The 44444-nt window shown below is 67.9% G+C and carries 44 protein-coding genes (1 of these 44 running past the window's edge); 14 read left to right on the plus strand and 30 right to left on the minus strand.

Annotated elements, in window-relative coordinates; genetic code table 11:
• Positions 1 to 185: the beginning of a lipoate-protein ligase LplAB gene (gene lplAB / locus RJQ01_RS04950; protein ID WP_350475658.1), read on the minus strand. It extends 865 nt beyond the left edge of the window; only the first 185 of its 1050 coding nucleotides appear in the window; the start codon lies at positions 183 to 185; the stop codon falls past the left edge of the window.
• A gap of 89 nt (positions 186 to 274) precedes the next feature.
• Here lplAB and RJQ01_RS04955 point away from each other — a divergent pair, with 89 nt between their 5' ends.
• Entirely contained in the window at positions 275 to 640 is a 366-nt protein-coding gene (locus RJQ01_RS04955) for a cupin domain-containing protein (protein WP_350475614.1), read from the plus strand.
• On the opposite strand, the gene RJQ01_RS04960 is transcribed toward RJQ01_RS04955, so the two are convergent.
• Entirely contained in the window at positions 637 to 1509 is an 873-nt protein-coding gene (locus RJQ01_RS04960) for an alpha/beta fold hydrolase (RefSeq protein ID WP_350475615.1), read from the minus strand. The two genes, RJQ01_RS04955 and RJQ01_RS04960, sit on opposite strands and share 4 nt — an antisense overlap.
• A gap of 74 nt (positions 1510 to 1583) precedes the next feature.
• On the opposite strand from RJQ01_RS04960, the gene RJQ01_RS04965 reads away from it, so the two are divergent.
• Together RJQ01_RS04965 and RJQ01_RS04970 are read left to right on the plus strand one after the other, a co-directional pair.
• Positions 1584 to 2006: a MarR family winged helix-turn-helix transcriptional regulator gene (locus RJQ01_RS04965; RefSeq protein ID WP_350475616.1), complete on the plus strand. Its 423-nt coding sequence runs from the start codon at positions 1584 to 1586 to the stop codon at positions 2004 to 2006.
• Between the two features lie 5 nt (positions 2007 to 2011).
• Complete coding sequence (locus RJQ01_RS04970) at positions 2012 to 3349, plus strand: MFS transporter (protein ID WP_350475617.1); 1338 nt, start codon at positions 2012 to 2014, stop codon at positions 3347 to 3349.
• Between the two features lie 24 nt (positions 3350 to 3373).
• On the opposite strand, the gene RJQ01_RS04975 is transcribed toward RJQ01_RS04970, so the two are convergent.
• From RJQ01_RS04975 to RJQ01_RS05015, 9 genes are all read right to left on the minus strand, one after another.
• Complete coding sequence (locus tag RJQ01_RS04975) at positions 3374 to 5350, minus strand: beta-galactosidase (protein WP_350475618.1); 1977 nt, start codon at positions 5348 to 5350, stop codon at positions 3374 to 3376.
• Positions 5351 to 5358: 8 nt separating this feature from the next.
• Positions 5359 to 6246 (minus strand): carbohydrate ABC transporter permease, encoded by an 888-nt coding sequence (locus RJQ01_RS04980; protein WP_502885227.1) that lies wholly within the window; start codon positions 6244 to 6246, stop codon positions 5359 to 5361.
• Positions 6243 to 7166 carry a carbohydrate ABC transporter permease gene (locus RJQ01_RS04985; RefSeq protein WP_350475620.1) on the minus strand — a complete coding sequence of 308 codons (924 nt, stop codon included), beginning with the start codon at positions 7164 to 7166 and terminating at the stop codon, positions 6243 to 6245. The genes RJQ01_RS04980 and RJQ01_RS04985 overlap by 4 nt, the downstream gene beginning before the upstream one ends.
• A gap of 90 nt (positions 7167 to 7256) precedes the next feature.
• Complete coding sequence (locus RJQ01_RS04990) at positions 7257 to 8564, minus strand: ABC transporter substrate-binding protein (RefSeq protein ID WP_350475621.1); 1308 nt, start codon at positions 8562 to 8564, stop codon at positions 7257 to 7259.
• Positions 8565 to 8790: 226 nt separating this feature from the next.
• On the minus strand, positions 8791 to 9807 hold the full coding sequence (locus RJQ01_RS04995; RefSeq protein WP_350475622.1) for a LacI family DNA-binding transcriptional regulator: 1017 nt from the start codon (positions 9805 to 9807) through the stop codon (positions 8791 to 8793).
• A 112-nt stretch (positions 9808 to 9919) separates the two neighbouring features.
• The gene (locus tag RJQ01_RS05000; RefSeq protein WP_350475623.1) at positions 9920 to 10762 is read right to left on the minus strand and encodes a transglutaminase family protein; all 843 of its coding nucleotides are present in this window, start codon (positions 10760 to 10762) and stop codon (positions 9920 to 9922) included.
• Entirely contained in the window at positions 10759 to 11691 is a 933-nt protein-coding gene (locus RJQ01_RS05005) for an alpha-E domain-containing protein (RefSeq protein WP_350475659.1), read from the minus strand. The genes RJQ01_RS05000 and RJQ01_RS05005 overlap by 4 nt, the downstream gene beginning before the upstream one ends.
• Positions 11691 to 13352: a circularly permuted type 2 ATP-grasp protein gene (locus RJQ01_RS05010; protein WP_350475624.1), complete on the minus strand. Its 1662-nt coding sequence runs from the start codon at positions 13350 to 13352 to the stop codon at positions 11691 to 11693. The genes RJQ01_RS05005 and RJQ01_RS05010 overlap by 1 nt, the downstream gene beginning before the upstream one ends.
• Before the next feature lie 53 nt (positions 13353 to 13405).
• Positions 13406 to 14005, minus strand: coding sequence for a TetR/AcrR family transcriptional regulator (locus RJQ01_RS05015; protein ID WP_350475625.1), 600 nt, complete (start codon positions 14003 to 14005; stop codon positions 13406 to 13408).
• Between the two features lie 124 nt (positions 14006 to 14129).
• Between RJQ01_RS05015 and RJQ01_RS05020 the strand changes: the two genes are divergently transcribed.
• Positions 14130 to 14360: a hypothetical protein gene (locus RJQ01_RS05020; protein WP_350475626.1), complete on the plus strand. Its 231-nt coding sequence runs from the start codon at positions 14130 to 14132 to the stop codon at positions 14358 to 14360.
• Positions 14361 to 14411: 51 nt separating this feature from the next.
• Here the strand turns inward: RJQ01_RS05020 and RJQ01_RS05025 are convergent, their stop codons facing one another.
• The 4 genes from RJQ01_RS05025 to RJQ01_RS05040 are packed head-to-tail and all read right to left on the minus strand — an operon-like array spanning position 14412 to position 19179.
• On the minus strand, positions 14412 to 15365 hold the full coding sequence (locus RJQ01_RS05025; RefSeq protein WP_350475627.1) for a 1-phosphofructokinase family hexose kinase: 954 nt from the start codon (positions 15363 to 15365) through the stop codon (positions 14412 to 14414).
• A gap of 10 nt (positions 15366 to 15375) precedes the next feature.
• Positions 15376 to 16860: a xylulokinase gene (xylB, locus tag RJQ01_RS05030; protein WP_350475628.1), complete on the minus strand. Its 1485-nt coding sequence runs from the start codon at positions 16858 to 16860 to the stop codon at positions 15376 to 15378.
• 2 nt (positions 16861 to 16862) lie between these two features.
• Positions 16863 to 18053: a xylose isomerase gene (xylA, locus tag RJQ01_RS05035; protein ID WP_350475629.1), complete on the minus strand. Its 1191-nt coding sequence runs from the start codon at positions 18051 to 18053 to the stop codon at positions 16863 to 16865.
• Positions 18054 to 18096: 43 nt separating this feature from the next.
• Positions 18097 to 19179, minus strand: coding sequence for a Gfo/Idh/MocA family protein (locus RJQ01_RS05040; protein WP_350475630.1), 1083 nt, complete (start codon positions 19177 to 19179; stop codon positions 18097 to 18099).
• Positions 19180 to 19303: 124 nt separating this feature from the next.
• Here RJQ01_RS05040 and RJQ01_RS05045 point away from each other — a divergent pair, with 124 nt between their 5' ends.
• Both RJQ01_RS05045 and RJQ01_RS05050 read left to right on the plus strand, forming a co-directional pair.
• A complete protein-coding gene (locus tag RJQ01_RS05045; protein ID WP_350475631.1) occupies positions 19304 to 20572 on the plus strand; it encodes an ROK family protein in 1269 nt (422 codons plus the stop codon).
• The gene (locus RJQ01_RS05050; RefSeq protein ID WP_350475632.1) at positions 20573 to 21571 is read left to right on the plus strand and encodes an aldose epimerase family protein; all 999 of its coding nucleotides are present in this window, start codon (positions 20573 to 20575) and stop codon (positions 21569 to 21571) included. It begins immediately after the preceding gene.
• A 1-nt stretch (position 21572) separates the two neighbouring features.
• Here the strand turns inward: RJQ01_RS05050 and RJQ01_RS05055 are convergent, their stop codons facing one another.
• The 9 genes from RJQ01_RS05055 to RJQ01_RS05095 all read right to left on the minus strand — a co-directional run bounded on the left by RJQ01_RS05055 (position 21573) and on the right by RJQ01_RS05095 (position 31295).
• Entirely contained in the window at positions 21573 to 21974 is a 402-nt protein-coding gene (locus RJQ01_RS05055; RefSeq protein ID WP_350475633.1) for a GlcG/HbpS family heme-binding protein, read from the minus strand.
• Between the two features lie 36 nt (positions 21975 to 22010).
• Positions 22011 to 22997, minus strand: coding sequence for an aldo/keto reductase (locus RJQ01_RS05060; protein ID WP_350475634.1), 987 nt, complete (start codon positions 22995 to 22997; stop codon positions 22011 to 22013).
• 75 nt (positions 22998 to 23072) lie between these two features.
• A complete protein-coding gene (locus RJQ01_RS05065) occupies positions 23073 to 23801 on the minus strand; it encodes a cysteine hydrolase family protein (protein ID WP_350475635.1) in 729 nt (242 codons plus the stop codon).
• 58 nt (positions 23802 to 23859) lie between these two features.
• On the minus strand, positions 23860 to 24564 hold the full coding sequence (locus RJQ01_RS05070) for a gluconate 2-dehydrogenase subunit 3 family protein (RefSeq protein ID WP_350475636.1): 705 nt from the start codon (positions 24562 to 24564) through the stop codon (positions 23860 to 23862).
• Between the two features lie 14 nt (positions 24565 to 24578).
• A complete protein-coding gene (locus RJQ01_RS05075) occupies positions 24579 to 26264 on the minus strand; it encodes a GMC family oxidoreductase (RefSeq protein ID WP_350475637.1) in 1686 nt (561 codons plus the stop codon).
• Positions 26265 to 26363: 99 nt separating this feature from the next.
• Positions 26364 to 27551, minus strand: coding sequence for a sugar ABC transporter substrate-binding protein (locus RJQ01_RS05080; protein ID WP_350475638.1), 1188 nt, complete (start codon positions 27549 to 27551; stop codon positions 26364 to 26366).
• A gap of 45 nt (positions 27552 to 27596) precedes the next feature.
• On the minus strand, positions 27597 to 28655 hold the full coding sequence (locus tag RJQ01_RS05085; RefSeq protein WP_350475639.1) for an ABC transporter permease: 1059 nt from the start codon (positions 28653 to 28655) through the stop codon (positions 27597 to 27599).
• Positions 28645 to 29682 carry an ABC transporter permease gene (locus RJQ01_RS05090; protein ID WP_350475640.1) on the minus strand — a complete coding sequence of 346 codons (1038 nt, stop codon included), beginning with the start codon at positions 29680 to 29682 and terminating at the stop codon, positions 28645 to 28647. Before RJQ01_RS05090 ends, RJQ01_RS05085 begins: the two co-directional genes overlap by 11 nt.
• Positions 29683 to 29708: 26 nt before the next feature.
• Positions 29709 to 31295 (minus strand): sugar ABC transporter ATP-binding protein, encoded by a 1587-nt coding sequence (locus RJQ01_RS05095; protein WP_350475641.1) that lies wholly within the window; start codon positions 31293 to 31295, stop codon positions 29709 to 29711.
• 636 nt (positions 31296 to 31931) lie between these two features.
• Here RJQ01_RS05095 and RJQ01_RS05100 point away from each other — a divergent pair.
• Positions 31932 to 32624 (plus strand): GntR family transcriptional regulator, encoded by a 693-nt coding sequence (locus tag RJQ01_RS05100; protein ID WP_350475642.1) that lies wholly within the window; start codon positions 31932 to 31934, stop codon positions 32622 to 32624.
• A gap of 3 nt (positions 32625 to 32627) precedes the next feature.
• Positions 32628 to 33860: an alpha-hydroxy acid oxidase gene (locus RJQ01_RS05105; protein ID WP_350475643.1), complete on the plus strand. Its 1233-nt coding sequence runs from the start codon at positions 32628 to 32630 to the stop codon at positions 33858 to 33860.
• A 100-nt stretch (positions 33861 to 33960) separates the two neighbouring features.
• Here the strand turns inward: RJQ01_RS05105 and RJQ01_RS05110 are convergent, their stop codons facing one another.
• Positions 33961 to 34806, minus strand: a complete 846-nt coding sequence (locus RJQ01_RS05110; RefSeq protein ID WP_350475644.1) for an aldo/keto reductase — start codon at positions 34804 to 34806, stop codon at positions 33961 to 33963.
• Positions 34807 to 34863: 57 nt separating this feature from the next.
• Here RJQ01_RS05110 and RJQ01_RS05115 point away from each other — a divergent pair, with 57 nt between their 5' ends.
• From RJQ01_RS05115 to RJQ01_RS05125, 3 genes are all read left to right on the plus strand, one after another.
• Positions 34864 to 35292 (plus strand): DUF1801 domain-containing protein, encoded by a 429-nt coding sequence (locus RJQ01_RS05115; protein ID WP_350475645.1) that lies wholly within the window; start codon positions 34864 to 34866, stop codon positions 35290 to 35292.
• 126 nt (positions 35293 to 35418) lie between these two features.
• A complete protein-coding gene (locus tag RJQ01_RS05120; protein WP_350475646.1) occupies positions 35419 to 36366 on the plus strand; it encodes an LLM class F420-dependent oxidoreductase in 948 nt (315 codons plus the stop codon).
• Complete coding sequence (locus tag RJQ01_RS05125) at positions 36363 to 37376, plus strand: serine hydrolase domain-containing protein (RefSeq protein ID WP_350475647.1); 1014 nt, start codon at positions 36363 to 36365, stop codon at positions 37374 to 37376. Before RJQ01_RS05120 ends, RJQ01_RS05125 begins: the two co-directional genes overlap by 4 nt.
• A 13-nt stretch (positions 37377 to 37389) precedes the next feature.
• Here the strand turns inward: RJQ01_RS05125 and RJQ01_RS05130 are convergent, their stop codons facing one another.
• Positions 37390 to 37770: a DUF4406 domain-containing protein gene (locus RJQ01_RS05130; RefSeq protein ID WP_350475648.1), complete on the minus strand. Its 381-nt coding sequence runs from the start codon at positions 37768 to 37770 to the stop codon at positions 37390 to 37392.
• Positions 37771 to 37829: 59 nt separating this feature from the next.
• On the opposite strand from RJQ01_RS05130, the gene RJQ01_RS05135 reads away from it, so the two are divergent.
• The gene (locus RJQ01_RS05135; RefSeq protein ID WP_350475649.1) at positions 37830 to 38627 is read left to right on the plus strand and encodes a DeoR/GlpR family DNA-binding transcription regulator; all 798 of its coding nucleotides are present in this window, start codon (positions 37830 to 37832) and stop codon (positions 38625 to 38627) included.
• Here RJQ01_RS05135 and RJQ01_RS05140 read toward each other — a convergent pair.
• From RJQ01_RS05140 to RJQ01_RS05155, 4 genes are read right to left on the minus strand one after another with little or no spacing between them, the layout of a single operon-like run.
• Entirely contained in the window at positions 38624 to 39502 is an 879-nt protein-coding gene (locus RJQ01_RS05140) for a TspO-related membrane protein (RefSeq protein WP_350475650.1), read from the minus strand. The two genes, RJQ01_RS05135 and RJQ01_RS05140, sit on opposite strands and share 4 nt — an antisense overlap.
• A 12-nt stretch (positions 39503 to 39514) precedes the next feature.
• Positions 39515 to 40393 carry an alpha/beta fold hydrolase gene (locus RJQ01_RS05145; protein ID WP_350475651.1) on the minus strand — a complete coding sequence of 293 codons (879 nt, stop codon included), beginning with the start codon at positions 40391 to 40393 and terminating at the stop codon, positions 39515 to 39517.
• Complete coding sequence (locus RJQ01_RS05150) at positions 40390 to 41229, minus strand: LLM class flavin-dependent oxidoreductase (RefSeq protein ID WP_350475652.1); 840 nt, start codon at positions 41227 to 41229, stop codon at positions 40390 to 40392. Before RJQ01_RS05150 ends, RJQ01_RS05145 begins: the two co-directional genes overlap by 4 nt.
• Entirely contained in the window at positions 41226 to 42344 is a 1119-nt protein-coding gene (locus RJQ01_RS05155; protein WP_350475653.1) for an acyl-CoA dehydrogenase family protein, read from the minus strand. Before RJQ01_RS05155 ends, RJQ01_RS05150 begins: the two co-directional genes overlap by 4 nt.
• Positions 42345 to 42534: 190 nt before the next feature.
• On the opposite strand from RJQ01_RS05155, the gene RJQ01_RS05160 reads away from it, so the two are divergent.
• Positions 42535 to 43518 carry an ATP-binding cassette domain-containing protein gene (locus RJQ01_RS05160; RefSeq protein WP_350475654.1) on the plus strand — a complete coding sequence of 328 codons (984 nt, stop codon included), beginning with the start codon at positions 42535 to 42537 and terminating at the stop codon, positions 43516 to 43518.
• Positions 43515 to 44390: an ABC transporter permease gene (locus RJQ01_RS05165; RefSeq protein ID WP_350475655.1), complete on the plus strand. Its 876-nt coding sequence runs from the start codon at positions 43515 to 43517 to the stop codon at positions 44388 to 44390. Before RJQ01_RS05160 ends, RJQ01_RS05165 begins: the two co-directional genes overlap by 4 nt.
• Positions 44391 to 44444 lie beyond the last annotated feature (54 nt).

The raw sequence follows: 44444 nt of genomic DNA on the forward strand, positions 1-44444 counted from the left end.
GCCGTGAGCGTCTGTGCATCAGACGCGGTGGGCATGCCGCGCACCGCCGCCTCGATCGCCGGGATCGTCTCGTCGGGCTCGACGAAGAAGTCGCCGGCAAGACGGAACATGCTGATGCGGTCGTCGCTCACCGCGAGGTCGACGACGACGAGCTTGCCGCCGGGAACCTTGTACTCTGCGTGCAGTGCCTCACCGTGCATGAACCCAGCCTATTGCGCCGCGCTGTGCCCGCACCGGGCGACGAGGAATGCGGTCAGCGGCGTAGGGTGCGGGCATGGACCCGATCGCCCTGCACCTGCCCACGATGGCCGACCACCTGCTGGCCCTGGCCACCGAGAACCCCCAACGGCGCGCGTCGCAGCGCATCGACCTTGACCACGGCACGCTGCGCATGACGGCGATCGGATTCGCCGAGGGCGGCGAGCTGCCCGACCACCGCAACCCCGGCGAGGCTGTGCTGCAGGTCGTTCGGGGGCGTGTGCGCCTCAGCGACGCGACCCGCACGATCGATCTGGATGCGGGGATGATCGCGCGCATCCCCGACGGTCTCCACCGGCTCGATGCTCTCGAGCCGAGCGTGGTCGTGCTGACGGCGATCTCGACTCCCGAGGGGGAGAGGCCCGCCAGCACGCAGGTCTAGGAGCCGGGAAACAGCCGGTCGTCGAGCCAGGCGATGAGGTCGGCGCGCACCTCTACCTGATTGGTCTCGTTGAAGACCTCGTGGCGGGCGCCCGCGTAGACGACGAGCTCGACATCGGTGAGGCCACCGCGCTGCAGGTAGGCGTCGGCGAGCTTCTTGACACTCGCCTCGCCGCCGAGCGGGTCGTCGTCTCCCACCATGATGAGCAGGGGCACCGGCCGCTCGACGCGCTTCGGGGTGCCGAAGAGGCGTAGGCCGTCGCGGAGGCCGAACAGCTGCAGCACCTTCGCGTCGGTCGTGAGCGGGTCGGCCGCGAAGGCCTCCGACACGGCCGGGTCCCGGCTGAGCCACTCGGCGCCCGTGGTGCCGAGGTGCTTGTGCCGCGCGTTGAGGTCGCCGCCGTTCATCGCGAACGGCGTGCGGTAGGCGGTACCGGTGAGCACCACGGCGTCCCACGGCACCGCTCCCTCGTTGAGCAGGTTCTGGGCCATGAGCGAGCCCCACGAGTGGCCGATGAGCGCGAAGGGGAGGTCGGGGTGGTCGAGGCGCACCAGTTCGGCGAGGTCGAGCAGATTCTGCTGCGTCGCCTGGAGGCCGCCGACGCCGAGCCGGCCGATCTTGCTGAGGTCGCCGTTCCAGTACTCGACACCGGTCTGCCCGTGGCCGCGATGATCGTCGGCGTAGACCACGTACCCGGCGCTCACGAGGGACTGGGCGAGCACCTCGTATCGCAGCGCGTGCTCGCCGACCCCGTGCGCGAGCTGCACGGCACCGCGCGGCTTGCCGGGCGCCCACACGTAGTAGTGCACGACGACGCCGTGCGCATCGGTGAAGGTGCGGTGCTCGCGCTCGGCGATGAATGTCGGCATGATGGATCCTCCTGACGCCCATCGTAGGCCTCGGGCGTTTATTAGCCCAGGTAATGAGCTAGGCTAACGACTCTATGGCGACTACCACCGACCCTGACGAGGAGCTGCGCGTCCTGCTGCAGCAGGTTGCCCGGCGCATCCGTGCAGAGCGGGCTGGCAGCGGTGTGACCGACAGCCAGTTGAGCGTGCTGTGGCGGCTCTCCTCCGCAGGGCGCTCGACTCCCGGCGCGCTCGCCGAGCACGAGCGGGTGAGCCCCCCGAGCATCAATCGCACCCTCAACGGCCTCGAGGCCTCCGGCTTCATCACGCGCGAGCCGAGCAGCGATGACGCACGCCAGGTGTGGGTGACGATCACCGCTGCCGGGCAGGAGTTGGTCGCGGAGACGCGTCGGCTGCGCAACGCCTGGTTCCACGAGCAGCTGGAAGCGCTCACCGCCAGCGAGCGGCGAGCGCTCGAAGCGGTGCGGCCCATCCTGCGCCGCCTCGCCAGTTCGTGAACGCGATGTTCCGATCCCTCGCCGGGATCAACTACCGCATCTGGTTCATCGGCGCGCTGGTGTCGAACATCGGCACCTGGATGCAGCGCACCGCGCAGGACTGGTACGTGCTCACCGAGCTCACCAATGCCGACGCTGCCGCCGTCGGAATCACCATGGCCCTGCAGTTCGGCCCCGCGCTCGTCATCGGGCCCGCGGCCGGCATCATCGCCGACCGGATGCCCGGCCGCCGTTTGCTCGCGATCACGCAGACCGCCCAGGCCCTGCTGGCGCTCGCGCTCGGGCTCATCATCGTGCTCGGCATCGCCGAGCTCTGGATGGTGTACCTGCTCGCCCTCGGTCTCGGCATCGCCACCGCGGTCGACGCGCCGGCTCGCCAGACCTTCGTCGGCGAGCTGGTCGCGACCTCCGAGCTGCCCAACGCCGTCGCCCTCAACTCCGCCTCGTTCAACACGGCGCGACTCATCGGCCCCGCGGTCGCCGGAGTGCTGACCGTGCTCGTCGGTGCCGGTTGGGTGATCCTCGTCAACGTCGCCACCTTCGCCGCCATGCTCGTCGCGCTCGGCCTGCTGCGCGCCGACGCCCTGCAGCCCATGCAGAAGACGAGTCGCGGGCGCGGGCAGCTGCGGGCGGGCATCCGGTATGTCGCACGCCGGGCCGATCTTGTCGTCGTCTTCACCATGGTGTTCCTCGTCGGCACCTTCGGCTTCAACTTTGCGATCTTCACCGCCACGATGGCACGCGTCGAATTCGACCGAGGGGCGGGCGCCTTCGGCCTGCTCTCCTCCATCATCGCGATCGGCTCGGTGGCCGGCGCGCTGCTCTCGGCTCGTCGCGAGCGGCCGCGCCTGCGCGTCATCGTGCTCGCCGCTCTCGGCTTCGCCCTCTCGATGGTGATCGCCGCGCTCATGCCGACCTTCGAGCTGTTCGCGATCGTGCTTATCCCCATCGGCTATTTCGCGCTGACCATGATCACGAGCGCGAACGCTTACGTGCAGTCCACGACGCGCGCGAGCATTCGCGGCCGCGTCATGGCGCTCTACCTGACCATCTTCATGGGCGGCACCCCCGTCGGGGCCCCCGTGCTCGGGCTCGTCGCCAACGAGCTCGGGGCGCGCTGGGCGATGGGCGTGGGTGCCCTCGCCGCAACCCTCGCCGCCCTCGTCGCCGTGCTGTGGATGCGCTCCACACGCGACCTGCGCATCCGGCGCGGGCTCAACGACGACCCGTGGTGGCGACTACGGGTGCGCTACGACGGCGACGACTTCGAGCGTCGCATGCGCGACCTCGACACCGCGACGACCGAGATCGCCATCATCGAGGCCGAGGTGCGCAAGACCTAGGCGTACCACCTTCGCGCAGGCACGTTACGCCCGCGGCTCCCACTCGACACTGTGTCCGTCGTCGTCGAGGATGGCGACGCCGTAGGGCTCCAGATCGACCGGTGCGCCATCGAGTTCGATGGCGATGGCCTGCGGAGAGTGACTGATGACAAATCGGTGACGTCCACGCCGCACGACCTCGCCGTTGTCGACGGCGATCGCATCCTCCAGCACCCGCGTCCCCGCGAGCAGTCGCTCGATCAGCCAGGTACGGGTGGCCTCGTCGGGCAGAGTCGCGCAGTAGAGAGCGAGACCCGTGCCCGCGGTGCGCTCGGTGATGGCTGGATGGCCCTGCAGGGGCCCCGAGGCGAATCGCGCCACCGCGTCGGCTCCGGTCAGGATCAGCCGCTCGCTCCATACGGTGCCCGAACCCTCTTGCGGGCGACCTCCCGCGAGACGAACCGCGTCATCGGCGACGGTGCCCGGCAGCGGGAGGGGGAAGAACTCGTCGATGCGCACTCCGAGCGTGTCGGCCAGCGGGCCGAGATAGCCTCCGGGCGTGAGCCGGCCCTCCGCATCCGTGATGCCTGACTGGTAGCCGACCAGCAGACGGCCCCCCGACTCGGCGAAGGCGCTGAGCGTTTCCAGAGTCTCCGACGCCGCGACGAACAGGCTCGGAACAATAACCGCCGTGTACTCCCGCAGGTCCGACCGCGGGTTCACGAAATCGACGGCAATGCCGGCGTCGTAGAGCGTGCGATACCAGGCGCGGACGCCCCCGAGATAGTCGATCGTGGTCGGAAGAGCCGACTGCTCGATGCCCCACCACGAGTCCCAGTCGAGAATGATGCCGACCGCACTGCGAGTCGGAGCATCCAGCCCATCGCCCAACTGCTGGAGTTCCGCACCGAGTGCGCACACCGCCTTCCACGAGACCGACTCGGTGCCCGTGTGCGGAAGCATCGCGGAATGGAAACGCTCCGCACCGCGCTCCGACTGGCGCCACTGAAAAAACAGGATGCCGTCGGCTCCTCGGGCCACCGCCTGGTAGGAGAGTGCCCGCATCATTCCCTCCGGCTTGGCCGCGTTGGACGGACGCCAGTTGACGGCACCCACCGCCTGCTCCATGAGCACCCAGGGTTTCCCGCCTGCGAGTGACCGCATGAGGTCGCGGGTCATGGCGGCGAGATAGGGCGAGTCGGGGTCACTCGGGTCGGGATAGCAGTCGTCGCTGATGACGTCGAGCTCGGCCGCCCAGGCCCAGTAGTCGAGAGGCTTGAAGAACCCCATGAAATTCGTCGTGATCGGCACAGCGGGGCTCACCGCACGAACGGCCGCGATCTCCTCACGAAGAACTCCGAGAAGCTCGTCCGAGGAGAAGCGATCGAAGTCCAGCAGCTGCGACGGGTTGCGGAAGATCGGAGCCGCGCTCGGTACTGTCACCTCATCGAACGATCCGTAACGTTGCGACCAGAAAGCGGTGCCCCAGGCCCGATTGAGGGCTTCGACGGTGCCGTACTTTTCCATGAGCCAGCCACGGAACCTCGCTGCCGAGGTCTCGCAGTAACACCGGCTGACATGGCACCCGTACTCGTTGTTGATGTGCCACATTTCGAGTGCGGGATGGTCGGCGTAGCGTCGCGCGACTTCTCCCGCCAAACGGGTGGCCAACCGTCGGTAGTCGGGTGAACTGGGGCAGTAATGCTGACGCGAACCCCGCTGCAGGCGCACTCCCGTCTCCGTGAGCGGGAGAGACTGAGGATACCGATGGCTCAGCCACGGCGGGGGCGATGCGGTTGCGGTCGCCAGATCGACGCGAATGCCCGCCGCATGGAGTGAGTCCATCACGCGGTCGAGCCACGCGAACGTGTAGGTGCCCTCCTCGGGCTCCAGCATCGCCCACGAGAACACGCCGATGGTGACCATCGAGACGCCGGCCTGCTGCATGAGTTCGACATCGTCGACCCACACCGACTCATCCCACTGCTCGGGGTTGTAGTCCCCGCCGAACCAGATTGTCATGGTCTGCATTACTCCTTCGTGCTTCCGGCGGCCAGGCCCGACTGCCAGTACCGCTGCAGATACAGAAAGGCCACGATGAGAGGGATGATCGAGACGAAGGAACCGGTGATGACCGTGGAGAAGACCGCGGTCGACCCCCCGCCACCAGTCGACAGTGCCTGCAGTTGCGCGAGGCCCACGGTGAGCGGATAGAGGTCGCTCGACGACAGCATGATCAAAGGCAGGAAATAGTTGTTCCAGACGCCCACGAGCGAGAACAGGAAGACCGTCACCATCCCTGGGCCCATGAGGCGCACGCCCACCGAGAGGAAGATGCGGAACTCGGACGCACCGTCGATGCGTGCAGCCTCGATCAGGCTGTCGGGCACCGAGTCGGCGGCGTAGACCCGCATAAGGTAGACGCCAAAGGGGCTCACGATCGATGGGATGATGATCGCGAGCGGGGTGTTGACGAACCCAAGGTTGGCGAAGACGAGATAGGTCGGCAGCGCGAGCGCCGTCGCGGGAATCATGATCGACCCGAGTACGGCGCTGAAGATGAGCCGGCGGCCGGGAAACTCGAACTTCGCGAAGGCGTAGCCCGCCGCGGTCGCGAGCACGGTCGCCCCGATCGCGCTCACGCCCGCGTAGAGCACAGTGTTGCCGGTCCATCGCCAGAACGCGCCGTCGCGGAACGCGAACAGGTCTGCCAGGTTATTGAAGAAGTTGAACTCGTCGCCGAAGGCGAACCCGAAGGTCGTGAAGAGGTCGGAGTTGTCCTTCGTCGAGGCGATCGTGAGCCACAGAAGAGGTAGCAGGAAGTAGGCGACGCCGAGCCACACGAGGGCCGTGAGGAGCACACTGCGACGATTGCGGGGATCTCTTCGCAGAGGAATTGTTGTCGCGATCCTGCTCATGAGCGGCCTCCCGATCTGTTCCCGGAGAGCTGCACGACGTAGGAGATGATCATGATCACGAAGCCGAGGATGAACGCGACGGCGGCCGCATAATTGACGTCCTGGAAGGTGAACGCGAGCGTGTACGCATAGAGGTTGGGCGTGTAGGCCGTTCCAATCACGTTGGGGGCGATCGTCGACAAGAGGCGCGGCTCGGTGAAGAGCTGGAAGCTGCCGATGACCGAGAAGATCAGAGTGAGCATGATCGCGGGTCGGATGGCGGGGATCTTGATGCTCCACGCGATGCGCACCGCTCCGGCGCCGTCGATCTCGGCTGCCTCGTAGAGCTCGACCGGGATCGCGCGGAGCGCGGCGTACATGATGATCATGTTGTAGCCCACGAACGACCACGTGACGATGTTCATCATCGAGAACAGCATGAGATCACTCGAGAGCAGGTCGGGTGCTGGCACCCCGAAGAGACCGATGGTCTGCGAGATCGGCCCGAAGTCGTCGCCGTAGAGGTAGCCCCACATCATCGTGGCGACAACGCCCGGCACGGCGAAGGGCACAAAGATTGCGAGCCGCGAGAATCGGCTCCCCCGGAGGCGACCACTGTCGATAGCGAGCGCGAAGACGAGCGCCAGACCGAGCATGACGGGCACCTGGATGACGAGGAAAACGGCCACGCGGCCGACACCGCCGAGGAAAAGCGGGTCGGTGAGCGCTTTGCCGAAGTTAGCAAGCCCGATGAACTGCTCGCCGCCGATGAGGCGGGTCTGGAAAAGACTGAGGTAGCCGGCGTAGACCAAGGGAGCGATCACCATGGCAGCGAACACCACGAGGAAGGGCGTGACGAGCGCGTATGCGGTGATGATGAGCTTGCGCCGCTGCGGGCTCGGTGGCCGCAGGGCACGTGTGCTGCCAGACATCATTGTCATGACGTGCTTTCTCGTGTCGGGGTCGACAGGGCGGGAGACCGAGGGGGAAGGCCGTCTCACGAGACGGCCCTCCCCCGATCCCAGCATCCCCTACTGGACCGTGAAACCCTGCTCGGTGGCGTAGGTCACGATGGCGTCCTGCCACGCGGCCAATCCTGCCGTGAGGTCACCCTTCTCGGAGATCTCCTTACCCAGGGTGTCGATGAAGCTCGACGCCACGAAGTCCTGGAACGGAAGCCATTCGAACTCTGTGTCGACGGTCTCGGAGATCTCCGCGAAAATCTCGTTGACGCGCTGACCGCCGTAGAACTCCGATTCCTGCTCAGCGAACTCGGGCGCCGACAGCACCTCGGTCCGCGTGGGGAAGAGGAACTGCTCAGTGGCGAAGAGCAGCGTCGACTCCGAATCGGTGTTGATGAACTTCGCCAGCTCGGCGGCAACAATGGGGTGCTCCGTCGTGCTGAGTGCAGCGAGTGTCGATCCTCCCCAGTTGCCAGCGATCGGGTTGGACGCGTCGAACTGCGGCAGCGGCGCGGCGCGCCACAGCCCCGAGGTGTCGCTGGCGGTGCCCTGCAGGAAGGCGGGGCCCCACGCGGCCGTCAACCAGCCCGCGTAGGTTCCGTTCGCAAGACCCTGGTACCAGCCGTCGGTGAAGCTCGGGTCCACCGCGACGAGGTCGCGATCGATGAGGTCCTGCCAGTAATCGATGACCTTCTGCGACTCGGCACCGGTGAGCGCGACGGAGATGGTCTCGGCACCGTCGTAGGTGAACGGCGCGGCGCCGGCCGCCCAGAGCAGGCCGAGGAACGCTCCGGCGTCGTTGCCCGAGAGGCTTGTGATGTATGAGCCCGAGTCAGCCTTGATCGCCTCGGCCGCGGCCGTGTAGTCCTCCCACGTCTCGGGCGCCTCGGAGATTCCCGCCGCGGCAAGGATGTCCTCGCGATACAGGTTGCCCATGGGCCCAGCGTCTTGGGGTATCGCGTAGACGGCATCGCCGTTGGTCACCTGAGACCACGTCCAGGGCGTGAACTGGTCCTGCACGTCTGCTGCCCCGTAAGGAGCGAGATCGAGCAGGCTCTCTGTCAGCACGAAGGAGGGAACGTACTGGTACTCGAGCTGAATGACATCGGGGGCACCCGTTCCGGCCTCGAGGGCCGTGCGTACCTTCGTATAGTGCTCGCCGCCCTGCCCGACGTTCTCGAGGTTTACCGTGATCTCGGGGTAGGCCTCCTCGAAGAGAGCGACCTGCTGCTCGATGCCGGGAACCCAGGCCCACATGGTGATCGTCGTCGGGGTCGACATTGCCGTCTCGAAGTCAGAGGCCGAGGGCTCCTCCGTCGCGGCGGCGCAACCGGTGAGGGCGATGGCCGCGACTGCGGCGATGGCGCCCAGCTTCATTGCTGTGTGTCTGCGCATGACCTGTCTTTCTGTGATTCGTGGTGGTGCGGGGCAGACGTGGTTCTCGGCCTGTGCATCGTGACCTGGCCGTTGTCGTCGTGAGAGCGGCACGCGTTGGGTCTCGAGCATGCAGGGCGGTCGGCGCCCGGCTGCGGAATGTTTCCGGCAACATCGCTTATCGTTACCGGAAACATTCTCTGTGTCAAGAACTCTTTCACCCCACCGGTTACAGGCTCGGTGGCGCAGTGGAGGCTCTCAGGATGAGTCGCGGCTCCATGAACCGTGCGCTGTCGGGAACATCATCCCCCGTGATGCGCGCCATGAGCGCGGTGAAGAGATAAGTGCCCTGCTGCTCGAAGTCGATCCGCACAGTCGTGAGCGGCGGCATGTAGAACTCCGCCTCAGGAATGTCGTCGAACCCCGTCACGCTGATGTCGCTCGGACAGCTCCTGCCAGCCTCGCCCAGTGCACGCATGACGCCGAGCGCCATCTGATCGTTGCCGCAGACGATGGCGGTCACGGATTCGCTCAGCCGCCCATCGCGCACGGCGAAGTATCCCGATTGCGCGCTCCAGTTGCCATAGAGCACCGGATGCTCGCGCAATCCGTGCTCGCGCACAACGCGGGTGAAGCTCTCCAGTCGGCTCTTCGCGGCGTAGTAGTCCATGGCGCCCGTGACATGAACAATGTTCCTGTGGCCGAGCTCGATGAGGTGCTCGACCACCATCTGCGCCCCGTATGCGTTGAAGCTCGTGCCGATCGGGCCAGGCAGATCTGCGGGGCCCGTATCGAGCAGCAAGGGCGCTTCTACGGGGACCTTCCCGATCGCCTCGCGCATCTCGTCAGAGATGGCCAGTGCCACCACACCAGCGAGATCTTGATGGCGAATCACGTCGAACGCGTCAGCCAGCGATGCGGGGTTCTCGAGGTCGAAGGCGACGATGTCGACGACGTACCCAGCCTGACGGGCCGCCACCGCGACTCCCTGCACGGTCTGGCTCGGCCCGGCCGACAGCAGGTCGCCCGTGAGCACTGCAATGCGGTGCGAACGATTCGTCGCGAGCGACCGCGCGGCGAGATTCGGTCGGTAGTCGAGCTCCTTGAGCGCCGTCGCCACCCGCGCGCGCGTGGCGGGCCGGATGCCCTCGAACCCGGAAAGGTAGCGAGAGACAGTCTGGTGCGACACTCCCGCGCGCTCGGCGACGTCATAGATCGTCGCTGCACTCGTCTTCTTGCTGGCCATGGTGGGCGGATCTTTCCGGTAACAGAGGGGGTAGAGATGACTGTAGTAGCGCGCACCTCAGCAACGGCTCTAGCACCGCCACCGCGACCTTCTCGCGGATCGTGAGGCGCCACTACGCCTCGCGCGTGATCTCGACCGTGACGAACAATCGCGAACTCGCCGACCCCGCGTACACGCCGCGCAGCGGCGGCACATCGGTGTAGTCACGGCCGCGACCCACGATGATGTGGCGGTCGCCGATCTCGATCGCGTTCGTTGGGTCCCACCCGCGCCAGCCGCCGTCGAACCACTCGACCCACGCGTGCGACTCGCCCGTGACCGTCTCGCCGATCTCAGCGTCAGGCTTGGGGTGCAGGTAGCCGCTCACGTAGCGCGCGGGAACTCCGGCGGTGCGCAGAGCTCCGAGAGCGAGGTGGGCGATGTCTTGGCAGACACCGCGTTGGTCTTGCCACGCCTCGGCCGCCGTCGTGTGCACGCCGGTCACGCCCGACATGTACTCGACCTTCTCGTGCACCCAGTCGCAGATCGCTCGCGCAGCCTCGGCAGGCTCCGCACTGCCGGCGAGCTCGCGCGCTCGGTCTGCGACCTCGTCCGGCGGCATGGTGAGTCGGGTCTGGCGCGTGCTCTCGACGAGGGTGACCGAGCTGTCGAAGAGCGTCGGCAGAGCATCCCACCCGATCGGTTCACCGTCGACCGGGCGATCGCGCACCTCGACGAGGCTGTCAGCCGTGAGAGTGAGGTCGTGGTGCTGGTCGAGCAACTCGAACGCCGTCGCGCGGGTGCCGAAGTAGTCGGTGTAGTGGTGCAGGGTCGACACGGGGGAGATCTCGAGGTTCGAGAACAGCACGAGCTGGCCATCGGAGGTGGCCGGCAGCATGCGGGCCTCGTTGTACGACGCCGTGACGTCGCCCTCGTAGCGGAAACCGGTGGTGTGACGCACGCGCAAACGGTTCATGACGACTCACCCACCCAGGTCGGCGCAGCGTTGGTCGGGAAGTAGCGCTGGCGCACGGCCTCGCTCGCGGAACTCGTGGCCGCCTGCACGGCATCCATGTGGCGCTGCAGGTCGTCGATGATGTCGTTGATGGGCCGGTACTCCAGCTCGCTGCGAATCTGCCCGAGCTGGCGCAGCGCGGCGTCGCCGACGCCGGCGCGCCCTGCGCCGCGCGGCTCGATGTCGCGCAGGCAGGTCTCGGCGTTGCTCACCGAATACAGGATGCTGCGCGGAAAGAGGCGATCGAGCAGCAAGAACTCCGCCGCGTTCGTCGAGCTCGGCACCCCGCGGTACGTGCGCAGATACGCCTCGTACGCGCCGCAGCTGCGCAGGATCGTCGTCCACGACGCGCCGGACGCCTCCGTCAGCGAGCGGGTCGCCAGCAGTCGGGCGGTCATGTCTGCGCGCTCAAGGCTGCGGCCGAGCGTGAAGAAGCTCCACGACTCGTCGCGGCTCGACGACGACTCGACGATGCCGACGGCGAGTGCTGAGCGCTCGCGCACCCAGCCGAAGAACTCGTGCACCTTGTCATTCGCCACCCGACGTGGCATGCGTGCCCGCGTGGTGTTCAGCGCCTCCCAGAGCTCGGTCGAGACGACTTCGCGAGCACGCCGTGCGTTCTCGCGCGCGGCCCCGATCGAATACGCGATCGAGGCGGGGTGCGAGCGGTCGACGGCGAGGATGCTCAGCACGTCGGCGCGCGTGAGCTGATGATCAGGTTCCGCATCGCTGCCCATGACGCTCAGCAACGAGCGGCACGCGGTGTCCTCGTCGATCCATGGGTCTTCGAGCAGCAGCTGCAGGTGCACATCGAGGATGCGCGCCGTTCCATCGGCGCGCTCGACGTACCGACCGATCCAGAACAGGCTCTCGGCGATTCTGCTCAGCATCATGGCTCCTCCCCGTCGCGTCGCGGAGCGCCCTTGCTCAACCTTCTTCTGATCTGCTGCTGCTGCTCTTGTTGATCGCGACGCGGAGAATCCTGCGGGTTGTGATCGGGCAGCGGCATGTGCGCGTCGGTGATGATCGGAATCGACTGCGTGACCGTCGCCTGCTCGGTCACGATCCCCTGAATGTCGTGGCTGTCAGCGACCATCGCCTCGCGACCGACGACCCAGGTGTCCTTCGAGCCGCCGCCCTGCGACGAGTTGACGACGAGCTGCCCCTCCGGCAGCGCGACACGCGTGAGGCCGCCCGGCAGCACCCACACGCCGTTGCCGTCGTTCACGGCGAACGGGCGCAGATCGGCGTGACGCGGTCGAACCCCCTCGTCGACCAGAGTCGGAATGGTGGAGAGCTGCACGACGGGCTGGGCGATCCATCCGCGGGGGTCCGCGAGGAGGCGGGCGCGTAGCTCCTCGAGTTCTGTCGCGCTCGCCGCCGGGCCGACGACGAGGCCCTTGCCGCCCGATCCGTCAACAGGCTTGACCACGAGCTCGTCGAGTCGGTCGAGCACCTCTTCCAGAGCATCCGGCTCTTCCAAGCGCCACGTGTCGACGTTGGGAATGATCGCGTCCTCATCCAGGAAGTACCGGATCAGATCGGGCATGTAGGTGTAGACGAGCTTGTCGTCGGCGACGCCGTTGCCCACGGCGTTCGCAATGGTGACGTTGCCGAGGCGGGCCGCCATCATCAACCCCGGAGTGCCGAGCATCGAATCGGCACGGAACGTCAGAGGGTCGAGGAACTCGTCGTCGACGCGGCGGTAGATGACATCGACGCGCTGCGGGCCGGACGTTGTGCGCATGTAGACGCGGCCGCCCGAGCAGAACAGGTCGCGGCCCTCGACGAGCTCGACTCCCATCAGGCGGGCGAGGAGGGTGTGCTCGAAGTACGCGGAGTTGTACACACCGGGGGTGAGCACGACGACCGTCGGTTCGCCGACGCCGGTGGGAGCCGAGGAGCGCAGCGCGTGCAGAAGCTGATTGGGGTAGTCGCCTACCGGGCGCACCCGCATTGAGACGAAGAGCTCGGGAAGGGTCTGCGCCATGACGCGTCGGTTGGAGATGACATAGCTGACACCGCTGGGCACCCGCACGTTGTCTTCCAGCACGCGCCACGCGCCGTTCTCGTCGCGAATCAGGTCGATGCCCGAGACCTGGATGCGCACGCCGTTCGCGCTCTGGATGCCTGCCGCCTCGCGATGGAAGTGAGACGACGACGAGATGATCCCGGCGGGAATGACGCCATCCGCGATCGAGCGCTGAGGCCCGTAGATGTCGGAGAGGAAGCGTTCGAGGGCGCGGACGCGCTGCGAGATTCCGCGCTCCACGTCGACCCATTCCTTGCGGTCGATGACGCGAGGCATGGCGTCGAGCGGGAAGGGCCGCTCCTCGCCCGCGAAGTCGAACGTGACGCCCTGAGCGAGGTAGCTGTCGGCGAGCGCCTCCGTGCGGCCTCGCAGCTCGTCGGTGCTCATCTGGGCCAGGGCCTGGTGAACTTGACGATACGGCAGGCGCACCTGGCTGTCGGGGGCGAACATCTCGTCGAAGGCGACCGCCGAGCCGCCGCGTGACGGTGTCGGCGCGTATCCCTCGAACAGGTCGGCCATAGGCCCACCCTACTCGGGGCGTATTGCGGCGATGTTTCCGGCCGCCGGGGCTGTCAGTCCGTCGGGGCCGGGGTCACGGCGTGCGCGATCCAGGTCAGGAGCGCGTGCTGAGCCGCGTCGCGGCCCACGGTCTGCTCGAACTGGCGGTCGAGGGCGCCCGTGCGCCCGAGGCTCGCGAGACCGTGCACGACGGCCCACGCGAGGACGGGGGCGAGTCCGTAGGCGGGCGAGACGATGCCGGGAGGCACGGCGCGGGTCAGCACCCCGAACGCGGCGGCCCCCGCCGTGGCGACCCCCGGCTCCGCGCGTCTGATCTCGGGGGTGTCGAAGAGCAGGCGGTAGATCTCGGGCTCCCGTCGCTCGAAATCCAGGTAGCGCATGCCCACTTCGACCATGGAGTTGATCGTGCCCGCCTCGGGCCCGTCACCGCGGCCGGAGAGGTGCGCCGTGAGCTCGTCGAATCCTCGCTCCGCCATCGCGGTCAGGAGGCCGGCGCGGTCGCCGAAGACGTAGCCGGGCGCGGCGTGCGAGACGTCGGCGCGCGCCGCCACAGCGCGCATCGTCACCGCGGAGACGCCCGCATTGCGCAACAGTTCGAGCCCGGCATCGAGCAATCGCGACCGCAGATCGGGAGAGCGAGGGGGGTTCGTCATCGCCCCATTCTCGCGGATGGCTTGACACTGTCAAGTCCGCACGCCACACTGGCTCTACTTGACACTGTCAAGCGCACGATCGCCCTGTACGGCTCGCGCTCAGGACCACGGAAGGACCTCGATCATGACCACCACCGCACCTCGCACGCAGCGCACGGCCGCGCGCACGATCCACATCGTTGTCGGGCTCCTGCTCGGTGCGATCGTCTACGCGCCGACGGCCATCGGTGCCGTGCTCCTGCCGATCGCCCAGTACGTCGGCGTGCCCGCCGTCGTCATCACAGGCCTCTTCCTCTGGCGACAGGCGTGGATCCGCTCCTGGATGCGTCGCCGCACCGCCTCGTCGTCGGCCTGAGCCGCGGGAGCCCGGCAGCTCGCGGCCAGCGCGCGCGAGCATCCCCCGCCCTCAGTCGGCGAGCTCAGCCTCCAGCCGCTCGACATCCTCGCGATGGCACAGCTCCGTGGCCGCCGTCATGGCGGCTGCGGAGCCTGCCGCGACCCCGGTGCGGAAGGCCGCGTCGAGGTCTCGGCCCTCGGCGAGGCGCAGCACGAGACCGGCGAGGAAGCTGTCGCCCGCCCCGACCGTCGAGGCGACGTTGATGGCGGGCGGTCGCAGTCGCAGCGTGCCCTCGCGCTGCACGAGAACGGCTCCTTCGGCGCCCATCGTGAGCGCGATCGTCTCCACCCGACCGTGCTGAACGAGCACCTCGGCGGCGGCGATGCGCTCCTCGACCGTCTCGAGGGTCGCGCCGACGAGCTCGCCGAGCTCCCGCCCGCTCGGCTTGATGAGGAACACGCCCTCATCGAGCGCCGCTGCGAGCGCCTCGCCCGAGGCATCCACGATCGCGCGGGCTCCATGCCGGTGGGCCGCGCGCGTCGCGCGGGCGTAGAAGTCGTCGGGAACGCCCGGCGCGAGCGAGCCGCTCAGCACCAGGTAACCGCCGAGCCTGCTGGCATCCTCTGTCGCGTCGAGTGCCGCCTGCCATTCGCGGTCGCCCAGCTCGGGCCCCTGCAGCACGAAGCGAAACTGGTCGCCCGTCGATGTCTCATCGATGGTGATGTTCTCCCGCGTCGATCCCGAGATCGGTATCACCCGGCCGATGATGCCCTCCGCCTCCAGCAGCTGGCGGTAGGCCTGCCCGGTCGGCCCGCCGAGCGCGTAGATCGCGGTCGACTGGCCGCCGAGGCGCCGGATGACCCGACTCACGTTGATGCCGCCGCCGCCCGGGTCGACACGGCTCGGCCCGCAGCGCATCTTGTGCTCGGGCCGCACGCGCTCGGTCGAGGTGCTCACGTCGAGCGCGGGGTTGATCGTGAGCGTCACGATCGGCATCGGCGGGGCGGAGCGCGTCTCGGCCATGCCCCTCAGGCTAGCCGTGCGCGGCGTACTGCTGCCGGATCACCGGGCGGGCATCCGCGGGATGCTGCGCCCACGTCGCGACGGGCCACTCGGGCCGCGCGCCAGCGAGCGCCCATGCCGCCTGCGCGGCGGCCCCGAGGGCGACGTACTCGCCCGGCTCGGGGATGGTGACCGGCACGCCGAACACCTGCGCCGCGACGGGACCGACGGCGGCACTGCGCGCGGCGCCGCCGATGAGCAGAATGCGCTCCGCGGGCACCCCGAGGCGCATGATGGCGTCGAGCCCGTCGGCGAGGCCGCACAGCATCCCCTCGACCGCTGCACGGGCGAGGTTCTCGCGCGTCGTGCTCGCGAGCGTGAGGCCGTCGAGCGTCGCGGTCGCGTCGGGCAGGTTCGGTGTGCGCTCGCCCTCGAAGTACGGATGCAGCACGACACCCCCGGCGCCGGGCTGCGCGGCGAGAGCCAGGTCGGCGAGCTCGTCGTGATCGACATCGAGCAGGCGCGCGACGGAGTCGAGCACCCGCGCGGCGTTGAGGGTCGCGACGAGCGGAAGGTGGGCGCCGGCAGCGTCGGCGAATCCCGCTACCGTGCCCTGGGCATCCGCCACAGGCTCTGCGCTCACGGCGTAGACGGTGCCGCTCGTGCCGATAGAGACGACCACGTCGCCCGGTCGGGCGCCCAGCCCGAGGGCGGCGGCCGCGTTGTCCCCCGCGCCCGGCCCCACGACGATGCCGCTGCGGCATCCCGACAATTCAGGAGTCTCGGCGTCGACCGCGACCGAGTCGAGCGGGTTCAGTACCCGCGGCAGCACGACGCGGGCGGGATCTCCTGAATTGTGGAGATCGGCGTCGACGGCCGCGGGGTCGGCGACGCGCGCGGGGCGACCGAGGGCGCGCTCGAACAGGTCGAGGTCGTACTCGCCGCTCGCCGCCGACCAGTAGGCGGTGCCGCTCGCGTCCGACCGGTCAGTGGTGAGCTCGTCGAGCTCCGGGCCGAGCGGGCTCTCGCCCTCGGGGCCGTACCCGCGCACGCGCCAGGTCAGCCAGTCGTGCGGCAGCGCGATGGCCGCGACGCGGGCGGTGTTCTCGGTCTCGTGGTCGCGTAGCCAGCGCAGCTTGGTTGCCGTGAACGAGGCGACCGGCACCACACCCGTGCGGCGCGCGTACTCCTCGGCCCCCACCTCGTCGATCAGGTCGGCGGCGGCGGGTGCGGATCTGGTGTCGTTCCACAGGGGTGCATCGCGCACGACGCGACCCTGCGCATCGAGGGCCACCATGCCGTGCTGCTGGCCCCCGATCGAGATCGCGTCGACGTCGTCGAGCCCTCCGGCCGCGTCCACAGCCTCCTGGAGCGCGCTCCACCACGCGGCAGGGTCGACCTCGGTTCCCTCAGGATGCCCGGCGCGACCCTCCCGCACGACGCGGCCGCTCGCCGCATCGACGACGAGCACCTTGCAGCTCTGAGTCGATGAGTCGACCCCCGCGACGAGGGCCACGACTAGCGGGCACCCATGAGGTGCTCGGTCGCGAGCTGCTGCAACCGCACGAAGCCGAACCCCTTGCCGTCGAAGTAGGCGGTCGCGTCGAAGTCTTCGTACGCGCTGCGGTCGGCGAGCAGCGACTCGACCGACTCGTCTGCGCCGAGCGTCGACTCGCTGAGTTCGGCAACGCGCGCCGCGGCGAGCGCCTCCTGCACCTCGGGGTCGGCGCGGAAGGCCGCGGCGCGCTCTTTCAGCAGCAGGTAGGTGCGCATGTTGGCCTTCGCGCTCTCCCACACGCCTGACTCGTCCTCGGTGCGGGACGGCTTGTAGTCGAAGTGGCGGGGGCCATCGTAGGCACTGCCCCCGTTCGGGCCACCGTTCTCGAGCAGGTCGACGAGCGAGAACGCGTTGTGCAGGTCGCCGTGCCCGAAGACGAGATCCTGGTCGTACTTGATGCCGCGCTGGCCGTTCAAGTCGATGTGGAAGAGCTTGCCGGCCTCGAGTGCCTGAGCGATACCGGCGGTGAAGTTGAGGCCCGCCATCTGCTCGTGGCCGACCTCGGGGTTGAGGCCCACGAGGTCGGGGTGCTCGAGTGTCTCGATGAACGCCATCGCGTGACCGAGGGTCGGCAGCAGAATGTCGCCGCGCGGCTCGTTGGGCTTGGGCTCGATCGCGAAGCGGATGCCGTAACCCTTGTCGGTGACGTACTGGGTGAGGATGTTGACGGCCTCGCGGTAGCGCTCGATCGCGGCGCCGACGTTCTTCGCCGAGTCGTACTCGGCACCCTCGCGGCCGCCCCACATGACGAAGGTGTGAGCGCCGAGCTCGGCGGCCAGGTCGACGTTGCGCAGCACCTTGCGCAGCGCGAAGCGGCGCACGGCGCGGTCGTTGGAGGTGAACCCGCCGTCTTTGAAGATCGGTGCGCTGAAGAGGTTCGTGGTGATCATGGGCGTCTGCAGGCCCGTGGCCTCTTTGGCCGCGATGAGGCGGTCGATCTGCGTACGTCGCTCTGCATCGGTCGAGCCGAACGCGAAGAGGTCGTCATCGTGCAGGGTGAGCCCGTAGGCGCCGAGCTCCGTGAGCTTCTCCACGACGCGGACGACGTCGAGGGGGGCGCGGGTGGGGCCGCCGAACGGGTCCGCGCCGTTGTAGCCGACCGTCCAGAGGCCGAACGTGAACTTGTCTGCGGGGGTGGGCGTCGTTGCCATGTCTCGTTCCTTGTTTGTCATGGTGCGTGGGGATGCTGCTGAGTCACGACGAGGTCGTCGCAGGTGCGGCCGTCGCAGCCGTCTCGAGAACGGCGACGACCTCGAGAGCCTGCTCCACAGGCACGGGCTCGGGGCCGGTGCCCCGAACGGCGGCGCTCGCCCGTCGGTAGAACTCGGCGTAGTCGCCGGTGACGGTGGGGATGCGCGACGAGACGGCTCCCGCCGCGGTCTGCTCGATGAGAGTGCCGTAGTCGTCCGGTGCGACGTCACCGAAACCCTCGTCGGTGGGCCGAGCACCAGCGTCGAGTGCCGGCTCTTGCGGATCCAATCCATAGGAGACGAAGCTGCCCCGAGAACCCAGAACCCGGAACCGCGGCGCGGTCGGATGGCTCACCCTGGTCATCAGCAGTCGGGACACGACGCCGGAGTCGTGCTCCAGGTGGATCTCCGAGTGGTCGTCGTTGCCGCCACCGTCTCGTACCGTGCGCAGCCGCGCCCCGATGGAGGTCGCAGGCCCGAACAGCTGTATCGCCTGGTCGACGAGGTGGCTTCCGAGATCCCAGGCGACGCCGCCGCCCTTCGAGGCCGGCAGCTGGTCCTTCCAGCCGTTCGTCGCCTCGGGTGCCCAGTGCTCGAATGCGGACTCGAAGTGGAACACCTCCCCGAGACGCCCCTCCTCGATCAGTGACCGAACTGTCAGGAAGTCCCCGTCCCACCGACGGTTGTGGAAGACCATGACGGGCCGACCGGCCTTGCCGGCAGCATCGCGGATGAGTCGCGCGTCTTTCACCGACGGGACGAAAGGTTTGTCGACGATCACGGCTGAACCCATCGCCAACGCCGTCAGGGCGAGATCACGATGACTGTCGGGCGGTCCGGCGAGGACGACGAGGTCGATGCCACCGTTCACGGCGTTCAATTCCCCGAAGTCTCGACAAATGCGCGCTGATGGGTACTGTCTCGCCGCCAGCGCCGCCCTTTCGTCGTTTGCAGTAACAATTGCTGTCAGTTCAAAATTATGGTCGGCGTCGATGAAGGGGGAGTGGAAGACGCGTCCAGACAGCCCGTATCCGACCACCGCGGTGCGGATGGGGCGCGTACTCGCTGCATCTTTCAGGCTCGACATGCATCGATGCTATCCCCATTGACCTATTTAGATCAAGCATGAATTAATAGGCCTGCTGGTACTGTGGGAACGAGCGAGATACCTCGCTGAGACGGTTCCAGCAGAAGGCAGTGCGATCATGTCCATGCGCAAGACCACCGCGCCCGATGTGGTCCCCGATCGATTCCACAAGACGCCCGGCTCGAATCTCGGCAGCCTTCGGGCGCACAACCTGTCAGCGATCCTCACCCGCATCCACCATGACGGCCCGCTCGCGCGGAGTGACCTTGCCGAATCCACCGGTCTCAATCGATCGACGATCACCATCCTCGTCAACGAGTTGATCGACCGCGGTCTCGTCGTCGAGGCCAGCACCAACGGCAATGGCGCGAAGAAGTCTGCTGGTCGACCCAGCATGTCTTTGCACCCGAGCGACCGGATCATCGCCATTGCGGTCAATCCCGAGATCGACGCCATCACAGTCGGGATCGTCGCGCTCGGAGGGCGTGTCCATCGCAAGATCCGGTACGCGACGGACAAGCCGCCCACGATGAAGGAAGCCGTGAACATCACGGCGGCGATCATCGAGGGGATCGAGACGATGTTGCCGGACGACTCGCGCATCATGGGCATCGGAGTGGCGGTTCCCGGTCTCACCAATACGCTGGACGGCTCCGTCCCACTCGCTCCCCACCTGAACTGGCGGCAGGAACCTCTGGCGCAGGCGCTCGCCTCGCGAACAGGTCTTCCGGTACGGGCGGGAAACGATGCGCACCTGGGCGTCCTGGCCGAGACGGTGTTCGGGGGCAGCACTCATGTGGGAAGCACGCTGTATCTGAATGGTGGCGCGAGCGGTATCGGTGGCGGCGTCGTCTCCAACGGGGTCCTCCTCACGGGTGCGATGGGTTACGCGGGCGAGTTGGGGCACATGCGCATCCGCAGCGGTGGTAAACGCGACACGGCGGGACTCGAGGGCACGCTCGAATCCGAGGTCGGGCGCGAAGACCTGCTTCGCAGCCTGGGGCTCGAGAGCCGCGATGCGCTCGACCTCGACGATGCACTCGCCGCGCCGCGCAGCCCTGAAGCGCAGGCGGAGATCGAGCGACAGGTGAAGGCCCTCGGAGTCGCTCTCGGAAGCCTGATCACGATCTTCAACCCCAACCTCGTCGTGCTCGGAGGGTTCCTCGGAAGCCTCTACGATGCCGAACCGGACATGCTGCTCTCCGTCGTCGCTCGCGAATCGCTCGCGGCCCACTATTCGGCGGTGCGGATCACGCGGCCAACACTGCGAGACGACATCCTCCTGGTCGGCGCAGCCGAGCTTGCCTTCTCCGCACTGCTGTCGGATCCGACCGCGAGCGACGTGTCCAGCGAGCCGCCGACCCTTGACACGATCCTGGAAGGGAGCGCCTAGATGACTCTCGTGACTCTGCGCAATGCGCAAGGAACCACCGCAGTGCTGTCGACGTACGGGGCGAGGCTGGTGGAACTGCTGGCTCAAGACGCTGCGGGATCCTGGGCGAACATCGTGCTCGGGCACGACACGGAGGAGGAGTACCGGAGGAATCCGAACTCCTACTACGGCGCGACCGTGGGTCGAGTCGCCGGCAGGCTCGCACGTGCGCGTTTCCAGGGCAGCGGTCTGGACTTTCCGGTCTCCGCCAACGAGGGCGACACCCATCTGCACGGCGGCCCGGAGCGGGCACTCGATCGAGTCGAGTGGACCGTGCGCACGAGCTCCGACGGGAGAGAGGCCGCGTTCGAGCACCTCAGCGAGGCCGGCGTGGAAGGGTATCCCGGAGCCCTGGCGGTCACGGCGACCTACCGTCTCACCGAGACCAACGAGCTCGAACTCGGCTTTCTTGCGACCACGACCGCGCCGACTCCCGTGAACCTCGTCAACCACACCTACTTCAATCTCAGCGGCGATGCGAGCCGGTCCATCGTGGATCACGTTCTGCACATCCGGGCGAATGAGATACTCGCGACCGACGAGAAGCTCCTCCCGGTAGGCGGCGTCGCCTCCGTCGCCGGCACGGCGTACGACTACCGCTCGGAGCGGCGGATCGGCGACGATCTACCAGCTTCGAGCGGCGAGCCGTGGCCGGGTATCGATAGCACCTACGTGCTGGACGCGGGAGGAGCGGGGAGTGCCGCCGCAACACTATGGGAACCCGAGAGCGGCCGAACCCTCGAGATCAGGACGACCGAGCCCACCCTCCAGGTGTACACGGGAAACCGCATCCCACCGTCGGTCGGGCGGCACGGCGCGAATTATGGCCCCGGCAGGGGAATCTGTCTCGAGGCGCAACGCGTCCCTGACTCCCCCGCACTACCCGAGTGGCCCTCGATCGTGCTTCAGCCTGGCGACGAGTACCGGCAGATGACGACGTGGCGACTCGGCACGCGCTGAACTACCGCGCAGCCGCCTGCTGATCGAGGGCGGACTGCATGATCTCGATGTCCTCCTCGGTCGTGCCCCCAGAGATTCCCAGGCCGAACCGCTCTCCGCTCGACACGACGAAGGGTGCACCGCCGCCGAAGCCGATCAGCTTCGAGCCCGAGTTCACCGCGAGGCCGTAGAGAGGACCACCGGGCTGCACCTTGTCGGTGAGCTCTGCTGTGGCGACGTTGAACGTCGCCGCGGTGTACGCCTTCCTGAATGCCATCTCCAGCGAATGCATCGGTGCGCCCGTCATCCGGTGCAGAAGCGCCGGGTTCCCGTGCACATCCACCACGCTCACGACGACGGTCAGACCCATGTCGACTGCCGTGCTCTCGGCCGCGGCTGCCACTGACTTCAGTTCCTCAAACATGCACTTCTCCTTGTTCTTGTCGGTCGGATATCTCGGTCATGCTTGGCGCATCTCCGTGAGCTCCTGCCAGAGCTCGTCCGGGATCTCAGCCTGCATCCAGCGGTCGTTGCGAGCCTGCTGCTCGGGTGTGCGGGCGCCGATGCAGACGTTCGCGATAGCGGGATGCGAGCTCGCGAAGCGGGTCGCCACCGCGCCCAGTTCGACCCCGTGACGTCCGCAAAGATCCTCTATCCGTCGCACCCTCCCGACCACGTCGGGCGGGGCAGCGGCATAGTTGAAGCGCGCATCGGGTGTCGTACCGGTCGCAAGTATTCCCGAGCCGAAGACGCGGCCATTGATCACGGCCACCCCGCGTCCTTCGCATTCGGGAAGCAGCTCATCGGCTGCCGACTGGTCCAGCAGGGTGTAGGTGCCGGCGATGAGAAGGCAGTCCAGGTCGACCTCCTCCAGCGCCGCCAGGCAGACATCGGTCTCGTTCACCCCGATGCCGACGGCGCGGGTCACCCCCTCGTCGCGCAGGCGCATGAGTGCGGGGAACGCACCATCTATGGCCTCACGAAATCGATCCCGTTGGGAGTCGCCGTGAGTGAACCGGTCGGTGTCATGCACGAGGAGGGCATCGACGTGGTCCAGGCCCATACGCTGCAGGCTCGCATCGACCTGGCGCATCACCCCGTCGTAGCTGTAGTCGAATTCCATGCGCATCGGCGGGGTGTCGACCCAGGGAGAGGTATCTCCCGGATCAGATGACGGAGTCAGCGTTCGGCCGACCTTCGTCACGAGGAAGTACTCGTCGCGTGGGTGATCACGCAGTTGCTCGGCGAGTCTGTACTCGGCCAACCCGTGGCCGTACATGGGTGCTGTGTCGAAGAGGCGCACGCCCCCCTCCCAGGCCGCGTCGATCACTCGTCGGGATTCGTCGGTCGAGACGACCCTTCCCATGTTGCCCAGGGCGACGCTGCCGAAGCCCGCGAGCGTCACATCGACGCCGAGTCGGCCGAAGGGACGGGTGGTGGTGGTCATGGTGGCGCGGGTCCTCTCGGTTCGATGAGGGAGGGCGGATGCTTCGAACGGTGAGCCTCCGCCCTCCCGGTCGTGCTACTGGGAGGAGCGCTCCATGAGTTCGAGGAACTCACGCGTGGAGAGAACGTCTCCGTACTGCGCCTGGATGTTGCGCAGACCCTCCCAGTACTGGCCATAGCCCTCCGGCACCTCGTGGTCGTAGTCGGGGTTCCGACCGTGCGAGTTCAGCGGAATAGCCGTTCCCGAGTCAGCGACCACGATGACCTTGTAGCCCTTCTCGAAGCCGTCACGCGTGGTGGTGGGCACGCAGTTGCCGGTCGAGGATCCGACGATCACGAGGTACTCGCAGTCGTCCTGCTGGAGCCAGCTGTTGAAGGGCGTCTCGAAGAAGCTGCTGTTGCGGTGCTTGCGGAGAACGGCCTCGCCCTCCTCCGGCACGAAGCCGTCGCACAGGGCGCCATCGAAGGTGCCGTGGTTGAACGGCGAGTCCGGCTCCTTCCAGGCGGGGTACTTCTCGCCCCACAGACCGATGTCGTAGCCGTTGGGGTCCATTCCCCACATCGACCAGTTGATCTTCAGGTTCTTGGCGCGCGCAGCGTCCAGGACCTTCTTCGCCTGGACGAGCGTCTCCTCGCCGGAGGGAGCCCCGCCGACGCTCTGAACGTAATCGGCGCCTCGCTTGTCGAGACAGAGATTCTGCACGTCCAGCATGTGGATCACCGTGCGGGAGAGGTCGATCGTGTCAGGCACGTACCGGTACGTGCGGTCGACCCACTTGTTGAGCTTGTCCTCGAAGTTCGACATCTTGTTTCTTCCTTTCTTGTTGGGTGGTGGCGGAGTCTCACGCGTCGGAGCGCGAGCGTCACGCAGTGTCGGGACCGTCGTACTCGAGCAGCAGCTCGCGCCAGTCGTACTGCTCGACGAAGTACGGCGCCGTCGTGTAGGTGCCGTCCATCGTGTCCTTGAGCGACTCGGGGCCGGGGAAGCCGATCACCTTCCAGCCGACGCGGCCCTTGTTGCCCCCGTAGACGGGATCCGCGTAGAAGCCCTGACGCACGTGGAACGCCAGGGTGTCGAAGAAGCTCTTCCCCGTGTCGGTGTTCCCCTGCAGTCGCGAGTAGAACACTTCGTGCTCGTCGAGGCGAACATGCTTGGGCTTGGGAGCCCCGCTGATCTCCACGAGGATCGCGTCCTGAGTCGCCTCGTCGGCACTCACGAAATCGGAGGCACCATGCCGTTGGGCGATGGCGTCGAGCTCGCGAACCCCTTCGCGGTACATCTTCTGAAAGTCGTTGGTCCTCGCTCGAGCGACGCGTGCTTCCTCGCCTTCCATGCGCAGGAACCCACTGCCGTCAGCAGCCGCGTAGTGGAAGTCGATTCCCGAGAGATACCGATCGATGAAGACGATCACGCGTGCCTCGCGGGCCCCGGGATCGTGGTCGGTGGGGATGATGCGCGCAGCGGCGGCTTCCACCGTGCTCCACTCGTGCTCGGAGAAGAAGAGCTTCTCGTCTGAATCAGGATCGATCGAGACGTCGACGATCTTCCATTCGGATTTGGAGGCCATGGTCTTTTCCTTCCTTAGTTCCCGGCCGACACGGGCTCGAGGACCAGACGTTCGCTGCGTCCCTTGAGATAGGTGTTCGCGATGTAGTCTGCGGCGCGCCACGAGTGAGCCATGATCGTCAGTGTCGGGTTGACTCCCATGGCGGTCGCGAAACCGGATCCGTCGAGCACGAACAGGTTGTCCACCGAGTGGGCCTGGGCCCACTCGTTCAGCACAGACTTCTGCGGATCGTTGCCCATGCGAACGGTGCCGTGCTGGTGGCAGGCGTTGCCCGTGAACTCTTCTCCGAGGTACACCGGCATTGTTCGCACAGCGCCGGCCGCCTCGAGGATCTCCACGTTCTTGTCGATCTGCCACTTGCTCATCGCGGTGTCGTTGGCGTGCGGCTTGTTGGTGATGCGCGCGACAGGCATGCCCCAGCGATCCTTCACCGTCGGGTCGAGATCCACACGGTTGGTCTCCTGCGGCAGATCCTGCAGGATCATGCCGATCTTCATGGAGTGCAGGAAGTAGTCGCGGTCGGCATCCTTCGCAGCCTCGCCCCAGACGGGCTTGCCGGGCAGGATCGGATTGATGGGCTGGCCGATCTGGGTTGTCGCGATGATGCCGCCACCGATGTGCCCCCGATCATGGTCGGTCTCGTAGAAGTGCATCGAGCCGCCACTCTGGTAGTTGCCGGTGAAGCCGTTGAGCGGATCAGTCACCTCGCGGTCGAAGAGCCCCACGGCGAACAGGTACTCATGGAAGGTGGCGTTCTTGCCGACCAACCCGGAGTCGTTCGCGAGACCCTCGGGGAACCGAGGGGACTTCGACAGCAGCATGAGGCGCGACGACTCGATGGCGCCGAGTGCCAGGATGACGACGGTCGCCTCCTGCAGATGCTCCGAGCCGTCCGGTGCGATGTATACGACTCCCGTCGCTCGTCCGTTCTTGTCGACCTTGACCTCTCGAACGAAGGTGTCTGCTCGCACCTCGAAGTTGCCCGTCGCGAGCGCGTCGGGAATGTAGGTCGTCGCGACAGTCGATCGGGTCTCCGTCGGGTCGCCGTACTGGTTCCAGAAGCTGGTCCTGTTGACGGCCTTGCGCCCGAGCTCGTTCCGCTCGGTCAAGTGGCTCATGGGAAGCGGCATCGCGTTGATGCCGAGCTTGCGGCACCCCTCGTAGAACTTCGCCCCGAACTTCGTCGGGGGAAGCGGGCCGCTGGGGTAGGGCTTGGACCGGAATCCCGCACCGATCTCCGCGCCGTTCAATCCCGAGATTCCGTAGCTCCACTCCACCTTCGTGAGGTAGGGCTCGAGGTGCTCGTAGCGGTACGGCCAGTCCGCCAGGCTTGCGCCCTCGATGTCACCGTGGAGCGATCGCATGATGAAGTCGGAGGGGCGCGGACGAGGCGTCCAGCCGGCCATGTGAGTGGTCCCCCCGCCGACCGCTGATGGCACGGGGGAGAAGTTGAAGATGCGGCCCTCAGAGCTCTCGTCGCTGCGGACCGTGCGCGGCATGAGGTCCACGTCGGGCCACAGGTAGCTGCGATTCTGGAACTTCAGCTCGTCGCCCGAGTAGTGCTCGCTCGGTCGAAGCCATGGTCCTTTGTCGAATCCCACGACCGAGTACCCGGCCTCGGCCAGAACCTTGGCGGCCGGCCCTCCTCCCGCTCCCAGTCCGACGATCACGACGTCTACTGGATCATTCTTCTCGACCATCAGCGTTCACACCTTTCTGGTTGTGACATGTGTTGTTTGTGTGTGTCGCCGTGGGGCGCTCCACTGCCTCGCAGAGCGCCCCACGGTGCGACGGGAGTGCTAGTAGTTGCCGGGTCCAGCCAGCGACGCTGCGATCTTCGCCTCTGCCCAGTCCACGTTCGACTGATCCACGACGATGGTCGGAATGCGGATGAACTGTGCGACGGTCATCCCGAGGATCTCGTGCTGGAACAGGGTGTCGATCATGGTGCGGCCCATCTCGACCGAGTTCACATCGACCGTCGCGGAGAGCTTGCCCTGGCGGATCGAGTCCATGCCCGAGAGGAGGCCGTCGGCACCGATGGTGATGATGCCGGAGGTTCCGTCCCAGTGCTGGAGACCAGCGAGGTCGATGGCCTGCGAGGCCCCGAGAGCCATGTCCTCGTTCTCGCCGTAGATCGCGTCGACGTCAGGGAACTTCGTCAGGAGATCCTGAGCGGCGGTCAAGCCCTGATCCCTGACATACCCGCCGTCTGCGGAACCGACGATCGTCATGCCGGGGTACTCCGAGATCGCCGCCTCAAAGCCGAGCTGACGCAGCTTCGTCCAGTCGGAGCCCGAAGGCCCGAGGATCTGGATGATCTCTCCTGCGCCGTTCAGCTCTTCGGCGAGGTACAGACCCGCGATGTAGCCGGACTGCCAGCGGTCGTCATAGCCGATGTTCGAGACGGTGAAGAGCCCGCCAGTGGGGTCGTCAGCCTGCGACGGGTTGGCAAGCTCCTCCGTCGAGTTGAACTGGTAGAAATCAACGCCGCCTTCCGATCCCGCAGCGTAGATCTCCTGCATCGTGGAGGCCGGCGCGGCCGAGCATACGAACACCGCATCGAACTCATTGGAGATGAAGTTTTGCACGATGCCGACCGCCTCGACACCCGAGTGCGCGTCGTTGAGGGCGCCCTGGCGGGCCCACTCCCACTGAATGCCGTAGCACTCTTCCAGCTCGTGCATCCGATTGAACGCAGACTTCTCGACCTGCGTGTAGAACTCGGACAGGATCGGCGGGGTGTATCCGACCTTGAGCGTGCGGCCATCGACCGCAGCGGTGATCGCTGCCTGCTCTTCGGGGCTTCCGCACACCGCGGTGCCGACGTCGCCGGACGCCGTGGAACCCGCGTTGTTCGAGCTGCCGACCGTGGAGCAGGCGGCGAGTCCGACCACGAGGGCACCACTCGCCGCGAACGCGGCGAGTCGCTTCAGGGCTCGACCGCGCGCGCCATGCGTGCGGAGGGTGAGCTGTTCTTGTGACATCTGATCTTTCCTTTCACTGTGGGCCAGCGCCAAGGCGCTGGTGATTCAGATCTCTTTCTTGGTGCGCTCAAGCGACGACGCTTGAGAGTCGCGTTTGGCACGCCGCCGCAGGGCCGCGTTCCGCGCAAGTTCACTGAGGTAGTTGGCGATGACGGCGAGAAGCAGAATCGCGCCGATGACGATCTTCTGGAAGCTCGACGGCACGCCGGCCAGATTGATGATGTTGATCGCGAGCGCCAGTGTCAGTGAGCCGAGAACGGCACCGAGCACCCGGCCCCGACCACCCATCAACGAGGCGCCACCGATGATGGCCGCGGAGATGGCCTGGATCTCGTAGCCGGTGCCCAGGTCGGCCGGAACATTGTTGTTGCGCCCCGCCAGGATCACTCCGGCGATGGCAGCGCAGACCCCGCTGATGACGTAGGCCTGTGTCTTGACCCACCGCACGGAGACTCCCGACTGACGTGCCGCGACTGCGTTGCTCCCGACGGCGAAGAAGTGGGTGCCCAACCTGGTGCGGGAGAGCAGCCAGCCAGCGGAGAGGGCGAGCACCAAGGCCACGACCATGGGAAGCGTGACGGGGCCGACGAGCGGCTCGAGTCCTCCGATGACGTAGTACTCACTCGTCATGTATCCGATGATGGGGACGCCCTGAGTCGCGATGTAGAGAACACCGCTCGCAAGCCCGAGCATGGCGAGCGTGCCGATGAAGTCTGGAAGGCCCACCCGCGTCACCAGGAAGCCGTTCATGAGCCCTGCGATGACTCCGACCAGGAGCGCGCAGAGGAAGGCGACCCATAGCGGGGCACCGAGTTTCACGACGCTCGCCGCCGTGCCTGCGCACAGCGCCATCACGGCCCCCACGGAGAGGTCGATACCGCCGGAGATGAGCACGATCGTCATGCCGATGGCGAGGATCATCACGGTGATGCTGCTGCCGACGAGGTTGTAGATGTTGTTGCCGGCGTAGAAGACCGGGAACGCGAAGGCAGCGATCAGGGAGAAGATCACGAGGAGCGAAATCACACCCAGTGTCGGGTCGACGACGAGTCGCTCCCACGCGTTGCGCGACACGGTGGCGATGTCGAGTGTTCTACTTTTCATCATCATTGCCCTCGCTAGATTTGGCAGCGGCACTGCGGGCTGAGGCGGCGGCAGTCGTTGCGCGCTGGTCGCTCAGAGCGGATGTGCGCTGCAAGGCGGTTCTCAGGATCACGCGGCGCACCTGTCGCTCGAAGACGACTCCGAAGACGATGGCCAGAGCCGTCACGATGCTGAAGTAGACGGGGTCGACGTTGTTCAGACGAAGACCCTGCTGCAGCGTGACGAGGAAGAACCCTCCCACCAGTGCGGCCCAGGCATTGCCGCTGCCGCCCGCCAGGGTGATCCCTCCGATGACAGCGCCCGCGATGGCGATGAACTCGTACCCGATACCGAGGAACGCCTGCACGGCGCCGAGTCGTGACGCGAGCAGCACCCCGGCCAAGCCCGCGAGAAGACCGGAGGCCGCGAAGGACATGAGGCGCACGTGCGGCACGCTCACGCCCGCCACGTTGGCCGCCTGCGAGGAGATTCCGACGGCGTACAGACGCCGCCCGAGCACGGTCTTGGCGAGGATGATCTGCGCGATCAGGAACACCGCTCCCGCGATGAGCAATGAGGTCGGAATGCCGAACACATCGCTCTTGGTCAGCTCCGGGAAGCCCGGCACGTCGACCCCCTGTAGGGGTTGCACTTGCGTGAGCACGACGAGCAGGCCTGCGGCGATGTTTAGCGTGGCGAGCGTCACGATGAAGTCGTTGATTCTCAGGTACGCGACGAGGAAGCCGTTCACGAGACCGAACACGAGCCCGGTTCCGCATCCGACGGCGATGCCGACAGCGAGTGGCGCACCGTTCACGAAGGCGAACATGGTCATGCCGGCGCTCAAGCCCGCGACTGTTCCGACAGAGAGGTCGATGCCGCCGCCCATGATGACGATCGCCACACCCAGCGTGATCAGGATGATCGGGATCCCGTTGGTGATGTAGTTCCCCAACGTGCTCGCGTCGAGGAAGACCGGGTTGAGCATCTGGAAGACCACGACCGTGATGATGAGGACGAACGTCATCGGCATGCCGGGAACGGACATGATTCTCGCGAGTGGCGATGAGGACTTCATGATGCTCCTCCTGCTGCGCTCAGGTTGAGCACTTCTGACTTGATGCGAGCGAACTCGCCGGCCTCGATGGCTGCGGGGATTCCGTCAACCTCGCCGACGACGCGGCCGTTCTTGAGGACGAGCACCCGATGACTGAGCTCCAGCAGCTCTTCGACTTCCGACGCGATGAGGATGGCGGACCCGCCGTTCGCCGCGTAGTCGCGCACGAGCGTGTGGACGTCGACCTTCGCGGAGACGTCGATGCCCTGAGTCGGCTCGTCGAAGATGAGAAGCTTCGGCGCCGTGTTGAGGCAGCGTGCGACGATGACCTTCTGCTGGTTGCCGCCGCTCAGGTTGCCGATGCGCGCATCGACGTCGGGGGTCTTGATGCCGAGGCGCGTTCGGAACTTCTCGGCCAGAGCGCGTTCCTTCTTGGCGCTGATCCAGAACCCCGCCGTGGCGACGGTGGAGAGTCGCGAGATCGAGACGTTCTTCGCGGTGGACAGGTCCGCGAGAATGCCGAGCTGCTTGCGATCCTCCGGCACCATCGCCAGTCCGGCGCGGTACGCCGCGGTCGAGCTGCGCAGGGAGAGCCGCCGGCCATCGAGCTCCACGGTGCCCGAGGTGAGAGCATCCAGGCCCATGAGCGTGCGCACGACTTCCGTGCGCCCTGCGCCGGCGAGCCCGGCGAGCCCGACGATCTCACCCTCGCGCACGTCGAGCGAGACATCGCGAACGACGGTGCCTCTCGTGAGGTTGCGCGCTCGGAGAACGACTCGGCTTCCCGCGGAGGTCGACAGGTGCGCGACACGGCTGGCATCCCCGCCGCCGAATTCCTCGCTGTCCATTCCGAACATGAGGTTGACGAGCTCTGCGGCAGACGTCGACTCGACCGGTACCGTGTCGACTCGGCGGCCGTCTTTGAACACGGTGGCGGTGTCAGCCAGTCCGAAGAGCTCCTCAAGGTGGTGGGTCACCCAGACCAGCGAGACTCCTCGCTCACGCAATGAGCGCATGTAGCCGAACAGCACTTGCCGCTCTGCATCTTCGAGCCCCGATGTCGGCTCATCCAGGATCAGCACTTGCGGGTTGAAGGCCAGGGCCTTGACGATCTCAATCGCGCGCTTCTTGAGCGCACCGAACTCCGAGACCGGAGTTCCCAGTTCTGACGCCGTGATGCCGAAGTCCGCAGCGAGGTCGCGCACCTTCTGCTCCATGCCCCGTCGGTCTGAGGTCAACGGCAGGCCCAGTGTCTTCTTCGTGATCTCTCGACCGAGGAAGATGTTGTCCAGCGCCGACAAGGCGGGTACGAGCGAGAGCTCCTGGTAGATCGTGGAGATACCGGCGGCCATCGCGGCGAAGGGGCCAGACGAGGCGAGTGGAGAGCCGTTGAGGTGGATGGTGCCACGATCGGGCTTCGTCACGCCCGAGATGATGCTGATGAGCGTGGACTTCCCCGCGCCGTTGCCGCCGAGCAGAGCATGGATCTCGCCGGCGCCGACCGACAGCTCGACGTCGTCAAGCGCGGTGACGCCCTCGAAGTGCTTGGTGATTCCCCGCGCTTCGAGCACTGCTGGCGTCGATACCGAGTCGTTCGCTCGCATGCGTTGGCTCCTTTGCCCTGCCGGATGAGCGATTCCCGTTTTCTTCGGGGTCGCTACATACAATAATCCACACTTCCGCCAAAATAGCAAGCAACTTGTTTCGCGGCCGCTCGTTCGGGCCGAGGAGGCTCACAGGCAGGAGGCATTCCGAGGGGACTTCCCGGGGCGAAAATCGCGATTTTCTGGGGTCGCTGCGCGTCTCAGGGCTAGCTTCACCCCCACGAACTCACGCGGATATCATCATCATTGCGACCCTGAATATTAATTCAGTTCTCCGGATTATCCGTTGTGCAGCGCCAGGCCCCGCAGGCGATCACGGCAGTGCAGGCTCCTCAGACTCGAGGTTCTGCCCTTGGGACCGCGCACGGGCAGCGCGCGCAGCACGGAAGCCGCACGAGGCCAGGCCGCACGTCAGCGACGTCGCACGCGCCTTCTGCCTTCGCCGAACCCCAAGCTGGACGACTGCGCCTGGTTCGGAGTGGGGCGCCCGAACGCGGGCGGCCTTATCCGGGACCAGCCGATCCCACAGCATTTGCGTTGCCCCACATTGACGGGCTGACTCCTGAGGCCGCAACACAACAAAGCTCGACTGTGAAGTTGCGTACACTTGTCTAACAATCTGGTACCGTCGAGCGCATGACCGCTGAAGCCCTCGCTGTGACGCGCGTGCCCGACGCCGTCTACGAGGCGCTGCGGGAGAGCATCCTCACCCAGCACGAAGCGCCAGGCTCCGCCGTGACCGAGCAGGCCATCGCCGACCGCTTCGGGGTGGCACGCCCGACGGCAAAGGTCGCCCTCGAGCGGCTCGTCGCCGACGGCCTGCTGCGCCGCACAGCCCACAAGACCGCTCGTGTGCCCGAGCTCTCGCGCGACGACATCGTCGACCTCTACGCCGCGCGCGCGACCGTGGAGGTCGCCGCCCTGCGCAACCTCGCCGACAGCGGCCAGGCACCCGCCGACGCCCTCGCGGCCCAGCGCACCCTGAGCGATGCGCTCGCCTCCGACGACGCCAGCGCCGCGCCGCTGGCCCGCGCCGACGTCGCCTTCCACCGCGCCCTCGTCGAGGCGCAGCGGTCGCCCCGCCTGGCGCGCCTGCACGCGCTGCTCATGGGAGAGATTGAGTTGTGCACCGGGCAGGTGCAGTCACACCGGCTGCTCGCACTCGGTGATGTGGTCGACCAGCACCAGGGCATCCTCGATGCCGTTTCCCGCGGCGACGCCCACGCCGCCGCGCACCTCACGCGCGACCACATCGAGGGGGCGCGCGACCGCCTCCTTGGCCACTACGACCGCACACATGCACCCACCAGCCCGCCGAAGAAGGACTGACCCATGGTGAAACGACGCTTTCCCCGCCCGAGCGAGCTCGCCCCGCTCATGAAGTTCAAGACCCCGACGCTCAACGCGAAGAAGCGGCGCCTGCAGAGCGCGCTGACCATCCATGACCTGCGGGCGATCGCGCAGCGCCGTACCCCCAAGGCGCCCTTCGACTACACCGAGGGTGCGGCCGAGGCCGAGCTGAGCCTCGCGCGAGCGCGGCAGGCGTTCGACGACATCCAGTTCCACCCCGCGATCCTGCGCGACGTCTCGCGCGTCGACACCGGGTGGGACGTGCTCGGCTCCCGCGTCGAACTGCCGTTCGGCATCGCGCCGACCGGGTTCACGCGCATGATGCAGACCGAGGGCGAGGTGGCGGGAGCATCCGCGGCCGCGGCCGCGGGCATCCCGTTCTCGCTGTCGACGATGGGCACGACAAGCATCGAGGATGTTCGAGCAGCGGCGCCCGAGGGCCGCAACTGGTTTCAGCTCTACATGTGGAAGGACCGCGAAAAGTCGATGCAGCTCGTCGACCGCGCCGCGAAGGCCGGCTTCGACACGCTCCTCGTGACCGTCGACGTGCCGGTCGCCGGCGCGCGCCTGCGCGACAAGCGCAACGGGTTCTCGATTCCGCCGGCGCTCACGCTCGGCACGATCGCCAATGCCATCCCCCGCCCGTGGTGGTGGTGGGACTTCCTGACCACCGAGCCGCTCGCCTTCGCGAGCCTCTCCAGCTGGGACGGCACGGTCGCCGAGCTGCTCGACTTCATGTTCGACCCGACCGTCACCTACGACGACCTGGCGTGGATCAAGGAGCAGTGGCCCGGCAAGCTCGTCGTCAAGGGCGTGCAGACCGTCGACGACGCGAAGCGTCTCGCCGACCTCGGCGTGGACGGCATCACCCTCTCGAACCACGGCGGGCGCCAGCTCGACCGCGCACCGATCCCCTTCCACCTGCTGCCGGAGGTCGTGCGCGAGGTCGGGGCCGACACCGAGGTGCACCTCGACACGGGCATCATGTCGGGTGCCGACATCGTCGCGAGCGTCGCCCTCGGGGCTCGCTTCACGCTCATCGGCCGCGCCTACCTCTACGGCCTCATGGCCGGCGGGCGCGAGGGCGTCGACCGGGCGATCGAGATCCTGGGCTCAGAGATCGCTCGCACCATGCGGCTGCTCGGCGTGACCTCCCTCGAAGAGCTCTCCCCCGGCCACGTTACTCAGCTGCAGCGGCTCATTCCGCGCGGCTGACCTCGAGAGGCGGGACGCGCATCCCCGCCCTCACCGACCCCGTCGCGGCGCTGTGGTGGTCGCCGCGGCGGGGTCTCTCCCGTCGCGATCGTACGAGATCTCAGCCCTGGAGCGGCACCCCGCGCGATGCCAGGTCGTCGGCGAAGGCCGTGCGCAGCGCGTCGTCGACGACGTGCGCACGAGCGCGGATGCTGTCGACCGCGCTCTCGATGCGGCGCGGCCCGATCACTGGCCAGCAGCCGGGAACAGCGTCGAGCATCGCGGCGAGCGCCAGACGGTGCACCGAGACTCCACTCGCGGCGGCGAGCGCCGCCACGCGGGGAACCCGGGTGGCGAGCGGCGCGGCCCTGGGCCCACCGAAGGGGGCGTAGGCGAAGAAGTCGATGCCGCGCTCGCGACAGTAGCGGTACTCGGCAAACGGGTCGACGCCGAGCCCCAGCCGGTTCTCCACTGCGTCGAGCTCGGCGACGCCCTCGAGCTGCTCGAGCATCTCGACGGAGGCGTTCGACACTCCGATCCGCAGCGCGAGGCCGTCGCGCCGCAGCTCATCGAGGGCGCGCACCGACGCGACGGCGTCGTCGACCTGGTCGGCGCGGTGCAGCAGCAGCAGAGCGGGCGGCCCTCCGAGCACCTCGACGCTGCGCTCTGCGTCCCGGCGAAGGCGGGCCGCAGAACCGTCGGCGTCCCACGACGCGGTGCCGAGGCGGTAGTGGCCAGCTTTGGTGATGATCGGGATGCCCGGCCGACGCTCCTCGGCGACGACCGCCAACCGCTCGCCCACGGCGTCGTCCTCGACCGAGGCGTAGGCCCGCGCCGTGTCGAGCGCCGCGGCCCCGGCGTCGACGCCTGCGCGCACGACCAGCTCGGCGTGCCGTCGTTCGGCACCCTCACCGAGTACGAGCGATGCGACGCCGAGAACAACGCCGGGCTCGTCGAGCATGCTCATGCTTCGAGCGTAGGGGCATCTGGCCCGCTTCGCCGAGCGCGCCTACACTGACTCACCATGGAGCGCACCGGTGCTGACGTCGACGGATTTCTCGCCGGGCTTCCGGATGCTCGCCGCGACGACATGGTCACCCTCGACCAGCGCATCCGCTCGCACCTGGGCTCGCGTGAGCGCGAGCTCTGGGAAGGAGTGTTCTGGGGCGGCACCGAGCAGAAGATCATCGGTTATGCGCGCATCGAGCAGCCGCGGCCGAAGGGTGAGGCCGTCGAGTGGTTCCTCATCGGCCTCGCCCTGCAGAAGGACCACGTCAGCCTCTACGTCAACGCCGCTGCCGACGGGGCTTACCTCACGAAGAAGTACGCTTCCCGGCTCGGGAAGGCCAAGGTGGGCGCCGCAGCCGTGACTATCACGCGCCTCGACGCCGTCGATCTCGACGCGCTCGACGCGCTGATCGCTGAGGCCTTCGCGACCCTCGACGGCGGGTGACCAGGCGTGTCGTCGCGACCGGGTAACGCTCCGTCGACGGCAGATCAACGGTTCGAGAACGACGCTGGTCGACAGGCTGTCCGCCACCCTCCGCTGCGCCAGGCACACGCACCGTAGGCTCGACGCATGGAGTTCTGCGTCTTCACCGAGCCCCAGCAGGGCGCCACCTATGCGACGATCCTGCGGCAGGCCCAGCACGCCGAGAAGCTCGGGTTCGACGGCTGGTTCCGCTCTGACCACTACCTGGTGATGGGAGACCGCGACGGCCTGCCCGGCCCGACCGACGCCTGGACGACCCTCGCCGGGCTCGCGCGCGAGACGAGCGGCATCCGACTCGGCACTCTCGTGTCGTCGATGACGTTCCGCCACCCGGGCATCCTCGCCATTCAGGTGGCGCAGGTCGACGCGATGTCGGGTGGCCGCGTCGAGCTCGGTCTCGGCACCGGCTGGTTCGGCGACGAGCACGCGGCGTACGGCATCCCCTTCCCCGCGAAGCGGTTCGGGATGCTCGAGGAGCAGCTCGAGATCGTGACGGGCCTCTGGCGCACGCCCCTGGGCGAGCGCTTCGCTTTCGACGGCGCGCACTACGCGCTGAGCGACTCGCCCGCCCTGCCGAAGCCCCTTCAGTCTCCCGTTCCGCTCATCGTGGGCGGCGGCGGCCGGCAGCGCACCCCGCAGCTGGCCGCGCGCTACGCGACGGAGTTCAACATCGGCTTCGTGGGCGAGCCCGAGGTGCGCGACACCTTCGCGAACCTGCACAGGGTGTGCGGCGAGGAGGGGCGCGACCCGCTCACCCTGAAGCTCTCGGTCGCGCTGCCGACGGTCGTGGCGAGCTCGCCTGCCGAGCTGCGGAGGCGTTGCGAGGCTGCGGACATCGACCCTGCGCGGGCCGGCGCCCCGCCCGAGGAAGGCGTGCTCGTCGGCACTCCCGAGCAGGTGGTCGAGAAGCTGCAGCGGGTCGCCGATCTCGGCACCGCGCGCATGTACCTGCAGTGCGTCGACATGACCGACCTCGAGCATCTCGATCTGATCGCCGCCGAGGTGCTGCCGCACGTGACGGACACCGTGGCATGAGCGGGGCATCCGCCGAGCCGCGCTGGAGCGCCGCCTCCGCCTGGGTGCAGCGCCACGTCGATGCCGGCCACTTCCCGGCGGCGGTGCTCGGCATCACCGACGCGAGCGGCACACGGCACCTCGAGGCCTTCGGCTCGGTCGACGGTCGCCCCACGTCGAGCGACGAGCGATTCGCCCTGTACTCGATCACGAAGCCGCTCGTCGCTCTCACCGCTCTGCGTGCGGTCGAGGCGGGCCAGCTCACCGTCGACGCACGATTGCGGGATGCTCTGCCGCGGTTCCTGAGCCCCGAGGTGACCCTCGCCCACCTCATGAGCCACTCCAGCGGCATCGTCGACGCCCCCCTCGGCACTCCCCTGCCGCCGGGTGCGGCATCGCTGCACGACGTGATCGAGCACACCGGGCTCGAGACGATCGTGGGCACGGCCCGCAGGTACAACAACCTCGCCTGGGCGGGCGTCTCGGCGATCCTCGAGTCCGCGACGGGCGCCCCCCTCGCAGAGCAGCTCGCGCGGCTCACCCGCGCCGTCGGCGCCGACGGGCTCTCGTTCGAGACGGCCGGAATCCCGCCCGTGCACGGCGGCGATGTCATGGGGCACGACCCCGAGGCGATGTTCGCGCAGCACCACCCGGCCGCGGGGCTCGCCGCGCGTGCGACCGACCTGCTCGCGATCGGCCGCTCGCTGCTGGCCAGAGACGGTGCGGTCGTCGCCCCGCCGACTCTCGCCGCGATGCAGCGCCCCCGCACCGAAGGGCTGTTCATCATCGACCCGGAGCCGCGCAAGCGCTTCGAACACTTCGGTCTCGGCTGGAATCTGCCGCGCCGCCCCGGCCTCGTCGACCACAGCGTGTTCGGTCACGAGGGCTGGACGATGACGCAGTTCTGGGTCTCCCCCGCGAGCGGACTGTGCCTGGTGCTGCTCACCAACCGCCTCGACGCGCGCGAGCCGTGGAACCCGGTGCGGCCCGACGAGCTTCAGAACGCGGTCTTCGCGCCGGGCGCGCGGTGAGCGCGCGGAGCGCTCATCCCCCGAGTGCCGGGATCTGCTCGACATCCATGTAGACGGGGATGCCCCGCTCGCGCGCGATGCGCACGTCCTCATCGGCTCCGGACGACGCGCCGGGCAGACGCAGCACGGCGTCGCAATGCTGCAGCAGGCGCTCGGCCGTCGGGTAGAGCACGTCCGCGGCGAGCGGGCTGAAGACATCGGCCCCCGCGCTCGCGAGCACCGGCAGGGCGACCCATTCGCCGATCATGGGCACGTGACCGCGTCGGAAGATCGGCCACGCCGCCTCCTCCAGCCGCGTCAGGTTGGCGGCCATGAGCGCCGGGTCGTCTCCCGTGCCCGAGCGGTACGGGCCGGCGATGAGGATGAGCAGGGGGCGTGGCGAGTGTGCGGTCATAGCGTGATGTAACATGATAAAACGCGATTAAACAAGCACGAACACGAGAGGGGTGCCGGATGCTCGCCGCTCAGCGCCGGGAGTTCCTGCTCGATCGGCTCCACCGCGAGGGCCGCATCGTCGCGAAGGAGGTCGCGACCGAGCTCGGTCTCGCCAAGGACAGCATCCGCAAAGACCTGCGCGAGCTCGCCGCGGAGGGCCTGCTGCACCGCGTGTACGGCGGCGCCCTGCCCGTCTCGCCCGCGACCGCCGACTATCCGACGCGGCGCACGATCGCCACAGAGGCCAAACAGGCGGTCGGCCGCACCGCCGCCGCCCTCATCCAGCCCGGTGCGACCGTCATCGTCGACGGCGGCTCGACCGCCCTCGCCCTCGTCGCGGCCCTGCCACGCGACCTCTCCGCGACGATCGTCACGCACAGCCCGACGATCGCCGCGGCGCTCGCCGAGCATCCCACCGTGGACGTGATCATGCTCGGCGGCCGTCTGTTCAAGCACTCGGTGGTCGCCACCGGAGCGGCCCTCGTAGAGTCGGCCTCTCGCATCCGCGCCGACATCTTCTTCGTCGGCGTCACGGGCGTCCACCACGACGAGGGGCTCACGACGGGCGACCTCGACGAGGCTGCGGTCAAGCGCGCCCTCGCCGACCGTGCCTCCGAGGTCGTCGTGCTCGCGAGTCGCGAGAAGATCGGTGCGGCCTCCGCCTACGGCGTGCTCGAGTTCGACGAGATCGCGAGCATCGTCACCGACGCCGACGCCGACCACCCCGTCGTGCGCGGCCTGCGCGAGCGGGGGGTCGCCGTCGTGCACGCTGCGGCCGCGAGTGCGGCCGACGATCGCGCCGCTGCTGCCCGCTAGAGGGCTCGACTCGTCGCCGTGCGGCTCGCCGTCTCAGCACCGGGGTGCCGAGCATCCAGCAAGCGCATCGCGATGACCGAGCCCCACACGATGCTCACCCCGGCGACGCACGTGACCCACAGGGCGGTGAGTCCGGCGTCGGCGGTGCTCAGACCGACGCCGATGAGCGCGTAGGTGACCGTCGCGGCGTAGACGACCGAGCCGCGCGAGACGGCGACGAAGCCGACCGCCGCACCCGTCGCGGCCGCGAGCACCAGCGCCTGCCAGGTGATGCCCCACGCCGTCTCGACGGGCGCGCCCGCGCCCTGCGTGACGGTCGCGATCTGCACGAAGAAAGCCATGGATGTCCACCCCGAGTAGGTGCCGAGCATGCCGTACAGCAAGCCCCGCTCGACCGGATTCGACGAAGCGAGCTGCTCGCGCGCGGCGACCACGCGCATCCAGGCCACGACATGCGCGGCGATGATGACGAGAAAGACGGCGAGGCCAGCCGGATTCTCCTGCCCGAGGCTCGCGGCGGCGAGCCACAGCGCGAAGCACGCGTAGACGACGGCCATCGGCCCCGCGATGCGATCACGGAGCGCCGTGTCGACGGTGATCGTGGACGGCCGCGCCTGGGCGAGCGCCCACACGATGCTCAGCACGATGATGACGCCCCAGATCGCGAACCAGGCGCCCGGCGGAACGATCGGCGAGAACTGCGCCCCCGACTGCAGTGTCGCGGGCGAGAGCCAGTCGAAGACGAGAGAGGAGACCGGCTGGCCGATCGCGAGCATCACGACCAGGATGCGCAGCCCACGATGGCGTGCGCGCGGCGAGCTTCCCGCGCCCCCGGCGGTCGGGGGCGGCGGTGACGCACGACGTTCCTCACTCATGGTGCACTCCCGTCATCGGTCGACACTCTGCGCGAGCCACTGCAGAGCATCCTCGGCGCCGCGCTCCTCGGCGGCCAGAACAGAAAGGTGCCCCTCCTCGGGAAGAGCCCAGTGCTCGCTGCCGGGCAGAGCGCTCGCGAGCCAGCGGGAGTGGCCTGCCGGCACCACCCGATCGTCGTCGCCGTGCAGCAGCAGGACGGGGGCTGTGATCGCGCCCAGGTCGACCCCCCACCGGGTGACGTAGGCGAGGTCGTCGTCGATCATGCCGTCCAGGCCCGTCGCGACACCGGCCGCGGCGATCTCGGCGAGCCAGGCCCACGGCCCCGCGAGCGTCGCCCAGTCTCGCGCCGTGAAGTCGACCGCCGCATCGGCGCTCGACTCCTCGTGTCTGCGCTTGCGCTCGACGCCGTCGAGGGCGGCGCGCAGGGAGGCCGAGCTCGTCGTGCCCATGCCCTCAAACCAGTCGAGCCCCGCCGCGTCGAACGGCGCGAGCCCCGCGATGCTCACGACGGCCGATACCCGCTCCGGCAGCTCGGCCGCGCACGCCAGCGCGTGCGGGCCGCCGCCCGAATGCCCCATGACCGCGAAGGTCTCGAGCTCGAGAGCGTCGGCGAACGCTGCAGCGTCGGCCGCGACAGACACGACGGTACGGCCCTCGAGCCTCGTCGAGCCGCCGTACGCGGGCCGGTCGAACGACACCCAGCGCAGACCGAGCGATGCGGCCGTGTCCAGCAGCGGCGTGGGCGGCGGCCCCGTGTTCGGCGTGCCGTGATGCCACAGCACGGGAATGCCCGCCGCGGGCCCCGCGTCGTAGCCGTGCAGAGTGCGGTCATCGGGCAGGGTGACGTCGAACTCGCGCGGGCTCGAAGAGTGCGAGCTCGCCGCCGTCACGAGAGGCCTCCGGCGAGCGCCGCCCGCGTGGCCGGCAGCACCTCGCCGCCCAGGCGGCGGATCATCTCGGGGTCGTCGCCCATGACCACGAACGTCGAGATGCGATAGGTGCGCGCGAGGTGCACGAGCCGATCCACCTCGGCATCACCCGGGCCGATGTTGAGGATGCGCCGCACCGCGTCGGGCTCGCGTCCTGCGGAAACGGCCGCCTCGTCGATGATGGCGCCCGCCGCGCCGAGCGCTTCCTCGCTTTGCATCATCGGAAGGGACGGCCACCAGCCGTCGGTCTGACGCCCGACGAGTCTCAGCATGCGCGGCTGGTACGCGCCCACGCAGATCGGAATCGCGTGAGCGGGTGCAGGGCCGCGCTTGGCTCCCTGCACCGGGTAGTAGTCGCCGTCGAGGAAGACGCCGCCGCGCTCGTCCGTATCCCAGAGTGCTCTGATGACGTGGATCGCCTCCGAGAGCGCGTCGACTCCCTCACCGGGGGTGCGCCGGGGCCCGCCCATGGCGACGATCGCATCCCAGAACGCGCCCGCCCCGAGCCCCAGCATGACCCGGCCACCGGTCAGCAGGTCGAGGCTCGCAGCGCTGCGCGCGAGCACCGCCGGCGGCCGGAGGGGAAGGTTGTGCACGTTGGCGGAGAGCTGCACGCGCTCGGTCGCCGCGCCCAGATAGCTCAAGAGCGTCCACGCATCGAGGAAGCGCGGCTGGTACGGGTGATCCTGCACCGTGACGAGGTCGAACCCCGACTCCTCCGCCGTGCGGGCGAGGCTCACGACGCTCGCGGGCTCGGCCGCGCTCGGGGTGAGGAAGACGCCGAACTGCACGCTCACGGCAGCGGCCCCAGCAGATCGGCGGCGACGGTCGCGTGCACGGCCTCGGTGTCGCTCGGGTGGTAGATGCCAGCCAGCACGTCGCGCTGCAGACGGCTGAGCTCGGCGGTGGCACGGTAGGCGCCGCCGCCCGCGATGCGCATGGCCTGGTCGACGACGTGCCGCGCGGTCTCGACGCTGCGGTGCTTGAGCCCCGCCAGGTCGCGGAACCACCGCATCCCCCGGTCGACACCGGCGTCGCGATCGCGCGCGACCGCCTGGAGCTGCGGGGCCAGCGCGTCGAGGGCGAGCGCAGCATCCGCGAGGCGCCAGCGGATGTCGGCATCGTGCGCCTGGGGCGCTCCGCCGGCGCGCAGGCTCGTGCGCCGGTGCGCGCTCTCGACGGCGAGCTCGAGCGCGCGGTCGGCGATGCCCGCATAGACGCTCGCGATGAGAGTGTGGAAACTCGCGGCGATCGAGAGGGTGTAGGGCTCGGCGGTCGGGCCGACGGGCAGGATGCGGACCACGCGGTCATCGGTCACCACGGCGCCTTCGAGGTGCGTCGTGTGGCTCTGCGTCGCCCGCATGCCGAGGGTGTTCCAGTCGGGAGTGATGTCGATGCCCGCCGCGTCGCGCAGCAGGAAGCCGTGCACGATGCTCGGCGCCGAGCCGTCAGCGGGGTCGTGCCGCCCGAGCACGCCGAGCCGCGTCCAGGCAGGCGAGAGCGTCGTGAAGATCTTGGTGCCCGTGAACGCCCAGCCGTCGTCGACCTTCTCGACGCGCGTGAGCGAGTCGCTCATGACACGGTCGTTGCCCGCCTCGCTGATCGCGAAGGCAAAAAGCTCGCCGGCGCTCGCGTCGTCGAGCACCCACTGCAGGGAGGTGTCGCCGGCGGCCGCGAGGTCGCGGGCGACACCCATCCAGACCAGGTGCATCGTGAGTCCGAGCGCGGTCGCGGGCGCGTGTGCGGCAAGCAGGCGCTGATCGGCGGATGCTGCGCTCAGGCTGCGCGGCGCCAGATAGCCCGCCGCCCGCAGCTCGTCGAGATCCTCACTGAAGAAGCTGTTCGTCGCGTCGTAGCCGGGCGCCCGCTCACGCGCGCGCGCGAGCAGCTCGGTGCTCAGCGCAGTCGCCATACCCCTCACGCTACTCGCGCCCCCTGGGCCAGATCTGACCCAAAAGGGCGTTCGGCGCGGCGGATAGCGCCGATTCGTGACACATCTGGGCCGAATCGCGTGAGTAGCCGACCAACTCGGCCGCGCGCGACGCTCCGCCCCTGGCGAACGCGACACCGTTCCGTCACACGTGAGAGGTAGCATCCCGCCCATGGCATTCATCGAGGCCCACGGGCTCGTCAAGACCTACACGCCCAAGGGGGCGCCCATCGTGCGCGCCCTCGACGGGCTCGATCTCGAGGTGGCAGAGGGCACCGTCACTGCGTTGTTGGGGCCCAACGGCGCCGGCAAGACGACCACTGTCAAGGCCCTCACGACCCTCATCACGCCAGACGAAGGATCGGCGACGATCAATGGCATCGATGTGCTGGCCGACCCGCAGGCGATCCGCCGCATGATCGGCGCGAGCGGCCAGTACGCGGCTGTCGACGAGAACCTCACCGGCTATGAGAACCTCGTCATGGTCGGCAAGCTGTACCACCTGGGCACGAAGCGCGCAAAGCAGCGCGCGACCGAGCTCATCGAGCTCTTCGATCTCGTCGACTCCCAGAATCGACCGGTGAAGGGCTTCTCCGGCGGCATGCGTCGACGCATCGACCTCGCGGGCGCGCTGGTCATCAAGCCGCCTGTGCTGTTCCTCGACGAACCGACGACGGGTCTCGACCCGCGCAGCCGCCTCGGCCTGTGGGACGTCATCGAGAAGCTCGTCTCCGACGGCACGACGGTGCTGCTCACGACGCAGTACCTTGAGGAGGCCGACCGGCTCGCCGACTCGATCTCCGTCATCGACCAGGGCAAGGTCATCGCGAAGGGCACCGCCGACGAGCTCAAGTCGTCGGTGGGCGGGCAGCGCGTCGCGCTCACCCTCGTCGACGAGAGCGATGCGGATGCTGTGCGCGGCATTCTTGCCGACCACGGTCAGGGCGAGCCCGCGCAGATGGGCGGGCGCACCTGGGTCGTGCCCGTCGATGACGGGCCGACGGCACTCAGCGCGATCGTCGGCGCGGCCGCGGCCGCGGGCATCCCGCTGCACGATGCCGGCATGCGCCGGCCGACCCTCGACGATGTGTTCCTGCAGCTCACGGGGCGCGCGGCCGAGCAGACAGACGACGAGACGACGGAGGCCGCGGCATGACCACGAGCACAAGCACGACGAACGCGACCTCGAGCGGTCGTGGTGCATCCCAGACGCTGCAGCCGACCGCGGGCAGTTCGCTGAGCCGCTTCCTTTCCGACGGTTGGGTTACCACGTGGCGCAACCTCATGAAGATCATCCGGGTGCCCGAGATCCTGCTGTTCAGCCTCATCCAGCCGATCATGTTCGTGCTGCTGTTCACCTACGTCTTCGGCGCGGCCATCGACATTCCGGGTGAGGGATACACGTCTTTCCTCATGGCGGGCATCTTCGCGCAGACCGTCGTCTTCGGGTCGACGTACTCCGGTGCCGCCATGGCGCAAGACCTCAAGGACGGCATCATCGACCGCTTCCGCACGCTGCCGATGAGCGGGGCCGCCGTGCTCATCGGGCGCACCAACGGCGACCTCGTCATCAACGCGCTCTCGATGATCGTCATGATGACGACCGGCTTCATCGTCGGCTGGCGGGTGAACTCCTCGCCCCTCGAGTTCCTCGCCGGCGTCGCCCTGCTTCTGCTGTTCGCCTACGCCTTCTCGTGGGTCATGGCGTTCCTCGGCATGAGCGTCAAGAGCCCCGAAATCATCAACAATGCCTCGTTCCTCATCCTCTTCCCGCTCACGTTCATCTCGAACGCGTTCGTGCCGAGCGAGAACCTGCCCACACCGTTGCGCGTGTTCGCCGAGTGGAACCCCGTCTCCTCGCTCGTCCAGTCGGCGCGCGAGCTGTTCGGCAACGTGCCCCCCGGCACGCCGGTGGGCGACGCGTGGACGGCCCAGAACCCCATCGCGACCGTGCTGCTGGGTGTCGCCGTGCTGCTAATCGTCTTCGTGCCGCTGTCGATTCGCAAGTTCGCGACCCTGAGCCGATAGCTGCGCGGCAGTGGGGGGGCCGGCCCCCGGGGCGGGGGCGCCCCCGGGCGCCCC

Source organism: Microcella sp. (genome assembly GCF_040286215.1).
GTDB lineage: Bacteria > Actinomycetota > Actinomycetes > Actinomycetales > Microbacteriaceae > Microcella.

Excerpts from the sequence above, each read along its gene's own strand:
- RJQ01_RS05080 (WP_350475638.1), bottom strand. The coding sequence starts at position 27,551 with ATGTCACAAGAACAGCTCACCCTCCGCACGCATGGCGCGCGCGGTCGA.
- RJQ01_RS05055 (WP_350475633.1), bottom strand. The coding sequence starts at position 21,974 with ATGTTTGAGGAACTGAAGTCAGTGGCAGCCGCGGCCGAGAGCACGGCA.
- RJQ01_RS05005 (WP_350475659.1), bottom strand. The coding sequence starts at position 11,691 with ATGCTGAGCAGAATCGCCGAGAGCCTGTTCTGGATCGGTCGGTACGTC.
- RJQ01_RS04990 (WP_350475621.1), bottom strand. The coding sequence starts at position 8,564 with ATGAAGCTGGGCGCCATCGCCGCAGTCGCGGCCATCGCCCTCACCGGT.
- RJQ01_RS05015 (WP_350475625.1), bottom strand. The coding sequence starts at position 14,005 with ATGACGAACCCCCCTCGCTCTCCCGATCTGCGGTCGCGATTGCTCGAT.
- RJQ01_RS05160 (WP_350475654.1), top strand. The coding sequence starts at position 42,535 with ATGGCATTCATCGAGGCCCACGGGCTCGTCAAGACCTACACGCCCAAG.
- RJQ01_RS05090 (WP_350475640.1), bottom strand. The coding sequence starts at position 29,682 with ATGTCCGTTCCCGGCATGCCGATGACGTTCGTCCTCATCATCACGGTC.
- RJQ01_RS05100 (WP_350475642.1), top strand. The coding sequence starts at position 31,932 with ATGACCGCTGAAGCCCTCGCTGTGACGCGCGTGCCCGACGCCGTCTAC.
- RJQ01_RS05010 (WP_350475624.1), bottom strand. The coding sequence starts at position 13,352 with ATGGCCGACCTGTTCGAGGGATACGCGCCGACACCGTCACGCGGCGGC.
- RJQ01_RS04970 (WP_350475617.1), top strand. The coding sequence starts at position 2,012 with ATGTTCCGATCCCTCGCCGGGATCAACTACCGCATCTGGTTCATCGGC.
- RJQ01_RS04965 (WP_350475616.1), top strand. The coding sequence starts at position 1,584 with ATGGCGACTACCACCGACCCTGACGAGGAGCTGCGCGTCCTGCTGCAG.
- RJQ01_RS05155 (WP_350475653.1), bottom strand. The coding sequence starts at position 42,344 with ATGGCGACTGCGCTGAGCACCGAGCTGCTCGCGCGCGCGCGTGAGCGG.
- xylA (WP_350475629.1), bottom strand. The coding sequence starts at position 18,053 with ATGGCAACGACGCCCACCCCCGCAGACAAGTTCACGTTCGGCCTCTGG.
- RJQ01_RS05135 (WP_350475649.1), top strand. The coding sequence starts at position 37,830 with ATGCTCGCCGCTCAGCGCCGGGAGTTCCTGCTCGATCGGCTCCACCGC.
- RJQ01_RS04995 (WP_350475622.1), bottom strand. The coding sequence starts at position 9,807 with ATGGCCAGCAAGAAGACGAGTGCAGCGACGATCTATGACGTCGCCGAG.
- RJQ01_RS05000 (WP_350475623.1), bottom strand. The coding sequence starts at position 10,762 with ATGAACCGTTTGCGCGTGCGTCACACCACCGGTTTCCGCTACGAGGGC.
- RJQ01_RS04960 (WP_350475615.1), bottom strand. The coding sequence starts at position 1,509 with ATGCCGACATTCATCGCCGAGCGCGAGCACCGCACCTTCACCGATGCG.
- RJQ01_RS05120 (WP_350475646.1), top strand. The coding sequence starts at position 35,419 with ATGGAGTTCTGCGTCTTCACCGAGCCCCAGCAGGGCGCCACCTATGCG.
- RJQ01_RS05110 (WP_350475644.1), bottom strand. The coding sequence starts at position 34,806 with ATGAGCATGCTCGACGAGCCCGGCGTTGTTCTCGGCGTCGCATCGCTC.
- RJQ01_RS05040 (WP_350475630.1), bottom strand. The coding sequence starts at position 19,179 with ATGTCGAGCCTGAAAGATGCAGCGAGTACGCGCCCCATCCGCACCGCG.
- RJQ01_RS05025 (WP_350475627.1), bottom strand. The coding sequence starts at position 15,365 with ATGGCCGAGACGCGCTCCGCCCCGCCGATGCCGATCGTGACGCTCACG.
- RJQ01_RS05075 (WP_350475637.1), bottom strand. The coding sequence starts at position 26,264 with ATGGTCGAGAAGAATGATCCAGTAGACGTCGTGATCGTCGGACTGGGA.
- RJQ01_RS05050 (WP_350475632.1), top strand. The coding sequence starts at position 20,573 with ATGACTCTCGTGACTCTGCGCAATGCGCAAGGAACCACCGCAGTGCTG.
- RJQ01_RS04980 (WP_502885227.1), bottom strand. The coding sequence starts at position 6,246 with ATGAGCAGGATCGCGACAACAATTCCTCTGCGAAGAGATCCCCGCAAT.
- RJQ01_RS05125 (WP_350475647.1), top strand. The coding sequence starts at position 36,363 with ATGAGCGGGGCATCCGCCGAGCCGCGCTGGAGCGCCGCCTCCGCCTGG.
- RJQ01_RS05115 (WP_350475645.1), top strand. The coding sequence starts at position 34,864 with ATGGAGCGCACCGGTGCTGACGTCGACGGATTTCTCGCCGGGCTTCCG.
- RJQ01_RS05105 (WP_350475643.1), top strand. The coding sequence starts at position 32,628 with ATGGTGAAACGACGCTTTCCCCGCCCGAGCGAGCTCGCCCCGCTCATG.
- RJQ01_RS05085 (WP_350475639.1), bottom strand. The coding sequence starts at position 28,655 with ATGAAAAGTAGAACACTCGACATCGCCACCGTGTCGCGCAACGCGTGG.
- RJQ01_RS05020 (WP_350475626.1), top strand. The coding sequence starts at position 14,130 with ATGACCACCACCGCACCTCGCACGCAGCGCACGGCCGCGCGCACGATC.
- RJQ01_RS04975 (WP_350475618.1), bottom strand. The coding sequence starts at position 5,350 with ATGACAATCTGGTTCGGCGGGGACTACAACCCCGAGCAGTGGGATGAG.
- RJQ01_RS05060 (WP_350475634.1), bottom strand. The coding sequence starts at position 22,997 with ATGACCACCACCACCCGTCCCTTCGGCCGACTCGGCGTCGATGTGACG.
- RJQ01_RS04985 (WP_350475620.1), bottom strand. The coding sequence starts at position 7,166 with ATGACAATGATGTCTGGCAGCACACGTGCCCTGCGGCCACCGAGCCCG.
- RJQ01_RS05130 (WP_350475648.1), bottom strand. The coding sequence starts at position 37,770 with ATGACCGCACACTCGCCACGCCCCCTGCTCATCCTCATCGCCGGCCCG.
- RJQ01_RS05165 (WP_350475655.1), top strand. The coding sequence starts at position 43,515 with ATGACCACGAGCACAAGCACGACGAACGCGACCTCGAGCGGTCGTGGT.
- RJQ01_RS05070 (WP_350475636.1), bottom strand. The coding sequence starts at position 24,564 with ATGGCCTCCAAATCCGAATGGAAGATCGTCGACGTCTCGATCGATCCT.
- RJQ01_RS05045 (WP_350475631.1), top strand. The coding sequence starts at position 19,304 with ATGCGCAAGACCACCGCGCCCGATGTGGTCCCCGATCGATTCCACAAG.
- RJQ01_RS05065 (WP_350475635.1), bottom strand. The coding sequence starts at position 23,801 with ATGTCGAACTTCGAGGACAAGCTCAACAAGTGGGTCGACCGCACGTAC.
- RJQ01_RS04955 (WP_350475614.1), top strand. The coding sequence starts at position 275 with ATGGACCCGATCGCCCTGCACCTGCCCACGATGGCCGACCACCTGCTG.
- RJQ01_RS05095 (WP_350475641.1), bottom strand. The coding sequence starts at position 31,295 with ATGCGAGCGAACGACTCGGTATCGACGCCAGCAGTGCTCGAAGCGCGG.
- RJQ01_RS05140 (WP_350475650.1), bottom strand. The coding sequence starts at position 39,502 with ATGAGTGAGGAACGTCGTGCGTCACCGCCGCCCCCGACCGCCGGGGGC.